The sequence below is a fragment of the Chloroflexus sp. genome, from assembly GCF_034434295.1.
In the GTDB taxonomy this organism is placed as follows: Bacteria; Chloroflexota; Chloroflexia; order Chloroflexales; family Chloroflexaceae; genus Chloroflexus.
This window is the reverse complement of record NZ_DAOTZQ010000129.1, coordinates 1-57671: the sequence shown is the minus strand read 5'-3', so window position 1 is coordinate 57671 and position 57671 is coordinate 1. Positions and strand designations below refer to the sequence as shown.

The window sequence follows — 57671 nt, the reverse complement described above, 5'->3', positions numbered from 1 at the left end:
TGACACGTTTTCGGCCAACAATGTCGCCGGTGCAACCACGCTGGTCATGCCGCCGCCAACCATCTTGCTGATTGAAGGTAACAGTAATGAAGGTGCTGTCCTCGCCGATGCGTTACGTCAGGCCGGCATGGTGATCGAACGCAGCAGCGCCGCTGAACTGCCGGCCAATCTCGATCTGCTTACTCGCTTTGATGGCTTCGTGCTGGTCAATGTCCCAACCTCCCGGCTCTCATTCGAGCAGATGGTTGCCCTGCGCGAGGTGGTACGCAGCGAGGGTAAAGGCTTGACCGTGATCGGTGGTAATCAGTCTTTTACCCTTGGCGGGTATGCCGAAACCCCTCTCGCCGATGCACTGCCACTGTTGATGACACCACCGCCACGACCACAGCGAGCACCGGTCTCGCTCCTGTTCATTATTGACCGTTCGGCCAGTATGAGTGCTACCTTCGGGATTAGCAAATTTGATATGGCCAAAGAGGCAGCCATTCTTGCGCTGACGACTATGCAACCAGGTGATCGGATTGGTGTCCTGGCCTTCGATACCGAAACCATCTGGACGGTACCGTTCCGCACGGTTGGCGAGGGTGTTTCGCTTGCTGAGTTGCAAGACCAGATCGCGACAATGTCGCTTGGTGGTGGAACGAATATCGAACGTGCCCTTTCGGTTGGCTTACCGGCACTGGCAAACGAACCGCACAGTACACGCCATGCAGTATTACTGACTGATGGTCGTAGTTACAGCAACAACTACGTGCGCTACCAGCAACTGGTAGAGACTGCGCGCGCTGCCCAGATAACGCTCTCGACGATTGCCATTGGCAGTGACTCTGACACTGAACTGCTCAATCAGTTGGCCAGTTGGGGGAACGGCCGTTATTACTATGTTGCCGACGCGACCGATCTCCCGCGGATCACGTTTCAAGAGAGCGAGATTGCAACCGCTGAACTCACCGTCGAGCAACCGGTACCGGTGATCTTGCATCAGCCTCACCCCCTGGTACGAAACCTCAATCCGCGTGACCTCCCGCCGCTTGACGGATACATTGCCCTCCAGCCACGTGCTGAAGCCTCACTGGTGCTGAAAAGTCCTGCGGAAGACCCGCTGCTGGCGGTCTGGCAGTATGGGCTGGGGCGTAGCGTCGCCTGGGCGGCGAGTGTAACTTCACCGTGGGCAGGTTCCTGGCCGGGTTGGTCAGGCTACGAGCAATTCTGGGCGCAGATCGTGCAGTATACGCTACCAACCCCCGATAGCGGCCCGCTGCAGGTGCGGGTTGAAACAATGAACGGTCGTACCCGCCTGGTCGTCGATGCTCGCTCAGCCGGAGGGAAACCGATAGACCTGGCCCAGGTCACCGCCCGCATGACCTTTCCTAACGGAAACGAGCAGAGCATCAATCTGATCCAGGTCGCGCCGGGGCAATACGCTCGCGATCTCTCGTTTACAAGCGCTGGCCCCTATGCGATCACGGTGGCCCTCTTCGCCAACGGGCAGACGTTACAACGCAGCATCGGGTACGTTCAACCACCCCCGGCAGAGTATACATTCCCGCCACCACAGGCATTACAGGGTGAGCGTTTGCTGGAACAGATCGCCACCCTGACCGGTGGAAGTATAGAAGTTGATCTGCCTGCGACCGCACCGGCGGCTCGCGCAACTGGCGACGTGGTAGCGCTCTGGCCATACCTCGCCGGACTGTCACTCCTGCTCTGGCTGGTCGAGATTGCTCTGCGCAGAAATCGCCTGCTGGTGTAGGGCGGCTGGTACACAGCACGGTAGCCCAACCTCAAGGCTACTGGTGTCGGCTTGAGCCACACCGATCCCTTACCCCTCACAACAGGCGTATACTGTCAGGAAAGCGTCAGCCGATGAGAGGGAACAACCTTTGTATCCTACAACGATACTATGATATCTGAGATTGATCACATCATCACCACAGCGATTCACGAGCGTATCTTTCCAGGCGCCATCGTCATGGTCGCGCAGGAGAGCCACATCCTGCATGCGGCTGCTTACGGCACAACGATGTACGATGATCCCGGCACGACGCCGGTGACACTCGATACCATTTACGACCTGGCGTCGTTAACCAAAGTCTTCACCGCCACCGCTGCACTCCGCCTGCACGACGCCGGCATGCTACCACTCGACCAACCAATCCAGCACTGGCTACCGGCACTGCGTGCACCCGACATCACCGTTCGCCATCTCTTGAGCCATTCCAGTGGCCTGGCCGTCCAACTGGCCCCCTTAGCCCGTGCTGGCGCAGCGACGATCAGAACGACGGTCTACACAGCCACTCCCCGCCATCCACCTGGTTGCGTCGTCGAGTATGCCAACCTCAACACCTTGTTGTTGGGTGATGTTGTGACCGCGATCTACGGCGGTTCACTGGCCGACGCACTGACCGAACTGGTCTGCGTACCGCTCGGCCTGCACAAAACGCGCTTCAACCCGCCGACGGCGTGGCGTGCAACCATTGCCCCCACCGAATGGGACTGGGAGTGGCGTGGTGGCCTCGTGCACGGCGTGGTGCACGACGAAAGCACGTATGCGTTAGGCGGAGTTGCCGGTCATGCCGGCCTCTTCGGCCTGGCGGTTGAAGCGTTGCGACTGGTACAGCTCTTTCTCCAGGAAGGTACCTGGCAAGACCGGCAGCTCCTGCGTGCCGGGACAGCACTGGCTGCACTAACGCCACAGCCGGTCGCCGACACCAGCCGATTGGTGAGTGGTCTGGGCTGGATGCTGCACCGACCATACATGGGGAGCGCCATCCACCACGGCTTCGGCCATAGTGGCTTTACCGGCCCTCTCCTGATCGGTATTCCCCAGCGGAGACTGGCAATCGTCCTGCTGTGCAACCGCACCTACCCGAAACGAACACCGCCGCCGTACCGTCACCATGCGGTTGCTGCTATGGTTGTAGACGCAACCCTCCAGGCGATAGATCACTAGCGCTCTAGCCGGATAATTGCCATAAGTACGGGTATAATAAATAGAGAGCGATAAAACCGTTTGATTCAACCTCTTCCAGGAGAGTGACATGAGTCGCAAACGCTATCAGCAATGGTTTCGCATCCTGAGTGCGGTTATCATCGGCATTCTGGTTCTGGCACTAGTTGTGACGGCAATTGTGCCGTACTGATCGATAGAAAACATCTATGCGCTACACAATGCTATACGATGGCAACTGCCGGATATGTCGCAGCCAGGCCGCATTGATTGCCGGCTACGATGATCACAACCAGATCGAGCTACTCGACGCTAACAGCATCAGTGCGCGGGAACGTTTTCCCCACATCAGCCACGAAGAAGCGATGGGGCAGTTACATGTCGTCGGTCCAGACGGTGCCATCTACCGCGGTGCTGAGGCAGTACGCGAAATTCTCTTACAGTTACCGACACTGCGCGGTTTAGGCGAACTCTTACGCCTGCCCGGTGCCCTGACACTGGCCCAACCGGTGTACGAATTGATTGCCCGCAACCGCTATCTCTTCGGCGGTAGCACGACGTGCGATGATGATGCCTGCCGGCGTCGTTGATGTCGTGTCCGGGTTGTCAGCAATCCAGGTTGCTGCCTTTGTCACCACAGAGACACAGAGGACACAGAGGATAGGTATAACCTGAGTTGCTACCGTGAGGCGTGACGTAGCGCATCGATGGGAACTGGTGCTGCCCACATCGTTCATGCAGGTACACCACACGGTGTTGCGCACAACGTCGTGCTGTTTATCCTGACGGTCAGACTCCATGGCATGCCCATAGCATAAGGCAGCCAGTTCGCGACACCACCTGAAATAGGGAAACTCCCGAACTGGCTGCGCGTGTGACAATCCTATTCGCCGAACACCATGCTGCACTTCCGATGGCACTATCCTTCGCCGCGTAATCGACGCAATTCTGCCTCAAGCTCGCGAAGACGGGCTTCGACTTCAGCCCGCGCCGCTGCTTCTGCCGCCCGTGCTTCAGCTTCACGGCGGGCCTGTGCTTCGGCAGCGGCACGCGCTTCGGCTTCACGGCGGGCCTGTGCTTCGGCGGCCGCTCGCGCTGCCGCTTCTGCAGCACGCGCTTCGGTTTCACGGCGGGCTTGTTCTTCAGCCAGGCGTGCCCGCTCTTCCGCTAACGCCCGGGCTGTCGCTTCCTGGCGGGCACGCCGTACCACCTCAGTGTAATCGCCAATCTCCGCCCCGTGCTCGTCGTAGCATACCACGTGATCGTCCACAATTCCCACCCAGAGCCGGGCTAGCGCCAGATACACCCGCCCATTCGCGTCGAGCCGCTGGCGCACGTAGCGATCCCCGACCAATCGATAGTCCAGTAAGCGCAGCCGGCGTGGCTCGGAGCGGGTGGTGTCGACGATCACCTACTGCGCCACCCCTGCCCATGCATAGTGCTCAACCTTGGCCTCCAGATCATTCTAGCGGGTCTCTGGCGAGGTAATCTCAATGATGAGCGCCGGACGCCGTCCTTCCTCCTGCACATCGAAGGTGATCCAGTTCCGCCGTGCAGGGAGATCGGGAATGACCGTCACGTTCGGGCTGTGCGGGCGGAGGCCGGGCACGTCCCAGGCGATACGCACATCGGTGAGCACGATGGCTATCCCTTGTGACTCCAGGCGCTCCCGCAACACACTGGTGAGATACATCCGGTCGGTTTCGTGACGGTCGCTCTGCACGATGACGTCTCCCACCTCCGGATGGAGGACATCCTCGAGGGTGAGCGGCACCTGTTCGAGATGATGCGGGTCGTCGGGAGTGGGTCGGGGCACAAACCGCCAGCCGTAGCGAAACGGGTCGTCGGCAGGGGTTGGGCGTGGTACGTGCGCACGGGTAAGGTTGGGCTTGAGGTGGGTCATCGTGATACCTCCCTGATGATGTGGGTGTTGGTGTGGGAGCAACGTTGGGACAATATTGTACCACACCGGATTGGCGGCGTGCCGGGTGATACGTATGGTCGCGATACTGTCTGCTGATGGTCGGTGCGCGCGGGCAGCAGTGGCGAGCGGATGGGAGAGCGTGCTGGATCATAATGCGCTCCTGATCACAAACGGCGTTCTCTATAGAAACCGGTTCAGGAGCGCAAACGTTGCGCGGCATTTTTGAGGAGGAGTGGGCGAAGTAACAGTGCAGGCATCGTCATAACGAGGTAATGCCGGGTGGGTGGTGCGACTGGCGGTTACCAAAAGGTAGTCTGCCAAAAAGGGGCAACCAGGGAAGAGCTAGCCCGTGTCGCTATCTCTGTGGACGGAAGCCCTGTCTCACAACGTGGAAGCTCCTCTGGGGTTAACCGTCAGCACGTCCGGCCAGTCCCCGCTGTTGTGCGGGCAGAAGCACGCCCTCATACCGTGGAAGGCCCGGTGAGGCTAAGGGCGATTCCTCCTCTCCGCCGACAGGTCAGCCCCGCGGGGCTTCAATGTCGTGAGGCAGGGTTTTAACCCGCCGACTCTTCACCCCGCCGGCTCAACACCGTGCTGGCCCTCCTCTCCGCCGACAGGTCAGCCTCGTAGGGACTGACACGACGCGAGAGCGGGGGTCTGCCCTATCGACTTTGGTTACAAACGCTTGCAGAAGTATTAAAGAAGCCGGGCCTGGTGTCGGTCAACTCACCCCTTCACGGCGATCCTCGCGCCAGCGGAAGACAAATTGCTTATCGCCGGATCGATCACGACGAAAGCGCCAGAGGCGGGTTGGACGCCCACGACCTTCACGCATGTAGGGTGTCTCTTCCAGAATACCGGCCTCTTTGATCTTGCGGTAGAAATTGCCCTTGTCGAGCTTTTCCCCCAAAATCTGCTCGTAAATGTGTTTTAACTCGAGGATTGAGAAGAGTTCGGGTAGCAACTGAAACGCCAGCGTCGTGTACTCTAGCTTCGAGCGCAGTCGTGAGATGGCATATGCCAGAATCTGATCGTGATCGAAGGCCAATGGCGTGGGCAGGTTGTCAACCGGAAACCAGCGCACATCACTGTTTTCAGCACTCACCCGGATTGTCTGAGCATCGGCGCGCACCAGCGCAATGTAGGCCACACTGATCACACGATGGCGCGGATCGCGCTGAACATCGCCGAAGGTATAGAGCTGCTCAAGGTACACATCTCGTACCCCGGTCTCCTCTTCGAGTTCACGACGTGCAGCCTCTTCAAGCGACTCGTCAAGCCGGATGAAGCCGCCCGGTATCGCCCAACGCCCTTCAAATGGCCAGCGCTTGCGCTGTACCAGTAAGACGTGCAGCGTGCGATTGATCAGGCTGAAGATGACCACATCGACAGTCACTGCCGGCAGTTGATATTTGCTAATATCGTAAGGTACCGGACGTTCATCCTGCATGATCGACTATCTCCCTCCGTTGTGATTTAGTGTTATTTATACACTAAAATGCTAACGGTGTCAACTCATTGCTGCTGCTGCTGCGCCGAGGAGACCGGCTTTCGGTTCGAGGATGACGTGAATCGGCACCTGGCTCAGCAATTCACTGAAACGTCCTTTATCACGGAAGACCTGCAAGAACCGTTCACGCTTGATCAATGGCAGCATCCGTGGTGGTAAACCACCGCCAATGTACACACCGCCGGTTGCCAGTACCTTTAACGCCAGATTGCCGGCTTCGGCGGCCAGAATATCAACGAACAGTTCAAGAGTGGTGCGACATACCAGACACATCTGTTCGGTTGCCATTCCCGCCTGGACGATTACCGGTGTGGGATCGCCGGCTGCGGCCAGTTGCTCGGCCACCGCTGGCGTTTCGCGTTGGAGCAGTCGATCACGCACAAAAGCGTACAAATTCGGTATACCAATCCCTGAGCAGACACGCTCGTAGCTGACGTGATTGTACCGTTGATGCAGGTAATCGAGCAGATCTTTTTCAACCTGATTGCGTGGCGCGAACGTCGTGTGACCGCCTTCAGAGGGATGCGGGCGATAGCGTACCCCGTCCCAGGTGAGAAAAGCTTCACCCAGACCGGTACCGGGGGCGATGACCCCAATTGCGCCACCAGTAATGGCTCGCCCCGCAGTAAGTGTCTCCAGATCAGCAGGTTCGAGAATCGGAACCGATTGGGCAATCGCCTCCAGATCGTTTAACAGGCGTACCGGTGCGCCGTTTAGCACCGTACTCAATCTGGCAGCGTCAATTGTCCAGCTCAAATTGGTGATACTGGCTCGTCCGCTAACCACCGGCCCGGCGACGCCAAACGCCGCACCCGCAATGGGGGCCGGGTGGTGTGCGCAGAACTCGGCGATCACCGTCTCTAAATCTGGATAACGCGCACTGGCAAACGTCTGTTCAAAAACTGGATGATGTGGCCCGGTCGCCAGATCGAAAAGGGCCAGAATTGTCTTTGTGCCGCCGATGTCACCGGCCAGATACATAGATCACCTGCATCATTTCAACACATGTCCTGTCCACAAGTGTAAGGTTCTGTTTTAGCTCGCTGGCATCGCTTAACCCATCACTTACCCGGAACGGCCTCACCCAACGCTACGCGCAGCTCGTTAATGGCATCCGGGATTGGTTGCGAGCCAAATACCGCCGATCCAACGACTGCCACTGTCGCACCGGCAGTTGCACAGGCGGCGATGGTGTTTGGGTTAACTCCACCATCAACCATAATTTCTACCGGACGATCACCCAGCAGGGTGCGCAGCCGCTGTACTTTTGCGAGTACCGACGGAATGAGTGTCTGGCCTCCAAAACCGGGATTGACCGTCATTAACAAGATGAGTTCTACCTGATCGATCAGCTCTTCAACCATGCTGAGTGGGGTTGCCGGGTTGATGGCAACCCCGGCTTTTTTGCCCAGATCGTGGATCATCTGCACAGCCCGATGCACATGAGGCGTCGCCTCAGCGTGCACGGTTATCAGATCGGCCCCAGCAGCGGCAAAGTCGGCCAGGTAGCGTTCTGGTTCTACAATCATCAGGTGAGCATCAAGTAATGCTCCGTACCGATCGGCTAATGGCCGCAATGCCCGAACAACCAGCGGCCCAAAGCTGATATTCGGTACAAACCGACCATCCATCACATCGAGATGAATCCAGTCAACACCGGCAGCACAGGTGATGGCAACCTGTTCGCCCAAACGCGCAAAATCAGCCGTGAGAATTGAAGGCGCAAGCCGCATAGCATCCCTGTTGTTGTGAATGAAAGACTACCAGGCTATTGTACCGCAATCGCTGGTGGTCATGTGCCGCACACCGTCCGGGCCGGCTACAAAGAGATCGGTTGCCAGACCAATGAACAGGCCGTGTTCCACAATGCCGGCGCGTGCTGATAGCTGATCTGCCAGTGCTGCCGGGTCATTGAGTGGGCCGCACGCCCAATCGAGAATGAGGTTTCCCTGATCGGTGCGGAAGGGTTGACCATCGGCCCGCAGGCGAAGCTGTACCGTTCCGCCCTGTGCCGCTATCCAGCGTGCGGTAGCGCGCCAGCCAAAATCGACGACTTCAAGAGGTAAGGCAAATCGTGTACCGAGGGCTGGTGACAGTTTGCTATCATCAACAATAATCGCAACCCGCCGACTGGCCTGCGCAACCATCTTTTCACGCAATAGCGCTCCGCCGCCACCTTTTATTAACGACAGTTGCGGATCAACCTCGTCGGCGCCGTCAATGGTCAAATCCACCGTAGTGACTTCATCAAGTGTTGTGAGCGGAATACCCAATTCGCGAGCCAGTCGAGCGGTGCCTTCAGCACATGGGACACCAACGATGTCGTTCAGATCACCCTGGTGCAGGCGTTCGGCAATCATGCGTGTTGCGTAAGCGGCAGTACTACCAAAGCCTAACCCGATCACCATCCCTGGTTGTACCAGTGCCACCGCTGCTGCTGCCGCCATTGCTTTGCGTGTTTCAGTTGACGTTGTATTCATCGTCGCTGTCATTCTTGTTCTGCGCAGTGTCTAAACAATTCTTTGCAGCCACGCTGAACGGGCGTGCAATTGGGCTGCCGTCGGCGCTGCTACATTGACCAGTGATAGCATATCATATGGCGCGACGGCCAGTGTTACCGGGACTTCAATCAACGCATCTCCCCTGAAGAGGGTCAAACGCACGACATCACCGGGGCGACGTTCAAGCAGTCGTTGCTGCAAACGCTCTTCATTGACGCGCCAGCCATCGAGGGCAACCAGCTCATCATCGGCATATACCCCCGCCTCGTAGGCCGGGCCATCACTGCACACGGTTGCCACGATGGTGCGCTCGCCCTGTTTCTTCCAATTCACACCCAGCCAGGCCGGTGGTTGACCGTCGGGTCGTGGTCGGCGGTATTGCCAGCGCGGTTCTAACCCGACAACGGCCAGCGCTGCCGCATAATCCAGTTCTTCGACACCGACAACATAGCGTTCGTAGAGCGAACGTAAACCATTGTCTGTACCGCCAATCGCTTCAATTGCCGCCAATACTGCACCATCCTCCGGGATTCCTGGCCCGGTAATTGGGTAACGCTGGTACAAATAGCGCATCACATCATCGAAGCTGCGTGCGTTATTGGTTTGTGCTCGGATCGCCATGTCAAACATCCAGCACACCAACGCACCTTTCAAATAGTACGAGATGCTTGAATTAATACTGTTTTCATCGGGACGGTAAAGCTTAATCCAGGCGTCAAAACTACTCTGTTCGAGGCTCTGGAGACGGCGACCGGGTTGACTCTGCAATTGGACGATCTTCTCTGCCAGTTTTTGCAAATAACGCTCTTCACTTATCAGACCGGCCCGTACCAGCAGCAAATCATCGTAGTAACTGGTGGCGCCCTCCATCAACCATAGGAGGCGGGTGTAGTTCTCATTTTGATAATCGAACGGCCCCAGGGGTGCCGGGCGTAATCGCTTGACATTCCAGGCGTGAAACAGTTCGTGCGAGGTCAGACCCAGATAGCGCTCGTAGTGCTCACCGAATGTCCAACGGTCAACCATGTTGGTAGCACTGTTGCGATGCTCAAGTCCACCGCCTTTACCATCGGTCAGATGCACGATGAAGGTATAGTCGCGGTAGGGTAGACTACCGAACATTGCTCGCTGTACCTCAACAATTCGTTTGGTATCGGCCAGCAATCGCTCTTCGTTTTCGTTGCCGTGGCCCCAAATGGCAATAGTATGTGGGACATCATCAACCGTAAAGGTGAGCAAGCGATGCGTTCCGCATTCAACCGGGCAATCGATCAGTTCATCGTAATCGGTGGCCTGGAATGAAGCGCGCTGCGGACGCGCCGGATCGGGCGGTAACGCGGTCAGGCCGGTCGTCACCTGCCAGCCGGTGGGAGGATCGACGTGCAGGGTCAATGGTTCCTGAGTGTGACCGTGAATATACATAAACACATTTGCCCCGTTGAAATAGCCATGCGATCCATCAAGATGACTGGTACGCACGGTAAGATCAAATGCGTATACTTTGTAGGTCACTATCACCCGCGACGCAGCACCGGCCTCAACCAGCCAGCAATCTTTGCGAATTTTTCGCCACAGCAACTGCACACCCTGTGCGTCAACTGCTTGAAATTCCTGCACATGACGCGCAAACTCACGGATCATATATGAACCAGGAGTCCATGCCGGTAGCGACAGGTGAATCTCACCGGTTTCGTTACGCTCGATCTCGATCTGCACGTGAAAGAGGTGGGAATGCGGCGTTGGCATCGCAATCGTGTAGGTGATCATGACGAAGCTCCTTGTCCAAAGCTATCGAAAAGCGTATGAATGTTGGTGCATTACAGGCAATTGTTCGTAAACATAACCTGCAAAACCGGTGAGCGTAACGTTTCTCATGTATTTGTGAGATGTGCAAACACACCCAAGTATAGCATGGCAGCGCACGAGGGCTGAAAGCGGAAGGGCTGGGCTAGAACTTATTTCATAAAAGCTGTGCTCTCATGACCCCAGACGGTCGCACAGGCGGATGAACGCCTGCCAATCACAAACGACAGTATACCCTGCTCCCAGTCTGCCGGTATGGCAGCGAGGAGTGCTGATGATTATCTTCAGTACCATCACTCGTTGGATGGGGTGTCATGTCGTTTGTCACGCACGTGTCGCAGCGTTTGGAGTGCGGCAGCCTGGCTGCCGCACCAGCCGGCCCTGATCAGAAGCGGATTGCAGCGGACTCCCGTGTCAGTACGTTCCCCTGATGATGGAGAAGGCTGAATGTAAGCCGGCAACCTGCCCCACAGCGTGCTGGTGCCGGTGGTGCGTAGGGCGGAGGTGGGTTTAGAACCCGCCCCTACGGACGGTGCATGTGCCGTTCACCTGACCATTCAAGGGAGGCGGTGGATGGGAATGTCTTGCATCGCGTGCCATGGATTGTTGTTCAGATGTGATCTCAGCCTCTACGGTCACCTCTCTCGTGCAGCGGCTATACATTACCCATAACCAGGCGGTCAACGTCTTCGCTCACCAGCAGCATCTATCTCATCGTGCACGATCCTGGGAACTATCGCGTTGCACCGCTGTTGCGTGGATCCCACGTCACGAACGGTAAGCAGATAGTAGCAGTGGTGGCAGAGGTAGACGGTGTATCAGACCGTGGCGCAGGCTTCTAGCCTGCGCACCAACTGCCACGGCCAGCACCTGTCGGCGGTGGCAATGATGCCTCCACACGGGCTGGAAGCCCGCGCCACGGGGAGCGCTTGCAGGCCGGCCTAACGCAGCGTGACATAATGACAAGCAAATTGCACAGGCACAAGCCTGTGCATTCGCGGCTGAAGAGCGCAGAAGACCGAATCTCGTGTAAAGCTAGGTGCTGATCAAGCGTTGACTGCATTCCAACCGCTCGATCCACGGCGCGAGAAATGGTTGCCAGGCTGCTTGCCCATCGATCAGCAGAGATAACTTGTGTGTTTCGGCTGATATTATTTCTTGCAAGGCAACGATTAAGCCGGCTGCCTGATCAAACTCGCCGGCAGTCTCGAAGAGGGTGCGCATCATTGTGAAGCGATCCCCAATTAGGATTGAAAATCCGAGCCGGCGGGCCAACTGTGAGCAATCGGCGCGACTGAAGAAGATGCCGGCGCGTACCGGTGTGATGAGATGACGTACCAGCGTGTTGAGGTCATCTGTTTCAGGCGAGGCATCGTCTGTTTGGAGAGGGATGTATGCGCGAGATGAGGGTGGTGATGGTTGAAGACGTTCCAGTTCGCTCTCGATAAATTCTACTGCGAGGGTGGCCAGCGTCTGATAGAGTGCATGACCGGGAATGCGCTGTACAGCCTGCGCCCAAACCGGCACCCAGATGACGAGATGGTTGCCGAGAAAGGACGCTGCGTGTTGATGTGCCCAGTGCTGCAATCCACTGTCGCCATCGGCTATAGCTGCTGCTTCCGTGGCGATCAGACGGGCGAGAAAGATGAATTCGACTCCCAAATGGTCGGGAGCACCAACAGTCTGCAGCGGCGTAAATCCACAGCTAGCGTAGAAAGCTGCTACCTGCTCGGCGGCTGCGGTGTTGAGCATGAGTTCTTCGTCGCGGTAAAGCGACTCGTAAGGGTAGACATTGCGCCCGAAAGTTTGCTCATACGCAACCGCCAGGCTCGCTGGTTGATCTGTCATCACCGTTGCCAGTTCGGGCAGTGCCACCGCCTCCGCCCAAAGCTGAGCGGAAGGCGGTGCGATAAGGAGACGGCCAATGACATCGGCCAGGGTCTGGCGGGCTACAAGGTCGGTGGTATCATTCACGACTTTTTCTCCGGCAGGACATACGCCTCACGGGCCGGGCGGAACGGTCGCAACAGCCAGTGTGGCCGACGCATGCCGTTTGGTGATACCTTGCTTGCCGGTCGCGTCATTGCCAGCCATTCACGGTAGACTTCGTGTGCCCGTTTGGTATCGACATAAATGTCGCCATAGCGGTCGTTCGGGCCGGCTGGTTCGAGGCGTACTTTCTGATGCCAGCAGTGCATACCGCTGATTGGATCAGGGTGTACGGCAAAAGTCAGGTTCTGATGCACACCGGCATCTTCCCACCAGATGCGCGAGGTGTCGGGATCATCGCTCTGGTAAGGGCGAATGCCGTGCAGTTGACGCATACGCCATTCACCCTGACCCTCTTGTTTGAGTTCGACCAGGGCAGTCGAGAGTCGACCACCGCCATCTTCCTGAAGCCGCCATCGCCCCAGATGGTGCGAACATGCGATGACACCAGGGCGAATGCCTTCAGTCACCCAAACCCGATCAACGAAGTAGCCGATCTCGGTCACGACTTTGATCAGGTCACCGGTACGTAAGCCGAGCCGTTCGGCATCGCTGGTGTGAATCCAGACCGGGTTTTTGTGGCTGATCTCGTATAGCCACTTGGCATTCCCGCTGCGGGTGTGAATCAGCGTAGGTAGTCGGAAGGTAGAGAGCAGTACCGCCTCATTCTTGCTCCGGTCAATCTTGCTGGGATGCACGTGGCTATGAATGTAGGTGGGAATGGCGTATTCCGGCCAACCCCAATCGCGTAAGGTGGTTGAATAGAACTCAAGCCGGCGCGATGGGGTGGGGAAGCCAGCCACAATCGAACCATCTTCCAGTTGGATGCCAATTGGTCGGCCACGTTCGGGATCAGGCTCGAAGTAGGGCAGTGGCGTAATGTTCGATGATGGCGGTGCCGGTGTCTTTGTGTAGACGATCCCGGTATTCGGATCAATCGTCGCGTCGGCCAGTTCGGAAGTACTGAGTGGCTTATCGAAGGTGGGTTGTACCCCCTTCCGCAGCTCAAACGCACCGTAGCGCCGCATGTATTCCAGCGGGGTTAATCCCTCTTTTGCAGCGGCTTCGGGTAGACCCGGCACATGGTTCTCGAACATCCAGCCGTAGAACTCATCAACAGTGATCTTCTGACCGGGTCGGTACGGGCTTTCAAAGGTCTTGCGAATGCCCAGCTTGCCATCAGGATCAATCCGCCACGACAACTCGATCCAGAACTCAACTTCCTCCCAGACTTCGCCGGGATTAGCTTCGCGGGTATCGTTCACCGGCTTGCCCAGTCGACGCATTGCTTCGCGCAGAACCGGCTGACGGAAGGCAATCCAGCAGCCGGCGTGTGTCTCCTGGCTCATCACATCGTGGCGCTCGGCGCCGACACCCATCGGTAAAATGTAGTCGGCGAACCAGCCGGTCTCACTCCACGTTGGCGAAAGATGGACATGGAGACCGATCTTGCTCTCATCGGTCAACACCTCCAGCCAGCTCATGCCATCGGGATTTGTCCAGAGTGGATTGTAGACACGGGTGAAATAGGTGTCAACCTTGCCCCGCCCTTCTTTCAGAAAGTGCGGGAGTAAGATACTCATTTCGTAGAAGTTGAGTGGATACTCCTGTGGCCAGGTCAGCTCATTCCAGACCTTCACGTGGGGTGCCATGTTGGGATGACGCGGAATCCACTTGTCCCACACATTGGCCGATGTCCCCCCTTCGACTCCAATCGATCCGGTCAGGACATTAAGGAACCAGAGACAACGCGCAATCATCCAACCGCCAAGGTTGGCACTGGTTGCGCTGCGCCAGCTATGAGTGGCGAGTTTGCCTTCGCAACGGGCGATGATTTTGGCTACACGCTCGATCTGCTCAGCGCTGATCCCACTCTCCTGGGCCGCAAACTCAAAGGTATACTGAGCGTACAGCTCTTGCAACTTCATCTCGAAATGCTCAAAGCTGACCGGTAGGTCGGGATGTTCGGCCCGCAGATAATCTGCCCAATTGACCCAGCGGCGCACAAAATCGCGATTGTACTGCCCGGTACGAATGAGATAGTTAGCAATCGCAAGCAGAATTGCCGTCTCGCTACCCGGCCACGGCGAGAGCCACTCATCGGCCAGCGAGGCGGTGTTCGAGAGGCGGGTATCGAGCACGATGAGCTTTGCGCCGGCCATCTTACCTTCCATAATCCGCTGGGCGTGCGGGTTGAAATAGTGGCCGGTCTCAAGGTGCGAGCTGATGAGGAGAATGACACGTGCATTCGCGTGATCGGGTGAAGGTCGGTCGAGTCCCATCCACATCGCCTGCCCACAGCGGGCACCTGACGAGCAGACGTTGGTGTGCGAGTTGTGACCATCGACGCCCCATGCCGGCAATACCCACTCCATAAAGCCATCGTGACCGGGACGACCAACGTGGTAGATGATCTCGGTCTGGCGCTTCTCGATAATTGCTTTGCGCACACGACCGGCAATATCGTCGAGCGCTTCGTCCCACGAGACGCGCACCCACTTGCCTTCACCACGCTTACCGGCACGTTTCAGAGGATAGAGAATCCGGTCGGGGTCGTAGACCTGATTGAGCGTTGCCGGCCCTTTTGCACAGTTTCGTCCACGACTGCCGGGATGGAGCGGGTTCCCCTCGAACTTTTTGATCTTGAGGGTTTCGCCATCAACGTAAGCCAGCAGTCCACAGGCACTCTCGCAATTGAAGCAGACCGTCGGTACCAGCGTATAGCGGCGGGCAACCTTTTGGGGCCAGGCTTTGGGACCATACTCTGTCCAGTCTTGCCAGCGTTCGACCGGTGGGTAATCGCGCAGTTCCTGGCTACCGGTCAGCGTTGCTGTGGGCGCAGTGCTCGTGACATACGCCTGTACCGGCGGTGTGAGCGGCTCCACCCGCGAAGGTGAGCGTTGACCAAGTGTTCCAAGCAGGCGATGAAGGAGTGATGTCGCCATGATGATACCTCTCTAACTGTTCGGCACGTGTTGCGGTGCCATGACGAAAGCATATTCAAAGGCGTACAACCCGGCAATTGCGGCCAGTCCGGCTACTGCCAGGAGTGGCATCGCCAGGGTTGGGGCAATAAACGCCAGGACAATGCACAGCACCGGGAGGACGTGACCGAGAGCAATCGCTCCTTGCCAGAAATGGTTGCGGTAACGGCCGTGGCTAATATTGTGCGCGGCGCGGGCAGCAACTTCACTGGCATGGGGGATACCGAATTCACCAAGCAGGAGCATAAAGAGATCGATCAACAAACTACCGGCAAAGAGCCAGCCGAGCACGGTGAGAAATGCTGCCGGCATAGCCACAAACGGTGCGAGCAGCAAGAGCGTACCGGCACCAACCATCACTGCCTGCACCAGGAGATGGGCCGGCAAGAGCGGGCTTTGCCACAGGTCACGCCCCTCGGCCTGCGCGAAGAGAAACGCGGTGTAGATGGCTGCCAGTACGGCCAGCGGCATCCCGATCCAGGCCAGAATTGGTCGCAAGCCTGAGACAGCGGCTTCTGGCCAGATATTCAAGGCAGCGCCGGCCTCAGCCAGGAACCACAACCCGCCAACCAGCGTAAAGGCAATCAGGATAAACGCCCCGCGCGTCAACCAGCTCCGCCATTGCGGACGGGTGAGAATGGTAAAGAACAGATGCGGCTTTTCCAGATCAAACACCAGCAGAGCGGTTGTAATACCAATGAAGAGCAGACTTACAAAGAGCGTAATTGCCAGCAGTGGCGCAGCCAGTGGCGCCAGTCCAAGACCAACAGCGGTGGCCACTGCGAGAAAGACACCACTCCCAATCCCTTTTGTCACCAGATATGCCGGTACCGGCCAGTGCCACGGAATCTTGTGTTGAGCGTTGTAGCCAGTTTGCACCATGTGACCGGCCACCCGGCCACCCAGCATCAGCGCACTCTGACCGCTGCCCAGCCCTTGTTCACGCGGCGGACGAATCTTTGCTCCCGAAGCCGCAGTAAGCGGAATAACCTCGCGGGCATGTTGTCTTCGTCCGTTCGTATGCTGATGACCAACCAGTTGCTCGCTCACCACATCAGCCCACATAAAGGTAGAACTGGTCGTCGAGGCGGTTGGCGTCAATGTAGTTTGGTCGGCGTCGATGTAAAACAGCTTGGGTGCAGTTCCCTGTTCAGGCTTACGCACCGAAACCGGCTCACGGGCAATCAATTGGCTGATCAGACTATTGGGATCATCGAGATCGCCGGAGATGATTGCCTGTTCGGGACAGACAATTTCACAAGCCGGTTTCAATCCCTGATCGATACGGTGCGCACAGAAGTGGCACTTTGCCGCATTGTGGCTCTCTGGATCAATGTAAATGGCGTCGTAAGGACAGGCCTGCAAACAGGCTTTGCAGCCGATGCACACCTTCGGATCAAACTCTACGATGCCGTCGGTGCGCTGATACATCGCTGTGACCGGACAAATGCGAACACACGGTGGATTGGCGCAGTGGTTACAACGTGTCACCTGAAAATGGCGCCGGGTAGAGGGGAAGGTGCCGGTTTCTACATACTTCACCCACGTGCGATAAACCCCAAGTGGAACTTCATTCTCCGACTTGCAGGCAGTACTGCATGCGTGGCAACCGATGCACTTCCGCTGATCGATGAGGAAGCCGTAATTTGTCATGGCCAGCTCTTCCTGGCTATAGTAAAACCTTGACTAAGCGAATGATAGCAGAAATGTATCTATCGAACAAGCAGATATTTTTAATAATTAATATCGAAAATATGCATACCTTGTCAAAGTATAGCTCTTGAATATGCCTGCCATCTCTCAAACGGATCGCGGTGTAGTGCCGATAGCAGTGCTAATAGCAACCTGGCTGGCGTCGTGACAGATTTGTGACGAATGCCTGCTGCCACCATGTCACGATCCCTGAAGTTATACTCGTGCACCCGCCGGCTGTGCAGGAATGTTGGGTTATCTGGTTGACAGATGGTGTGCGGAGAGGGGGTGCGGTCACAGGTACAACGCACAATCTGGTTATCGTCAGGCTTGTCCATGTCGAGATTGGGTTGGTGTCGGTGTCGTAAGGGCGACGCATGCGTCGCCCTACCTGGGCCGGATTGGATATTGTTCACGCCCGGTAATGCGCGTGTCGCGTGGTGTGCGGAGTCCTCTCTTCCGCATCCGCTGAGTTTGACGCCGGGCGGATGTCGCAGCGGTCACCGTTTAGATGTAATTCTCGAGTTCAAGCATTACCGGCTATGCCAGAAGCGAGTCGCCGGTGGGTTTGTGTCGGCGTCGTAGGGGCGACGCATGCGTCGCCCCTACTATCATTCCAGCGCCGGTATCCAGCCGTGTATCGTTCAGGGGCAGCATCAGGGTAATCGCTGGCTGGTGTGTCATTATTCTGCTGGACTTGACATAAACAAGTCATCGCCTGGATTCTCATCAGCTTCTATCATTCCAGGTCAACAACATCCGTGCTGATCGTAGCCAATTGACCTTCTTGTCTGCAAGATTGATACGTTTGGTGCATACGATCTAAGCTTATTTTGCATAAAATAGGGTATCCTTACATAGCGCATGCTCGCGAAGCGACATAACACGTGTTCAAAGGGTTAACCGAATTCTGTCCTTTTGCGTAACGCCTGTACCAACTGGCACGCTCTCGAACACCCAACGGTGCGTTACGCTGACCTATCGCTGATACCTGATTGAAGAAGGTAAAGGGTACAGTGGCGATGCTCAGAAGAGACACATCTGGCGCGAAGCTGTAGAAGTGCTTAACATAACAGTCAATATCTGTGAATCGGGAGCAGTCGCAATAATGATTACCGTTTCTTGCGAGTTGCCCCATTGCATAGAGTATGACGGCGCGTAGTGTTTTGTCTCCAGTGTGAAGTAACGTATTCGCAGAAAGGGTCAGCTATGGTATATATTGCATCAGAAATAAAATTGTTGGGTGGCAAAGTGACGCTTAACCTGCATCTATTACGTATTTACGTTGCCGTGCTTGAACAGGGCAGTTTCACGAGAGCAGCCGAAGTACTCACGATGAGTCAATCGGCGGTGTCACGGGCCGTGCAAGAGCTTGAACGTCAGCTTGGCACGACTCTGCTCGAACGGCGTGCACGTGGGGTTGCCCCGACGATTGCCGGAACAATTCTGGGTGATCACGCTCGCCGTATCTTTACCCACGAGCGGCTGGCTATTGAGGCGTTGAACGAACTACGCGGTCTACAACGAGGTCGGCTGGCAATTGGGGCGAGTAGTACGATTGGTATTTACCTGCTACCTTCACTCCTTGGCAACTATCACCGTCGGTATCCGGGCATCGAGCTGTTTCTGGATATTGGCAATACCCAGCAGATTATCGAACGCCTGTTATCCTATCAGATTGATGTCGCTTACGTGGAAGGACCGGTAGCGGCGAACGAAGACTTGCAGGTAGTGCCGTGGCGGAGTGATGAACTGGTGGTGATTGCATCTCCCGACCATCCGCTTACCCGTCGGGTTACTCTGGATCGTTCTGATCTCCAGGACACCCCTTTCATTATGCGTGAACCTGGCTCAGGCACGCGTAAAGTTGTAGAACAGGTGCTGGCGGAACACAATGTGATGGTACGTCCGGTGATGGAACTGGGGAGTACCGAAGCTGTGAAGCAGGCAGTAAGTGCCGGATTAGGGTTGAGCATGGTTTCGCGCTTTGCGATCCAATCTGAGCTGATTGCCGGTAAGCTGCGGGTGCTCAATATTCCCACTCTGAATGTACAACGCCAGTTGAGCCGCGTTCGCCTGCGCGACCGTCCCCAAAGTCTGGCCCTGGAGGCATGGTTTAAGAATCGTGGCTGAGGTATTGACATCCGCGCTGGATATCACACCTCGATTGTATGCCTGCTTCTGTAGCAGTGTATGGTTCTGGCATCAGAGTGCTGACTGGCGGGTACGGGATGCGATCATTCCCGGCAAATTGATCCGGTAAGTGGTAATTTTTGGTATACGAACACCAACGCATGCCAGTTCGGTGTCCTGAGCTTGCGTTCTCAGTGGTACACGCAATTTCCTGGCCTGGTCCCTTGTTTGTTACACCTCGATCCGCACTCCACGCCAGAAAGCAATGTAGCCGGCTATTTGTTGGGCTGCCTCTTTCGGCGTTGGGTAGTACCAGGCTGCATCACGGTTTACCTGACCGTCCACCACCACGTCATAGTAACTGGCCGTCCCCTTCCACGGACACACCGTATGAGTCTGGCTGTCACGCAAATATTCGCGACGCACTGACTCCGGTGGGAAATAGTGATTACCCTCAACGACGATAGTTGTCGGGCTTTCGGCGATCACGGCACCATTCCAGACTGCACGGGGCATACGTTTCCTCCATCAGGTATCGCTTTTTTTTCATGATGCCACAAGTTGCGCACCTTTTGCAGGTCAAAACCGGTTCTATTAATAGGAAATCTGTCGAGGGGATCGATGTATGGATGATATTGTACGCTACTACCTCGGTTTCAATCTGGTACCCGGTATTGGCCCGTTGCGATTAGCCCGCCTGATCGAACGTTGTGGCTCGATTGCCGAGGCGTGGTACGCCGATGAAGCGGCAATGGTTGCTGCCGGCCTTGATGCGCGTAGTATGGCCGGTTTGCGTGCAGTTCGCGAGCGCATCGATCTCGATGCTGAGCTGTCACGGATTCGGACTGCCGGCATTACGCCGGTGGCAGTCGTTGATCCACTCTATCCACCTTTGCTGCGCATGATTCCGGCACCTCCGCCTCTGCTCTATCTACGCGGTACGCTTACGCCTGCCGATCAGCGAGCGGTTGCGATTGTTGGTACGCGCCACCCCAGTCATTATGGACGTGAAGTCGCACGACGCCTGGCCCGCGATCTGGCGAATGCGGGAGTGACGATTGTTAGTGGTCTGGCTTTAGGCATTGACACAATTGCCCACACTGCTGCGCTTGAGGCTGGTGGCCGCACGATTGCTGTGCTGGCCAGCGGGGTTGATCGGATCTATCCCGAACGCAACAGTGCCCTGGCCAGGCAGATCATCGCATCAGGTGCATTGTTGAGCGATTATTCACCGGGCACTCCGCCGGCACCGCTCAATTTTCCACCGCGCAACCGTATTATCTCCGGTCTAAGCCTGGCAACGATAGTGGTTGAGGCGAGTGCGAACAGCGGTGCCCTTATCACCGTCCAGTTTGCTCTCGATCAAGGGCGTGAGGTGATGGCCGTCCCCGGATCAATCTTTAGTCCGTTGAGTGTTGGCCCGCATCGCCTGATCCGCGATGGGGCGTTCATTGTTACCAGCGCCGATGATGTGCTGGCAGCACTCAATCTTGATCAATGTGGTGAGGCGTTTGAACCGTCGTTAGAACTTGCGCTGACCGCAGAAGAAGAAGCTATCTATGCAGTGGTTGAGGCAGAACCGCAGCATATTGATGTTATCGGTCGTGCTGCCGGTCAATCCGCAGCATCGACCGCAGCAGCACTGGCCTTGTTAGAGTTGAAAGGGTTGGTGCGGCAGGTAGCCCCGCTCTACTACGCACGGGGAAGGTAACCTGTCTGACAATACGTTCTAAAAGTCAAACACCGCCTCTGGCCGATTTGCGAACGCATCGGCCAGCATTCGACGAGTGCGCGTGAGTAGTGGTGGTAGATGATCGGGATCAAAGAAACCTACATTCACATTTTCGTGACCGACCTGTTGCAGTTCACCGCCAACAATACGGGCGGCAAAAAAGATTGCCAGAATTTGCGACTGGTCACCGTTGGGGTAACTCCAGGCAAAATCGGGGCCACTGTAGATGCCAATCAGCTTTTCAGGCCGCAACAGCAGATCGGTCTCCTCGCGTACCTCACGTACCAGTCCCTGGGCCGGCGATTCATCGAGGTTAATTGTACCACCCGGCACATCCCAGAGCATCACGTCCGCCCGCCGACAGAGCAGAATCTGGCCGGCTTCATTGCGCACAAAACCACTTGCCCGTACCTGTAAAATTCGCTGATGACCGACGTAACTACGCAGCCAGCGCGTATATTTGACCGTCATTGCCCGCTCCTTTGCTCGCATTGCCGGCTATTATAGCAGAACTGCGTAGCAGCAGGTGCGAGGGAAGTGGTGAAAAGGGCATGGAATGCCACGGTTGCGCCGTATGTTATCTGACAGAAAAGCAGACGCCGAAAACGAGCCTGGACTTCAAGACATTGCTGTTGTACCCGTCGACTTCCAGGCTCAGCGCCAGGATGATGTTTAGCTTTGCCAGGTAACCGATCCAGGGTGTTAATGTTGAGGTCACTGAAGACCTACTGGTGGATGCCCCACGCTGTCCAGCCGCGGTAGTACCCTTCGGGAGGATCGCCCTGATACCACGCACGTCAGACAATGCCCTGTCGGGTCGGTGTATGTCAACGGATTGTTCAGCGCATCGGCGTAGCGGTTCAGGTCCTGCGGGGTAACCGGGCCGTTGCTGGCGCTATGTCACATCCCCTGCGCTGTCGCATCGCTCGGCCAGACGGTGAGCGGCGGGTTGGTGGCGATGGCTCGTGCAAGCTAGTGTACCATCCGTCAGGCAATAGCGACAATGCTTGATACCGGCGCCAAATAAGCGTCGATACTCGATAATCCTTACCGTGGTTGTTGTCGATGTCTTCGCGGACGAGACCTGTTGGTTGCCTGTGTGCAATCCCTTGTTCCCCTCAACCCGGCGGCAGTGCGGTCTGAACCTCGATGCGGATTGGTAGCAGTGGACAAGGTTGCGGTAACGTCTCCAGAATCGCTTCCGGTTTGGCTGGGACAAGATAGGGGTCGGGGTAATGCTGGCATGCTCTCGGCGCGTTAGCAGCGCTCATATCAGGTCAATGCAGCGCAACGGCTTGCTCAGACCAACACAAAGAGGCGTTTCAGCACGGCAGTCACACGTCGAGCCAGGTCCTCTCCCGCTTTATCCGTGAAGTTCCTGATCATGCAACCGGTCATCTTGTATCCCCGAAGAGATGCACATATAATCTGAAGGTACGGTTTGCGCTCCTACGTGAGGGAAGCAACGGCTGTCTCATCCAGCCAGAGTACGTGATTACCGTCACGGCGCTGTGCTGTGGCAATGCCAATAATGATGTGTCGGTGAACGCCTATGGTCGTTGCGTCCAATGATATACGATGAAACCAGTCAATGAGGAATTGCTTCGCGAAATCACGCAACGGTTGGTTGCGGTGTTTCAGCCAGAGCAGGTTATCCTCTTTGGGTCACACGCCTGGGGAACGCCAACGGCAGGGAGTGACGTCGATGTCATGGTCATCGTCACCGAGAGCACCCTGTCGGAATACCAGCGTGCCGTGCTTGGGCACCGCTGCTTGAGTGGCCTTAATATTGCCAGGGATGTTATTGTCAAAACACGTGCCGAGTTTGATTTCTTACGTGATGTGCGCACCTCGCTGGAGTACCAAATTGCGCGTCAAGGAAAGGTGCTATATGACCGACGCCAAAGCGCACCTTGTACGGAGCTGGATGATCAAAGTACAGCGTGATCTGGCATCGGCGCGTGTCCTGGCTGCCAGTGATCCGCCGTTGCTTGACACCGCAATTTATCACTGACAACAAGCAGCGGAGAAAGCCGTGAAGGGGTATTTGGTATTCTGCGATCATGCGTTCAAGCGTATCCATGACGTTGAGGTATTGATCCGCACTGCCGCAGGGTACCAACCAGAGTTTGTCCAATGGATTGACGCAGGCATCGAGTTGACACCGTATGCACGCCTCTACCGGTATCCGGGATATGCTACGGAGCCAAGTTGTGAGCAGGTTGGCCGGGCAATCGCAGCAGCTGAAGGTGTGTTCACCTTTGTCGTTTCGTTGTTGCCCGCGGCAATGCGGCCCGCGTGAGGGTTGCTTATGCCAGATGCCCCGTCGCTAGAGGCACTCCGTCATTGTCGCCAAAAACTATGCTTAGCCGTCTTAGTGTTCCATCCCCATCCGATGCGGGAAACCAGGCTTGCAGGAGGCAATGCCGTAGTAGCGTGAGCTGCCCACTCTGAGGGAGCGGTGTCAACGCTCAGCGCAGAGTTGTTCCCGGCAAGCTGCACACTACCAGATGCGTAAATGTGCAGCCTGCCACTTACTCTATCGCTCTTCGGTACTCAGTACTGCTTCAATGGCTGTTACCACCCGTTCCAGATCAGCCTGTTCGATAACCAGCGGTGGCAGTAGCCGTAAGACGTTGGGACCCGCCGGTAGGGCCAGAACTCCGTGGTCGATCAGTGCTGCGATGGCGGGCTGGGAGCGGCTTTTCAGTTCAAGACCGACTAATAGACCCAGCCCCCGGACTTCGCGCACCGACGGGAGGCGCAGATCGCGCAGTGTTTGCATCAGCCATGCCCCTTTGGTTGCTGCTTGCTCAGGTATCCGTTCGCTCTGATACACGTGCAGGGCGGCCCGGGCCGCCGCACAGGCCAGAGGGTTGCCCCCAAAGGTTGAGCCATGGGTTCCCGATGGTAACGTGCCGTGACGTTCGTGGATGACCACGGCACCCATCGGTACCCCGGCAGCAATGCTCTTGGCAAGGATGAGCATATCAGGCGTGACGCCGCTATGCTCAATCGCAAACAGCTTGCCGGTCCGCCCAAAGCCGGTTTGTACTTCATCAACCAACAACAACGTACCATTCGCAGCACAGATGGTGGCGACTTCTGCCAGATAGCCGGGTGGTGCCGGACGCACGCCACCCTCTCCCTGCACCGGTTCGATCAGCACCGCAGCCGTCTGTGGGCCGATAGCGGCTCGTAACGCTTCCACGTTTCCGTAAGGCACATGGCTGAATTCCGGCACCAGGGGCAAAAATGGTTCGCGGTACTTGCTCTCCCAGGTGGCACTGAGCGCCCCCATGGTACGGCCATGGAAGCCGCGCATAGTTGCAACGACGCCGGGCCGACCTGTCAAAAGCCGTGCAAATTTCAGAGCTGCTTCAACTGCTTCTGCCCCGCTGTTGCAGAGGAAGATGCGCGAGGGGAATGGTACAACCGCCGCTAATTCGGCCAGATATGCTGCGCGGACATCGTTGGGAAAAATTTCAGGACAACTGATGAGCCGCTCTGCTTGTTCACGGATTGCTGCAACGATAGCCGGATGGCAATGGCCGAGATTGGCCGCGCCCTGACCGCCGACACAATCGATGTAGACCCGGCCATCCGCATCGTACAGGCGCGCCCCTTCCCCGCGCACGATTGCCAGTGGCCGCTTTGGATACAAGCCACTGGTGTAGAGCGCTTCTTGCGCAATAATTTCGGCATTTGTACTCAGCGTATTGATCATCACGATATCCTTACCCTTTTGTGACTCATTGAAGCTGTGAGGCGTGCTATTCTGCGACCGTAATGCCGGCCTGGGCCAGCGCATTGCTTACCAGTGGCCAGATCGTGCGATGGTCAATGACATTTTGATCGCGCCGGCTGCGTACCTCGATCAGATGCAAGCCACCGGCAAAACTGGCCTGGAGTGCTGCATATACTGCTGACCAATCTGAGGCCAGGGTGTAGTGCGCGTTGTGCATTGCCGCCAGTGGTGCGAAATCAACACCGTGTGGCGTGCCGAATAATAGCTCGAACTGGTCAGTTTCGCTGGCCTGGGGTAGAAACGAGAAGATACCGCCGCCATCGTTGTTGATCAGCAGGATCGTTGCATCGAGCCGGTGAAGCCGAGCGGCAAGCAGACCATTAGAGTCGTGCAGGAGCGAAAGGTCACCCAACGCCATCACGAGCGGTCTCGCCTGACCGGCAGCCAGGCCGAGTGCGGTTGAGACCAGGCCGTCAATGCCATTAGCTCCCCGATTGCCAACCACGTACAGTGGGCCGGTGCGTGGGCCGAGAAACGTGTCGCAATCGCGTACCGGCATCGAATTGCCAACAAACAGCGTTGCACCGGCAGGCAACCACGAACCGAGACGGGCAAACAGTCCCGGTTCACTGATATGCTCTTGGGTCAGGAGATGTGACTGAATGATCGTCCGTGCCGTCTGTTCGGCGCTTACCCATGCGCGTAGCCAGAGGGTTGGCCCTTCACGTTGTGAGGATGCCAGCGCGTCGGCCAGCGCGATACAGAACCAGTGTTCATCGACGTGCAGGTGTTCACGGGCCAGGCTGGTTGGCTCACGCCAGCCGGCACCGCCATCAATCACAATCTGGCGAGTGTGAGGATGGTGTTGCAGGTAAAGCAAGAGCGGTTTGCTGGTTGGCATTGCCCCGAAGCGCAAAATGACTTCTGGCGCATATTTAGCCACGAAGCGCTCATCGCGCAAAAAGGCATCATACGTGCCCAGGGTATAGTCATCGACGTGCGGCCCGTAGCGCACTCCCGACAATGGATCGGCCAGAATGGGGTAGCGCAGACGATGGACCAGAGTGGTGAGCAGTGGGCCAAGATCGGGTGGGCAATCGGGACCGGCGATGATCAGTCCCCGGCGGTATTCGACCAGGCTGGTTGCCAGCATTGCCAGATCTGCTCCACCGATCATACGACGTGCCGGCGTTACCTGAACCGCTGGTGGCGTTTCGCTAAACAGGGCTGCCATCCGCGCCCGATCAGGAACGAGTGGCTCTCGAAAGGGCAGATTCAGGTGTACCGGGCCGGCAGGGGCACTGCGCGCCAGTCCGACAGCACGACCCAGCGTAGCCCGTAAAAAGGGCAAGAGTGCCATATCCGGTGTGGGCAGATCAACAAACCAGCGCACATTGCGCCCAAAAATACCGATCTGATCAATTGTTTGCGGCGCACCATTATCGCGCAACTCAGGTGGGCGGTCGGCAGTCAGGATCACGAGCGGCACCCGGGCAAGGTTCGCTTCGACGGCTGCCGGCAACAGATTAGCCACCGCCGTCCCGGAGGTACACAGCACAGCAGCCGGCATCCCACGCGCACGAGCCAGGCCCAGTGCAAAAAAACCGGCTGAACGCTCATCCAGATGCATCCAGACCCGCAGCGACGGGTGGCGAGCTACGGCCAGCGCCAGAGGTGTACTGCGCGAACCGGGGCAAACTATCACATCTTTGACCCCATTGACCGCCAGGCTCTGTGCAATCGTTACCACCCAATGAGTCAGCGCTTCGACATGCGCTGTAACGTTCATGCAACCCTCGCTTAGCCAATCATCTCTTCACTTGCCCCAAGTGCTTCTAGCATTGCCCGCAGCTTAATTCTGGTTTCGGTCAGCTCACGCTCTGGATCAGAGGCTGCAACAATCCCGCAACCGGCAAAAAGCGTTGCTTCGCGTCGCCCGATCAATGCCGAGCGGAGGGCAACAGCGAACTCGCCATCACCACGCGCATCAACCCATCCCACGGGAGCCGCGTACCATCCCCGATCAAGGCGTTCGTGATCACGAATCCAGGCCAGTGCCGCGGGGCCAGGTTTACCACCAACTGCCGGGGTTGGGTGAAGACGCCCAACCAGATCAAAGATATCGTATCCTGCTCGGATGCAGGCTGTGATCGGTGTCAATAGATGCTGGACATTACGCACTCGCATAATCTCAGGGGTAGACGGAGCCTGCACCGCATCGCAATACTCTGCCAGCGCAGCACGAATCATCTGCACTACAAAAGCGTGCTCGGCGCGATCTTTAGCGCTTTGCAACAACGCCTCAGCTAGCGCAGCATCCTCAGCGGGGGTCTTCCCACGTGGTGCCGTACCGGCGAGTGCCGAAGCGGCCACTACGCCATCCCGAAGCGCTACCAGGCGTTCGGGTGAAGCACCAAGAAATGTTCGTCCACCGCGTGCAACGGCAAAGACAAATGTATGCGGATAATCCCGGCGCAAGCCGTGTAGGGTAGCAGCCGTATCAAACGGTTCTGTGCTTCGCAAACGCACAGCCCGCGCCAGCACCACCTTCTCCAACGTACCGGCGCGGAGTTCGCTCACAGCATCAGCAACAATCGCTTTCCAGGTTTCGGGATCAAGCGAGACATCAACCTGCAAATCAAGCGGTGGACGTTGTGGTCGAAGTGGGAGACCGATCAGGGCTTGCAAGCGACGGGCAGCAGCCGCCCCTAACGCCAGCGTCGAACTGTGCGCATCCACCATCCCGTTCACCGTCAACGTTGTCACATCACCGTGGCGCACAATCAACAAGCGTGGCACCATCAGCAATGCCATCGGATAATCCCGCCACAAATCGCTTGGTGGTTGATCGGGATCAAAACGAAACCCGGCTACGGCAACAGGTCCCTGTACCGGCAGTTCGGGATCGGCATCAATCACTGCCTCACTCACCAACTGCTTCCATGCCGCAGCACTGACAGCAAAGCGATCAGCGCCAGATGTTGGCGTAAAACTCCATGCTGCACCGAGGCCGGTCAATTCAAAATCAGCGGCCGGCGTACTCCAGAAAAAGCGATTATGGGTAACACCAGCACCACGGGCAAACAGCGCCAGAGGATCACGCAGCCCGACACGAGTGGTGACACTAACCAACACCGGTCGCCCAAGCTCGCGGGCGCGTTGCCGGGCCACGTCGGCAGCAGCCTCCATGCGCGGCACTTCGCGCAGAGTGGCAGTAGTTACCCGTACTCCGATGAGAGGATTGGTCATACGATTGTGATGTGATACACGCTCCCTTGATAGCCTGGGATGGTTACTTCCTTATATTATGCATTGTATCACGTTACAATGGTTCTGATGCGAGATAACGACCTATGACGAACGTATCGTGCTCAGCGAGCTAAGTGATCCTGATTCATACCGGGAGAGTGGATTGTGAGGTGAGATTGTACCGATGCATGAAGTAAGTTCTGGTAGCAAAAAACAGGGCGAAGCCCCTTCGCCCTGTCCACTACACCCAGGTTAGCGGTGGTCTATCAATGCTCTTGCTCGCGAGCCAGGTAATAGGTCATACTTTGTAGGACCGCGACCGGATCGATGTAGCGCACCCAGACATCTTCGGGGACTTGCAAGATCATGGGCGCGTAGCTCAGAATCGCCCGGATACCGGCCTCGATCAAGACATCGGCAACGCGCTGTGCCTGTTGGGCAGGTACAGCGATGATCGCCATCTTGATCTGCTTCTCGGCGATGATGCGTCGCACGTGGGCGAAATCCTGAATTGTGAGATCGCCGATCTTCTGGCCGATTTTGGCCGGATCGGAGTCAAAGAGAGCAACGATCTCGATGCCTTCAGTGCGGAAGCCCTCGTAGCGGGCAATCGCCTGGCCCAGCAAGCCGATGCCGACGAGGGCTACCGGCCAGTGGTGATGCAAACCGAGAATGCGTTCGATGTGCTGAAGTAGCTTCTCGACATCGTAGCCGATACCCTGTTTGCCAAACTCCCCGAAATATGAGAGGTCTTTGCGGATTTGGGCCGCAGTGACGTTGATCCGTTCTCCTAATTCTTGTGACGATACGGAGTGGACACCCTCTTCAAGCAGGTAACGCAGACTCCGTGCATAGAGGGGAAGCCGCCGAATAACAACATCTGGTGGTAGATCAGAACGCTCCACGCAACTCCTCCATTGGATCGGGTGGATCGGGTGAAGTATGTGAAGTGTAGCACAAGCATGACAGTTCTGCAAGCATTTTTCTGATGTGTATTTTGCAGGTATCGCTCTGTGCACAGGTGTTGGTAGTCCACTCATATCAAAGCTGGTGGAATGACAGACGTAGGGACGACGCATGCGCCGCCCCTACGACACCGACGACAACTGCGCTGTGGCGTAAAAACGGCAATCCTTCCCGTCACGCCGCCCACAATCCATCCGTGACCCACAGTGACACACCTGGTAAGGCTTCAGCACGAGGATCACACCTGAACGGTGCACAGGGTCTCACTCCGTCATCCTGCTACATGTGCTACAATGCGCCCGCGGGAGTATCTGTTCGCTATGACAGGTCGGTTACCGGGTGATATATGGATACGCTAGCTGGTAAGCGAATTGTCCTCGGTGTGTGCGGAAGTATCGCTGCGTACAAGGTGGCCCAACTGGCTCGTGATCTGACGCTGGCCGGAGCGCTGGTTGATGTGATTCTGACCGAGGCTGCCGAGCGTTTTGTTGGGTCGGCAACCTTCCAGGCTCTGACCGGACGCCCGGTGCTGACCGATATGTGGAATCTGCCTGAAGATGGGGTTGTGGGCCATGTGAGTCTGGGGATGCACGCCGATATGGTGGTCATTGCTCCGGCAACCGCGAATACGATTGCCCGTCTGGCTGCCGGCTTAGCCGATGATTTGTTGACGACCACAGTACTGGCGACGCGAGCACCGCTGCTGATTGCTCCGGCGATGAATCCGGTGATGTATGAACATCCGGCGACGCAGGCGAATCTGGCAGTGTTGCGTGAGCGGGGAGCATATGTGCTTGAACCAGAGGTGGGACGGATGGCAGAGCCGGTTGTCGGGCGTGGTCGGCTACCTGAACCGGCTGATTTACTGGCCGAGGTGCACGCTCTGTGGGGACGTTGCTCCGGCCCACTCCGTGGTCGTCGGGTCGTTGTTACTGCCGGTGGTACCCGGGAACCAATTGATCCGGTACGCTATATCGGTAATCGTTCGTCGGGGCAGATGGGGTATGCGCTGGCTACCCGTGCCCGTGATCTGGGTGCCCAGGTCACCTTGATCAGTGGCCCGACTGCCTTGCCCCCACCACGGGCGGTATCCTTTGTTGCGGTCGAGACGGCATTAGAGATGCAGGCTGCGGTGCAATCGGCCTGTGCACAGGCCGACATCCTTATCATGAATGCAGCAGTGGCCGATTTTCGCCCTGCTTCTACGGCTACCGAGAAGATCAAGAAGCACAATGATGAGGGTATGGTGCTGCATCTGGTACAAAACCCCGATGTTGTGGGTGAGCTGGCCGGGCGGCATGATATATTTAAGGTTGGCTTCGCGGCCGAAACCAATGATCTGCTGGTCAACGCCCGGCACAAACTGCGACGTAAAGGCTTGAACCTGATTGTCGCTAATGATGCCGTAGCCAGCATTGGTCAACCTGAGATTACGCTTACCGTGCTGGACGGTGAGCATGCCGTCGAGTTGCCACGGCAGCCCAAGGCCGTCGCGGCGGCAGCTTTGTTGGATGTTATTGTAGAGCGTTTTGAACATTGGCTGAGCATTCGCCGGCCATCTGGTGAAGAGTTCGAGGATCGATGACGACAGAACCACAATCAAATCAGTCGCCGCCTGAACCACCATCAGCGCCTCGCCCAACCCGTCGTCTGACGGTGCCGACATTGCCACGGGCGGTGGCTGCCACAAGCGGTCAGGTATCACGGACTGAAGTAAACGAATTAATTACCGCTCTGGGTGATGCCAATCACCCTCGTCACGCCGAAGCGGTGGATGCCCTGGTTGCACTGGGCGCATCCGTCGTGCCGGCCCTATGTGCCGTTCTTGACCCTGATCGGCCATGGTTGACGGTCTATCGGGCAACGGAAGCGCTGGCACAGATCGGTGATGGACGGGCAACCGGCCCACTCATCAAGGTACTCAAGCATCCAAATGCGAATGTGCGTTGGGGTGCGGTACGGGCACTGACTCAGGTTGGTGATGTACGCGCCCTCTTCGCACTCCGCGACGTGGCGCGTTCGGATCAGGGACGAACGACCTGGGGCGAGTCGGTGGCCAGTGCTGCTCAGAGTGCGCTTGAACTGCTAAGCCGGCGCAGTATCTGGGCACAGAGCCTTGAACTGGTGAAACTGGCCGTGGTCAGTGTAATCTTCCTGCTGTCAATGGCGCTGGCGTTTGGCGTAATCGGGGCACTGCGGAATGAGCTTGATCAGTTTGGCCGTTATATTCCCGGTCAGACCGAATTGCCGACGCTGGTGTTACCCACGCCTCGCCCAACGGCTACCCCGCGACGGCCAACACCGGCAAGCCAACCGACCTCGCTACCGGTAACCCAGGTGATTACCGGCACGGCGCTACAGGTAGCGAATGTACGTCCCTTACCCGGTACGAATAATCAGCCGATTGGTCGGATTAATGCCGGCGATGAGATCATCTTTCTGGCTCGCACGGCCAACGATCAATGGTATCTGATTCGTCTTGGCGAGCAACGGAGTCCAGACTCGTTTATTGCCAACCCCGATGGCAGTGGTACCGGCTGGGTCAATCGTGCACTGGTTTCACCACCGCCGACTGAAGTGCCCATCCAGGAACCGTTACCGCTTCCTGTACCAACAGCGACGCCGTAAGGTGGTTCAGGCGATTGTGGCTGCACACGTGCAATCTGTGATCTCGAAATATCTGCCTGCGCTCGGCTGGGCTGTTTTCGCCGCGTGTGTGATCACACTCTTCACACAGGTTCCACTGCGGCGCGAGTTTGATATTGGCCGGAACGATGCCGGAATCATGCAGGGATTTTCCGATCCCGAACCGATTCCGGCTACGGTGCAAGCTGACGCTGGTGTTGGCCGACGGGTATTGCCGACAGCCGCTTTGCGCATTCCCCAGGCTGGCACACCGGTAGCGGTGACGATGCGCTGGCTAGCGCCAGCAGGAATGCCGGTTGTTATCGCGATCAATGATCAGCCACCCATCCAACTGATTGCCCAGGGTCAGTGGGAAGAGCACAATGTTACGGTGAGTAGTGGCTGGCGTAAAGCCATCGATCTGGTGATACAGATAACAGCTCCAGAATCACCGGAACAGATTCTTCTCGACCGGGTCGTTGTCACCGTGACCCCACCGGTATGGCCATATCCGGCCCAGGTGTGCTACGCACTGATGGTTGGCGCACTGTGTGGGCTGCTGTTGAATGGTCGTCCACGCTGGCAACCGGCACTTGCTGTTGGTGCGTATGGGCTGGTCTGGTGGTTGTTCTACCGGAGTAGCCCCTATCCGCTGCTCTACCTGCCGCCAATCGTGGTAGCGGGACTGCTGGCAATCTGGTTAATCTGGCGCTGGCCGAGTCTCGTTGTACGCTGGCCGCGATGGGCGACGTCGGGGCTGGTTGGTGTGATGATTATCCTCTGGATGGGTGCATTACTTCCGGCGATGACTGCCCATGTAACCCTGGCCCGTCCCGGCGTTGAGAACGATTTTCGCGTCTTTGCCACCCGTGACACACTGGAAACTATCTTTCAGGCCGATGGCTTCTACAACCTCGGCTATCCGTTGCTGCTCTGGCTGGTGCGACCGCTGACGCATGACAATCCCTTTCTGGCTGCGCGCCTGATTTCGCTGCTGGCAGGTGCTGTTCTGATTGTCGGGGGCTATCTGTTGGCGCGCAGCCTGCTCTCATCTGGATTAGCAATCCTGGCAGCCGGATGTCTGGCATTGAGTGGCATAGTCGTGCAGTATGGGTTGCTGATCGGGAGCGATATGCCGTTTGCGGCTCTCATGACACTGGCCGTAGCCGTGACATTACATGTTCGTAGACCTTCTCACACGCTGCTGGCGCTGATTGGTGGTGTCTTTGCCGGTACAGCGTTTCTGGTGCGTCATCCCGGCTTGCTGTTGCTGCCCTGGGGCGCTGTGACCCTCTGGTACGTTGCCGGTCGCCGTCCGGCAATGCTCTTTGGGTTGGGATTTGTGCTGGCCGCCGCCCCCCAATTGGTGGTAAATACCTTGCAAACCGGTCAGCCACTGTTCAATCAGCAGGCGAAAAATATCTGGCTGGCAGTGTACGCCAATACCGATTGGCGGCGTTGGGAGGAGGTTCCCAACAGCATCGGTCTGTTTGAGGTGATTGGCCGTGATCCGCTGCGTTTTTTGACCAACTGGAGCCGGAATGTGGTTGGTTTCATCGGGGCTGGTGCCGAGGATGTGAGTGAATTTGGGCGCGCCGATCAATTACGCTTACTCGGCTGGCCGGCGAACTGGCTGGCAATTGGGGGATTGGTTGCAGCAGGCTGGCTGGCCTGGCAGCATCGGGCCGACCGGCGCTGGCTGGCGTTGTTTGCGCTGATTGCCCTGTACGTAGCTGCTATTGCGACTGCGTTCATCTTGCCCCGCTTCTTTCTCCCGCTCACACCGCTGTACGCAGTGGCCGCAGCGTGGGCCATAGCACAACTGTGGACAGTTCAGCGTCACCTGGTGGCGGCTGCCTTGATCATGGTCGTTTTACTCAGTCCGGGGCCAATGACGGCAACGCAGGCGGTACTGACAGCGCAACCGGCAGACGAAGTGGCGGCAGTGGCTCTGGTTCAGCGCTCGTTACCGACGGACGGCTCGCGACTGGTAGCTGCTATTCCTGATCGCTTGCCATTGGCAAAATATTCCGCGATAGCGCACCTCGTTCACGTGCGCGTATCACCAACCGTTACCGCGACCGAATTACAGGCGCTGGACGCCGACTATCTCCTTTGGGATAATGCGCAAGGGCCACCTCCAATCCCCGAACCTGAGCGTAGGCGAATCGGCGATGGCCGTTTTACCCTCTACGGCATGACAGCACCGGGCACAAAGTGATAACTGTCTGTTTCCTATCTGCTCTTGCCTACCTTCTCGTCAGCAATGACCCCAGCCCACCCTTGCACCCGCCTATTTCCTATCTGCTCTCGCCTACCTGCTCATCAGCAATGACCACAGCCCCACTCCCACCTGCCTATTTCCCCCATCTTCTCTCGTTTACCTTACCAGAACCTATTTCAAAAAGCATCTACCAAAAGTTAGCTCATTCACTCCTGACAGACTCTGATCGTGACGATCACACACCGCCTCCTTGTGACCAGCATGGTCAACAGGGTGACACACGCCGGATCGTGAGTACGGCTGCTGAGGCAGCATGGCTGCTACGCTCCACACGCTGCGACACGCGCATGATGAGCGGGCAAGGTAACCAATCCAGCGCGTGATGGCACCGAAGATAGTCGTCAGCTCTCCTCACTGTCATGCCAGCAGCCTGGGAGTAGGATATGCTGGCGTTGGCTATAGGCAAGCGTGCATGCGCCTGTGCGACGGTCTGGGAGCACAACGGAACAGCGTTTATGAAATAAGTTCTGATTAGCGATAACAACCAGACCCACTATTCCACCTCCCCATTTCCTATCTGCGCTCGCCTACCTGCTCATCAGTGATGCCGACCCACCATACTGATCCACCCCCCTATTTCCTATCGTCTCTCTCCTACCTTCTCAAATCCCAATACGGCAGCGTCGACCACAACATGATGCTAACCAGTCTCACTCCTACTCGCCTATTTCCTGTCGTCTCTCTCCTACCTCCTAATCATGTACAATAGCGTCGTACATTAGAACATACCTTGCGTCTGCGTCAGACATCACAGCATGCATGAAAGGTAGCAAACGGATCACGATGGTATCTCCTGCTCCACGTTCTATCGCCACAGTACAACCACACCGATGGCGGATCGCCCTACTGACCAGACGTCCGGTCGTTTGGGTTGGTCTCCTGATGATAATCGGTCTGATCCTGCGTCTCTGGTTTCTATCCATCTATGTGATCGATCCCCGTTTCTCGGCAGCCGATGATGGCGACTATTATCTGCGGGCGCTTCAGTTGGCAGTGACCGGTGAATATCGCGATAACTCGTGGCTCATCCGACCGCCCGGTCATATCTTCTTCTTCGCCGCAATGATTCGTATCGGGCTATGGCTGGGCGATCCGGCGATTGGGATTGCGCTGATCCGGGCCGTGCAGATTTCCCTATCGCTGGCCCTGATTCCAATTGGGTATGATCTGGCGCGACGGCTCTTTGATCAGCGTACCGGCCTGATCTTCGCGGCAGTTCTGGCCCTCTGGATGCCGATGGTTGAATTGCCGGTGCTGATTCTCAGCGAACCTCTCTTCTTTTTCATGCTGGTGGTTCATGGGTGGCTGTTGGTGCGCTGGCGCGACTCGCGCCAACCCGGATGGTTAGCCGGTGCCGGGGTGGCGCTGGCCATCGCTGCGCTGGCTCGCTCACCGGGATTGTACGGGGTAATCTTTGCGATCCTCTTCATCGGTGTCAGTGCCTGGACAGTTCACCACTGTCGACGCTGGCAGCCCATTGTCGTGGCACTGCTGGCGTTTCTGCTGCCTTTCGTGCTCACCATTGCTCCCTGGACGCTGCGAAATTACCTGCTCTACCGCGATTTTATTGTGATTGATACTCTAGGGCCGGTTAACCTTTGGATCGCGATGAGTGATGCGGTACACGAAGGTCGTGGTGAGGGGGAGGCCAAGGGGATTCTACAAGCTATTCCACAAGAAGATCGGCAACGGTTTGTGAGTGCCGAATTGCGCCGCATTCTGCAAACAGAACCGTGGCGCTTCACCCGCAATCTCTGGCCGCATTTTCAGCATATCTGGAAAGCCCAGTTTATCGAGGATTTCTTCGTGAAAGCCAGTTTCTTTACCCGGCCATTGCGGGAAGTCTGGCTTCATGGCCTGATTAGCGATCTCGCCTGGTTGATCTTGATCCTGGCAGCACCATTTACGCTGCTTGGACGCGGCCAGGATTGGGCAGTACGGCTGTTAGCGCTCGGTTGGATTGGCTATACCTGCCTGATGGTGATCCTCATCCATGTTGAACCGCGCTATCTGTTGCCAATCTGGTTCTGGCTGGCGTTGTACGGTGCAGCGACGCTAGCCCGGTCGGGACAACACCACTGGCGTCTGGATCGCTGGCAATTGCCCGCGCTGATCGTCAGTCTAGGGATGCTCTTCCTGATCGTCAGCTACCGCAATTACCCGCAGATTATCCAGAATGGTATTGCCCGCGAGCAGGCATACGCTGCGGCGATGGCTGCGCTGCAACGTGGTGATGATGAAGCCGTAGAACAGGCATTTCGCCGCATGCTGGCCGCCGATCCTGATTTTGCCGATGGTCAGGCCGAATTTGCCCGCTGGCTACTGACTGAAGGTCGGTATGACGAAGCCTGGCAGGTGGTTGGTACCTATCCCACTCACCGTGGTGATCTCGTGCGTGGTGCATTGGCGAGGGCGCAGGGCGATCTTGCAGCAGCGAAGGTGTTATTGCGCGATGTGGAAGAACGCGCCGGCGAGGACGTGCAACGGCTGGCAATGCGCTGGTTGTCACCGGCGCCGACGACGGCGCTAACCATGGGCGATGAACTTGATCTGGGGTATCTGTATGGCTTCTCATTCGGTGAGCGCACGGGTAATACAACGTTCCGCTGGTTGCAGGGTGAAGGTGCCGTGCGTTTGCCTGTACCAACCCCACTGACCGGCAACGAGATTGTGACACTACGGCTGGCAGTGCCGCAACCGACGAACCTGACGGTGACGATTGGTGATCGGCGATATGAGGTAAACGTTGCGCCGGGCGGCTGGCGGGTGTATCATCTGCCTGTACCTGCACAGATGCAGGGGGTACGTGAAGTGACCATCATGCTAAAAGCGCCAACGTTCTTACCGTATGAGCGTTTTCCCGGTAGTACCGATGCCCGCCCGTTGAGTGTGATGGTGCAGCAAATAGCAGTTCGGTGAAGTATCATGCAACAGATAGGCACAACAGCCCAACCAGAACCGGTCGTGGTTCAGGCATATCCCTTCACGGTGAGTGTGATCATCCCGGCTTATAACGAGGCGCATGGGATCGCTCAGGTTATTGAGCGTGTGCGTGCGGTATTGCCCGATGCCGAAATTGTTGTCGTGGATGACTGCTCGCAAGACGATACGGCCAGTGTCGCGCATGCAGCGGGTGCGCGGGTTATCCGCCATCCTGTGAATCGCGGCAACGGTGCCGCCGTCAAAACCGGTATTCGCCGCGCTCGTGGTGATGTCGTTTTGTTGATGGATGCCGATGGACAGATGGATCCGCGCTACATCCCCGATCTGCTGGGAGGGATTGCTGCCGGTTATGATATGGTGGTGGGTGCCCGCACCCGTGAGACGCAGGGCGACTCGATCTTTCGACGCTGGGGCAACCGTGCCCTCGATGCGCTCGGCAGTTATCTGGTAGAGACCGAGGTGCGCGATTTGACCAGTGGTTATCGGGCGATGCGCCGCGACGTCATCATGGAGTTCATCAATCTCTTGCCCAATCGCTATTCCTACCCAACCACCAGTACGCTGGCGTTGCTCAAAGCGGGCTACCATGTCGGCTATGTCCCGGTCACTGGACAACGCCGGCAAGGTGGTCGAAGTGGGCAAAAGCTTCTGCGCAACGGCATTCGGTTCGGACTAATCATTTTGCGGATCGTCTCACTCTTCGCACCGTTACGTGTCTACTTTCCGGTAGCGATCTCGATGCAGGGGTTGGCTCTGCTCTCGTTTCTGATCAGCTTCTTTATCACAGATCCCTTCCGTTTTCATATTCCTAACTCGGCGATGGGGTTATTCGTAGGCAGCATTATTGTCTTTATGTTTGGATTGAACGCCGAACAGGTTGCCGCACTCCGCTTTCAGCGCCCCCTGCGCAGCAACGAAGAGGAGTAGTTCGTGATGCGTGTTCTGCTTTCGTGGCTGCTCCGTCTGATCGGGCCGGCGCTTTTGCTATGGTTTATCGTGACCAGCGATCTCAACCTGTTGTGGCAGACTATGCGCTCAGCTGATCTGGTGCCAGTTCTCTGGTCGCTGGCCCTGCTGCCACCGTTCATTATCATCAAGTCGTGGCGGTGGATTCAGATCATGCGGGCGATGAATCTCTCCCTCGATCTGCCAACGGCTTGTGCTCTCTACATGGTCGGTATCTTTTACGGAACGACAACGCCGGGTCAGGCTGGCGATCTGCTGAAGGCAATGTATCTGCGCGAACGGGGTCAACCGACAGCGCCGGCACTGCTCTCGGTTGTGCTGGATCGATTGTGTGATCTGATCATTATGGCCCTATTGGGAATGATAGGCGTCTTTGCGCTGGGTCGGCTCCTCCCCAGCCGCGAGCTACAACAGATGATCGTGATCGCGATGGGCATTGGTCTGCTCACGATCACGGTGATCTTGACCGCAAGACGGCCACGTTCGTGGGTGCTGACCGTGCTCTTGCCACGATTTGCGCCACGGCTGCGCTCCCGCCTGGATCGCTGGAATGAGCAGATGCACAGTTTGATGCTGACGCCGGCTCTGATCGCAACGCTCGGTGGGGCAACGCTGGTCTCGGCCTTTTTCACCTTCTTTCGACTCTGGTTACTCTTCCTGGCCCTTGATCTAAGTGCGGTACCGTTTCTGATCTTTGTCGGTGCGTCGGCATTGATTGCCGTGTTGCAGGCCTTACCCATCTCGATTGGCGGTCTCGGTGTGCGTGACGTGGTGCTGTTTGCAATCCTCGCCGCCTACGGCTATTCGCAAGAGCAGGCGTTGACCCTCTCGGCGCTCTTTTTGCTCATCAATGTTGAACATATCATTGTGGGCTTTATCGTTTCTTTATGGTTTCCCCTTGGGCGAAGTGGTACAATTACACCATGACATATCATCGTTACGCGACCGTATATGATGGTAGCGGTCAGATACGCTTTGCGCTGCTGACCGCCCTCTATCTGGAAGAGTTGTTGCAACGCCATCCAGTGTCCGGGCGACGGATGCTGGATGTTGCCTGTGGTACCGGCACGCTGCTGGCGATTTTGGCCGAGCGTGGCTGGCAGGTAACGGGGGTCGACGCTTCGCCAGCAATGCTGGCACAGGCGGCAGCGAAGCTGGCCGATGTACCAGTGCCGGTTGAGTTGCGACAGGGTGATATGCGCGAGCTGGCGAGCTTGCTGCCAGCGCATACGTTTGAGCTGGTGACGTGTACCTACGACAGTCTCAATTACCTGATCGGGAGTCACGACCTGGCTGCGTGTTTGCGCGGTGTGGCACGGGTGCTGGTGCCGGGTGGATTGTTTGTCGCCGATATGAATACTCGCCACTTTTTAGCTGTTGATTGGGGGGAGTACGCTTTTCATGAACAGCCGGGCTATGTCCAGGTCGAACGCACACATTTTGATCCGGCAGCTAACCTCTCTACCATGTGGCTGACCGGTTTTATTGGCAACGACCACGATGGCTACGAACGATTTGACGAGCTGCATATCGAACGGGCATATCCCAATGACCTGGTTGTTGCGCTGATCGAGGCAGCCGGCCTGAAGATCGAAGGATGCTACGACGGCTTTACCTTTCAACCGCCAACTAATACCACTCAGCGTATCTGCTGGGTTGTCCGTAAACCACTATGCCAAAACTACTGATTCTATCAACCGGTGGCGCGTTAGCAATTCGACGGGCGCTTGGTGCCCGTGATGATCAACTGACCGTGCGCCCTGATCTCACAGTCGTGATTGAAGAGTTTGCCAATCTACCCGGTAGCCATCTTACGCCACAGCAAATCTTTGCGCTGGCGCAGCGCATCCAACAAGTACGTGATGGGTATGATGGTATTCTGGTCACGACCGGCAGTGATACGCTGGAAGAGGCCGCCTTCCTTATCGATCTCTTACTCCCTGCCGGGTCGCCGGTTGTTGTTACCAGTTTGCCGCGCCTCAGCACCGGTGGGGTGAGTGAGACGAACGGTCTTCAGGCTGCGATGACCGTTGCGGTAACCTCTGCCGTCGCCGGGACGGGGGCGCTGGTCGTGGTTGATAACACTATCTATGCCGCTGCCACGATTCAGGCGCAGTTCAGTCAGGGGCCTGGTATGGTGACGGCGCCACTGGGTGCACTGGGACGGGTTGAAGGCGATCAGGTCAGCCTGCGCTTGCAGCCGGTAGGACGACAGCAGATCGCCGCGCCGCGCCTGGTCGAGCCGGTTGATCTGATACGGATTGGGGTTGGTGCTGATGATCGTCAGTTACGGCATAGCATTGCCGATAATGTTGCCGGAATTGTAATTGAAACACTGGGCAGCGGACGAGTTCCACCCTGGTGGTTGCCGGCGATTGGCGAAGCGGTACAGCGCCGGATTCCGGTCGTCGTGGTCAGCCGGGCCGGTGCCGGCGGGCTGGGTGATGAATTCGGGTACGTTGGTGCCTACCATGATCTGCGTAAGCTGGGAGTCATTTTTGCCCCCGATCTGAACGGGATCAAAGCTCGCCTAAAACTGATGGCTGCACTTGCGGTTGCTCGTTCTCCCGCTGAACTACGGGCGCTCTTCCGCTAGCGTGCCGATTTGGTTTGACGAGTAAAATGAGCGCATCAAATCGCGTGAATATATGTTGTTGCATGCGCGATGGTAGAGAGGTGAACTGCGATGAATGTACTACCACCGCCGGAAGCAAAAGCGGCGTATGTCGAGCAAATGTTTGCTCGCATTGCCCGCGGTTACGACCGGGTTAATCGGGTGATGACGTTTGGGCTTGATCAGGGCTGGCGGCGCAAAGTGGTGGAATATGTTGCGCCACCGGTACACGGTCGTGCGCTTGATGTTGGTACCGGTACTGGCGATTTTTTGATCGAACTGGCAGCCTGGGCACGTGAGGGGTTGGTGGTCGGGGTCGATTTTACCGTACCCATGATGCAGGCCGGCCAACCGAAAATTGCTGACCTGGCCCAGAGCGGACGCGCTGCCTTTGTGGCCGGTGATGCGTTGCAGTTACCGTTTCCCGACAACACCTTCGATACGATTACCACCGGTTTCGTCTTGCGAAATGTCACCGACATTCCGGCAGCACTACGGGAGATGTACCGGGTGGCCCGGCCCGGTGCTACCATGGCGTGTCTGGAAGTAGCTCGACCACGGCATCCATTGCTGCGCTGGGGGCACCGCATCTATTTTGAGCATGTTGTACCGTGGATTGGGGCATTGCTGGGTGGTGATCGCCGCGCCTACACCTATCTCCCGCAATCGGCGCGTGCCTTTCCGCCCCCCGATGAACTGGCGGCAATGATGTGTGAAGCAGGCTGGAGTCACGTCTTCTACCGCCTCTATGGTCTGGGTGCGGTTGCAATTCATGTCGGTGCCAAAAAGATGTAGCAGCAATGACCATCACTTCAAACACGTATGTGAGGTTGCGCGATGTACCACGACGATGATGATGACGATGAAATTCGCCAGCGAGCCAGACGGTTGATGCGTTTGCGCCGTGAACGCGAATGGTTCGATGACGACGATTATTTGGATGTGCAACCCAGAATCGGTTATCGGTCACAGCCAATCCGAAGTGGTATTTCGGGTTCGGTCATCGTTCTCCTCATAGTCGTCCTGTTGATCGGGATTGGCGGTTTCTGGATAACGCAGCGCATCAGTGCCCTTGGCAGTGCCATCCCGAATGTGCAGGTGATCGTCCAGACGCCAACACCTCAGATCATCAGTGGTGCGGCAGTCGTGCAGCGGATACAGCAACTAAGCCGGCTCGAAACCAGCAAATACACCATTGAGCGGGTTATTGATATCCGCCAGGGCAGCAATATTCCGATTATCGGTGATTGGTTGGCCAGCGATGCGATATTACTCATCGCTCATGGTACGGTGGTGGTCGGGGTCGATCTAAGTCAGCTTACCCCTGATGCGGTTACTGTCTCTCCCGATGGCAGACAGATTACCGTGCGTCTACCACCGGTGCAGGTCTTTAGTGCAACCCTTGACAACAGCAAAACTCGCGTCTATAGCCGTGAACGCGGCTTGCTGGCACCAGACAATCCGAATCTGGAGACGATAGCCCGTCAGGCGGCTGAGCAGCAAATTTTGCAGGCAGCCTGCGAGGATGGGATTATGGAGGAGGGTACGCGCAACGCAGAGCTGGCGCTACGCCAGTTTCTGGGCCTGATCGATGGTGCCGTTGTCGAGGTTGTGACCTCACCTCCAACATCATGTACGGTCTCACCATAATGGAAACGGTAAAGGCGCTTCACATGAGTGTTCCGTATGGAGTAGTGATAGGGGGATTGGGGGAATACGCTGATGAATACCTGCTGCCTATCCTCATTGCGTCTGGTTATCAGGTATGGATTACACGGGGGGCTGCCACTCTCTGCGATACATTAAGTCGCCAGATTGATCTGGCGCTGGTCAGTATTCCAGATCAGTCGTATCTCGGTCAGATTCCTGAACTACTCAAACAGTGGCAGGGCGTTTTGATGCTCATTGGCCCCCGTAATGATCAACTGGTGGTTGGTGCCTTCTCCCATGGTGTTGACGACTACATTGCCCGACCCTTCCGTACCGACGAACTCATGGCGCGGATACGTGCGCAATTGCGGCGGCGACAGCGTTATTTACCGCCGCCGTTCACTGCCGGTCCGTTCACGTTTGATCTGGCTGCGCATACCATTTCTTTTCGCAATCAACCACTTGATCTCGATCTGCCTGCATTCGCCCTCCTCACCGTATTGGCCGAAGCGCCGACCCGCTGGTTTACAGCAACTGAATTACTAACGCTCGTCTGGGGGCGTGGTCAGGTAAACAATCTTTCACTCCTTGAGGCAACCTGGCAGCGTGTGCGTCAGCAGATTGAAGGCGATGAGAATGTGCTGGTTGGTGATATTACGCAAGAGGTGGTGTTGTTACAGTGATGGCATTATACAGGCGTTGAGGCGGTAATATGCTCCACATTGCGCTTAATGTATCACTTACCATGCGCGAACTGGCGTGGTCTGAACGCTTCGACACGGCGGCACGGCTTGGTTTCGGTACAGTCGAGTTCTGGTGGCCGGATGGGGTTGATCTCAAGGCAATCAGCCGCCAGTTGCGTGATCTCGATCTGCAAGTAGCGCTGGTCAATTTTGCCGCTGGTGTGCTGGCCCAGGGTGAACGAGGGTTGTTGAACCATCCGGAACGGCAACATGAGTTTCGCGCCAATGTTCCGGTGGCGCTGGAGTTTGCCCAACAGATTGGGTGTCGGCGACTGAATGCCCTGGTTGGTAAGCTCCTCCCCGGAGAAGATCGCGCTTCACAGATGTCACGGGTACGCGAGAATCTGGCCTGGGCTTGCGAGCAGGCAGCCGCAGCCGGGATTGAGGTGGTCGTCGAGTCGCTCAATGCCTGGGAAAACAGTGGCTATCTACTGACCAACACCGCCGAGACGCTGGCATTTCTGGCGAGTGTTGGTGCACCGAATCTGCGCTATCAGTACGACTGTTACCACATGCAGTTGATGGAAGGAAATATCACTCGCACGATTCGCGAACACGTTGCTCGGATTAGTCATATTCAGGTCGCCGATGCTCCCCATCGCCGCCAGCCCGGTACCGGAGAGTTGCATTTTCCGTACATCTTCCGGGCAATTGTCGAGAGTGGCTACACCGGTTTTGTCGGTCTGGAGTTTATCCCTGACCGCGAACTGGCCGCTTGCCTGGAATGGCTACCCCCAGACCGCCGGCAACCGATAGCGCTTGAAGCTATGCGCTGGTCGGCAGTGGGGAGTGGATGATAACCCCTGAACAGACAATGGGTGAGATAAGGGTGTCAACAGGGCGTATGTATACAATCAGTTGGCATACCACTTGATTTATTGAGAAGAGAGTCGCTGCATAAACCATCTCATATCAAGCCGGTACTGCCTAAAAGTTCCTTATCAGCAGACTGGCACACAAATGAAGTTCCGCATCATACAGCAATTGCCCCTACGTAAACTGAAGAATCTGCATTTGATCAAGCAATGATATGGACGTGACATGAGCAACGCAGAAGAATATAAGGCGTGTACACCTATACCTGTAAACCCAGACTTCTTCAACCCAACATGTAATCTTCCTTATGGTTTAACAGTCGAACATATACGTCGAGCAATGAAAGATTTCATAGATTTTCTGGGCTTCATCAATCAACAACTTTACGCAAAAGGTATGCCAAGAATTGAGAGTTTTCTGATGCCTGCCAACTTTAGTAGCATCGTTGGGGAGTTTATTAACAACCGAATTCCTGAATATTGCCCCTACCTGGTAAAAAACCGATACCACAACGGCCATCCAGACCTGATTCCCAAGGGTATGTTTCCAGGCGATGCAGTACAGTATGCACACGATGGCATTGAGGTGAAAGCTTCAAGGTATGCACAGGGCTGGCAGGGTCATAACCCAGAGTCTGTCTGGTTGATGGTGTTCCATTTTGATAGTAATACCGCTGGTGACAGCATGAGAGGATCAACACCTAAACCATTCTGTTTCAAGGGTGTCTACGCTGCTCGATTAGAGCAAGATGATTGGGCCTTTTCTGGACGTTCAGATGCGAGTCGTCGAACGATTACAGCCAGCGTCACCCAAAGCGGTACAAAGAAAATGAAAGCTAACTGGATATACAAGGACTCAACTGAACTGAAAAGATAATTGATTGCCTGTGGTATACAGTGAAGACAAGGCTGGAATCGATTGTAAGCTCATAAGGTAATATTCTCGATATTTTTCAATACCAATCGCAGCATAGCCGATTGCTTCTGCCGCAGCAATGGTCGATCCAGAACCCATAAAAGGATCAAGGACTATTCCTTCGCCAAGAGGCAAAGAGGCGTACACAATTTGGCGCAGAAACGATTGTGGTTTCAGGCTTGGGTGATTCGCTATCGCCCGCTCCTTTTGCGGTGTGCGTTCGCTTTCGATAACATCTTCAAAAGGATTACCGTCTTGTTTGCGGCGCAATCCCCCTGTTTGGAAAAGCCGTAAACATTCACTTACGGTCAGGCCGTCTGGAATAGGTTTTCGGAAAATACCCCAGGGTTCGTAGCAACCGCGTGGCATTGAGCAAACATCGGGGAATTCATCCTCAGCATTCTTTGGTCTATCACCACCGCGAAGCGTTCGGACTAACCGAACAATCTGTCCACGAAACTCGAAACCAGCCTCAACAATGGCAGTAAAGACTATTTGGGAAAGAAAAACATTTGATGCAAGAAATACGTGGCCACCAGGACGTAACACTCGTAAAGCCAGCCTGGCCCACTCGTAAAAGTAATGTTGTATTCGTTCTCTTTCCTTTGAATTTAGTGCAGTAAATCTTGGTAAGGGTGATCTGGTATGACCATCAAAAGATGGCGGAATGCGCCAGATTCCTCCATTGCCATTTGAGCGCTTTTCCAATTGCTCAGGATCGTATTCCTTCACGCCGTAGGGGGGATCGGTAACAATGGCATGAATGCTATCGCCTGGGACTTCGCTTAGCCATTCAAAACAATCAGCATGTATGACTAAAGATTTGGTAAAAGAGTGAAATTCATGGTTAAGGGTGTAAGTCTGTTCGAGATAGTTGATTGACATTATGATCACCTGAACATTTTCGACAACCTGGTATACCGAGACGATTTCACGGAAGATTAATCAAACATCTACGTTTTCTAAAGTATTGGGTGCCGATAATCTTTTAAATATCGTACAATAGAACAAATGTTTTGTCAAGAAAATCTGTCTGGCAAGGTTTGACTTTTTCCAGCCTTAAAGGCGGTTGTACCTGTTCACCGTTTAGATGTGATCTTGCACGGAAGGATATCCGCTCAGGCCACTATCCGGCAAAAAAGGTACCAGTCTAACGCATCATCGTAGTGACCAATTGCCATAACATCATTATATCCATCTTTGCAAAATGCTGCGATGGTGCCTGAATCGCCTGGAACGAAAGCTGTTGTGTAGAGGACTCCATTGCACCGGGAATAATGCCACTCGTTCTGTCTTCCCCCATTCCTGCGAGCGCGGACTTCCGATCTACCGGTACTGGACTGGGTGGGATCACGCGCATCCATCCTAATCGCCAGTCTTGAATTCGCCACTCCCCCCTCCGCAGCAAAACATCACCTACCCGTGCAATACACGCAAAAGCGAGGTGGATACCCACCCCGCTCTTATGAAGTATCACCACCCTACCGCGCCACGCCGTCACCGTGTCGCCTGGCTAATTCCTGCCAGCGGTTGCGCCACATCGCTACCCAACTCGTACCGCGCAACCGCCAGGTACCGACGATGCCGTATGGCAGGAAGAGCACGATGAGAATGTACACAATCCCAAACAGCAGCGGCCACGCCGGCCCGAAGAAGAAGTTCAGCCAGTACCCCAGCAGTTGGATTACGGCGGCGCCGAGCATTGGTCCGATCAACGAGCCGACGCCGCCAATAATGGTCATCAGGAGCGCATTGATCGTTGTGCCTACGCCAAGCACCGCTGGGTTTGCGTTGAGATTCCACAGCGCGTTGAATGCGCCGGCCAGCGCTGCCATGACCCCACTGACCGTGATCGCGATCAGCTTGTAGGTGAGTGTATGGTAGCCCAGGACTCTGGCCCGGACCTCGTTGTCACGGATCGCCATCATCACCCGCCCGGTTGGCGAATTGACGACCTGGCGGGCCAGGAGGTACATCACTACCGCAAATCCTAACGCGAGGTAGTAGAAGCGCAGGCGTTCGTTGGTCGGGCTGATCCACGCCGGTACCGGAATACTTTGCAACCCATCCTCTGCCCCTGTCCACTGGCGAAAGTCGGTTGCTTCGGCCAGGAGGAAGAACATCTGGGCAAAGGCCAGTGTCACCATCGCGAAGTAGACACCGCTGACCCGCAACGAGAGCAGGCCAACGATCAGGCTTTGCAGTACCGCAATGATGATGACGGCCACGAATGCTGAACCGAGGTCCCAACCGGCATGTTTGAGCAAAATCCCAATCGTGTAGGCACCCGTGCCGAAGAAGAGGGCGTGACCGAAGGAGAGAATGCCGGTATAGCCCATCAGAATGTCGTAGCTCATCGCAAAAACGGCCAGAATGAAGACCTGGATGAGCATACCCTGCCAGAATTTCGGTACCCCACTGTCAATTGGCTGGCCGGTGAGCAGTGCTATCAGATAGGGGAAGGCGATCAGACCGCCGATCAAGGCCAGACCGGCCCACTGTGGTGCTTTCAAACGTGTCAGCATCGCCTACTCCTTCTTCCCGAAGAGACCTGCCGGGCGCAGCAAGAGCACCAGCGCCATGATCAAGACCGTTGAAGTGCGCGCAATTGAAGGCGAAAAGGTGATCGCTTCGCTCATCCACGGTAGTTGGATACCGGTCAGGACAATCTGGTCGCCAAAGGCGCGCGCCAGCCCCACCAGCAGCGCACCCAGTGCTGCGCCGGTGAAGCTGCCCATCCCTCCGATCACCACGGCGATAAAGGCCTGTAACTGAAACTCCTGCCCCAAACCAGGGCTAATGCCGAGGAATGGTGCCGCTGCCACCCCGCCCAACGCGGCAAGACCGGCTCCAAGCGCAAAGACCAGGGTGAAGACGCGGCGGACGTTGATCCCTAATGCCTGTACCATTTCGCCGTCCTGGACACCGGCCCGAATGATCATCCCCAGGCGGGTGCGGCGCAAGAGGAGGGCAATGCCGATAAACATGGCAATGCCCAGAGCAATAATAAAGATGCGATAACTGGGGAATGGTCGCCCCAATACGTCAATACTGGCACAGTTGTCGCGGAGCCAGGCAATCAGGTTGGGTGATGGACAATCAGCTCCACGCCGGCTAAACCATTCGGGTAATTCCATAAAGTAGCCACCCGGCCCCCAGATGCCTTTCACCAGCTCGGTGCCGACAAAGACCAGTCCCAGTGTGACCAGTACCTGATAAATAGGCCGGCTGTACAGCGGACGAATCAGGCTCCATTCCATCAGGCCACCCAGCGCAGCGCCGCTGGCGGCACCGATCACCAGGGCCAGGAGAAAGCGGATGTTTGCGTTGATGCTCAACAGCCAGCCTTCGGCAGCGAGGCGGAATGGTGCGATGACCAATGCCAGGGCGAGCATGCTTAACCCCAGGACGAGATCGCCCCTCGTTGGTGGACGAGTGTGTTCCTTACCGATCAGAAAGGCGATTCCCGCAATGAGTCCTGCTACGGTCAGCCCTAACGTTCGTCCAATAAAGATCGCAGTTGGTGCCTGCGCTTCCTCAGTAGGCACTCGCCCACCCGAACTGAGCGCAATGGTTGCCAGTGGTGTCAACTCGAAGCCCCAAACTGCCAGTCCGCCCACGATCAACGCTCCAAGCCAGAACCACCAGCGTGGTGCCTTCATACGATTGATGGGGAACCAGCGCACCAGGAGCCACCCTGCTACGAACGCCAGTACAAATGGCATAGTGTTCAGCAATAGGCGTGGGTTGGCATAAAGGGTAAAGCCCACGTAGGCGCCGATCATAAAGAGTGTCCCATGGGCGAAATTGAGTACATCCATCAGGCCGAAGATCAGTGAGAGGCCGGATGTAACTAAAAAGTAGAGTGCTCCCAACGTCAGGCCAGAGAGGAGAATACTGGCGAGGACGCGCGGTTCGTAATGGGTGATTGCCCAGTATGCAAAGATCAATGTCGCACCGATCCCGGCCAGCAAGCCTCGTCGCTGTCGAATAAATTCATTCATGGATCTCCTCACTGTGGCACGATAGTAGCAAGGTATCGTGCCGGTCGCTTGCAACGATCTGACGGGCGTCATTTCTGTATCAGATGACGCGATAAGCTCCCGCCGTCATCTCCCTTACCCGGCTCCCAGGTACCTGTTAATCGTTGCCTGATCGTGAATAAGGTCGGCCATCTTCCCGTGCTGAACATTGCGGCCATCGTCAAGAATGTAGTATTCGTCAGCCAGTTGGGCTGCCATAGCAAAATTCTGCTCAACGAGCAAAATCGTTGTTTCCGTCGCCATCTGGCGCAACGCGGCCATAATTTGTTCAACGATGATCGGTGCCAGCCCTTCACTCGGTTCGTCAATCAAGAGCAAACGATTCTCGGCTACCAGTGCCCGGGCAATCGCTAACATTTGCTGTTGGCCGCCGGAGAGCTTGCCGCCGGGATGACGGTAAAAGCGCTTTAAGTCGGGGAAGAGTCCCATAATCAGGTCACTTCGGCGGGCCAGATCACCGCGTTTACGTTCGGCGAGCCGCAAGTTCTCCTCGACGGTGAGATCGCGAAAAATGGCCCGGTGTTCAGGGACGTAGCCGACTCCCAGGCGGGCAATGTCATACGCCGGACGCCCGTTGATCACTTCTCCGGCCAGGCGTATACTACCGTGGCGCGGCGGATTCAGGCCCATGATCGAACGCAACGTTGTGGTCTTGCCGGCACCATTACGCCCTAGCAGCGCGGTGATGCTTCCGCTTCGCACGCGCAGCGATACTCCTTCAAGAATGTGAAATTGACCGATGTAGGTATGTATGCTATCAACATCCAGCAATATTTCGCTCATTGCCGACCTCCAATGAAGGTCGTTCCCAGGTAGGCATCGCGTACCGCCTGATTGGCACTGATCTCAGCCGGGCTGCCCTCTGCCAGCACACGTCCCTGGTGCATCACCGTAATGGTTTCAGCCAGACTCATCACTACCGACATATTGTGTTCGACGATCAAAATCGTTTTGTTCGTTCCTTGCCGAATGTTACGCAGCAAGTCCAGCAACATCGGCACCTGTTCGGTTGCCATCCCTGCTGTTGGCTCGTCGAGCAGGAGAATATCGGCGTCACCGGCAAGTAGTATCGCCAGCTCAAGCCGACGTTTGTCGCCGTGGGGAAGTGTGGCTGCAATCTGGAGTGCTCGTTCGTGTAAGCCAACCTGTTGTAACGCTGCGTAGGCCCGTTCGCTGTACGTGTGGAGCTGGTTTGCACGCTTCCAGATGTGCAGATTGTCCCGTCCACGAGCCTGTGCAGCCAGGCGGACGTTTTCCAGTACAGTTAGGGTTGGAAAGATGTTGGTAATTTGAAACGACCGCCCAATACCGAGATGGGCCATTCGATGCAGGGGGAGGTGCGTGATTTCACGATCACGCAAGAAGACCCGTCCCGCTGTTGGTTTAAGATAACCACTAATCAGGTTAAAGAGGGTGGTCTTTCCAGCACCATTCGGCCCAATAATCGCATGCACGCTGCCGGCGCACACCCGCAGATCGACGTGATCAACGGCGCGCAGGGAGCCGAAATCACGGGTCAGGGCCTGGGTTTGAATGATCCATTCGCTCACAAACGCACCTTCGCTTCCAGCATGTGCCGCGCATGCCCACACCGGCATGCGCGGCGAGTGTAACGGTTACTTGCAGCGTCCTAATGCTGCTGGTACAGCACATGGTGGTGCCGTCTGTTCGGGGGTGAAGAGGGTAACCAGCTCGAAGAACTTGAAGTCAGGATCGTTGGTGTTGAGCAGGCGCACCAAGGTCATCGGCTGGAGGAGTACGTGATCTTCGGCCCGCACCGTGTAGGTTCCCTTCGGCCCGTCGAAGGTCATCCCTTCGAGAGCGGCAATCAAGCCATCAGCAGTCGGATCGCCACCCGTCTCTTCCAACGCCTTGACCAGCATGATAGCGGCGTTGAAGCCACTCTCTGTGAAGAGATCAGGTGGAACGCCATACACTGCTTTGTGGCGCTCGACCAGCCAGTTATTCACCGGATTATCGAACAGGCTGTAGTGATAAACACTCACACCGACCGAACCGATGGCATCGGCATAGCCGTTGACCATCGTCTGATTGTCACCAAACCCGGTCGCTACCGTCATGACATCGAACACACCTAGTTGCTGCATCTGCTGGAACATGGGCACGAAACCGGTTCCCGACCAGGTTACGATCAAGACTTCTGCCCCAGAGTCGAGGAGCTGGTTGATGTACGGGGTGAAGTCGGTCGTATCCGGCGGTGCAAAGACGGTGCCGGCGTCCTCTGCGGTGTCATTGAGCACGAATTCGCCACCGAGGGCTTTGACCGTGAGGTAGAATGCGCCCGCTGAACCACGACCGAACGCATTGTCTTGCGCAATCTGCACGAATTTCTTGCCGGTCTGCAACAGAGCGGCACTCATAGTGAGGGCGTCTTGCACGCTGGTACGACCGGCACGGAAGGTGTAGATGTTAAAATTCTCGCCGGTGAGGGCCGGTGTGGCTGCCGGTGCCGCGATGTAGACGATCTTATTCTCGGCGGCAACTGCCGAGATCGCCAGTGCTACCGGCGAGCTGGGCGAACCAACGAGTACGTCGGCACCATCGCTCTCGATTGCCTCGCGGGCCAGCGAGACCCCGGTCTCTGGATTACTGGCGGTATCTTTCACCACTACGTTGATTGGCCGGCCTGCCACCTGATTGGTCCCGTTCGTCGCATATTCCAGTCCAAGCGTGAAGCCGCGTTCAAGCATTGGGCCGTAGATGGCCAGCAAACCAGAGTTGTCGGTCATTAGCCCAACCACAATCGGTTCGCCGGTCGTGGTCGTGGTGGTCGGTGCCGCGGTTGGTTCTGGGGCAGTGGTCGGTACGGCGGTTGGTTCTGGGGCGCTGGTCGGTGCCGCAGTCGGTTCTGGGGCAGTGGTCGGCTGTGCGGTCGACCCGCCGCCACATGCACTCAGCGCGAGGGCAAAGACTATCAGCAACGTGATAGCCAGTTGGCGGACAAAACGGACAGTGTGCATCGGTCGCTCTCCTTTGTCACAGGCATCTGCATTATTCCGGCGGGCGGTTGCCCGAACAACATAGCGCTTTACGTTTGTGGCACCATCACAAGTGCCTCGCCATCAACAATCAGGCGTTGGTCGCTACCAGTACACTGCGTGCGGAGCGTAATCAGTGGTTTATCGGTCCGCGTATGGGTGATGGTCACCGTGGCAGTAAGCATCTCACCAACACGAGCCATGTTGTGGAAGGTGAATTCCTGGCGGAGATATACTGCACCCGCTCCCGGTAATTTGACACCCAGCAGGTAGGAAAACAGCGCGCCGATCAGCGGTTCTGGCACAGTCTTTTGCGGTTGGTCATTGCAGAGCCGTGCATATTCGTCGATCAGGGTTTGATCGATCACGCGCTGGACGGTCGCCTGCATCCCAACAGTCAGTGCTGTCATACCGTTTCCTCCGCGGTCATTGTTGTGCGTTGCCGGTCGAGAAAGGCTTTCAAACCAAGATCAGCCTCAATCGACTGAATACGCTCGCAATACACTTCTCGTTCATGATTGAGGGCGGCAGCGATCTGTTCTCGTTCCGCCCAGAGCAACCGGCGGGTGCAGGCGATACTGCCCGGCATCTGTGTTGCAATCTGGTAGGCCAGGGCCTGGGCCTCGTCAAAAAGATGGCCGGGTGCGACCAGGCGGTTGGCTAAACCCCAGGCTACTGCCTCCTCAGCCGTGATCGGCCGTTCGAGAAGTAACACTTCGCCGGCGCGTCGTTGGCCGATCAGTCGCGGCAGGAGTGTCGTCCAACCTCCCTCCGGCGACAGGCCGAGCGTTGTCGCGTAGGCCGTGAAATGGGCGTTGGGTGTTACCAGGACGATGTCAGCCACCACAACCAGCCCCAGTGCGCTTCCGTTCACCGGTCCCTGTACGGCGACGATGAGCGGCACCGGCAGATCGATCAGCGTCAACATCACCTCATGCAACAGGCGTAACCCATGATCGGCGTAAGCGAGCCGGTCGGTTTGCCTGGTCAGGGCCATCAAGTCAGTCCCGCACGAAAAATACGCCCCATTGGCCTGCAAGACGATAGCTCGCAGTCCATGATGCTGACGTGCTGCAATGATGTGCGTTTCCAGCTCGGTTAACAGCTCTGGCGTCAGGCCGTTGTGCTGCATCGGCCGGTTAAGGGTGAGAGTTACAACCGGGCCGTTTGTCAGAATGGTTACCAGATTACCCATGCCCAACAATCAATCTCGTCTCACCACTACAGGCCACCTTACCGTCGGCACGGGTGACGCTGACCGTGCAATGGATCGTGTCCTCGTCCCTATCGGTCACTTCCACGGCGACATGGACCGTATCACCGGCAAAGACCGGATTGGTAAAGCTAAGGGTCTGTTGCTGCTGTACCGCTGATGGCGCCAGGATGCGCAGGGCGGCACGGATGTAACCGTAGAGCAGCATACCGTGAGCGATGGTGCGCCCGAAGCGTGTTGTCGCTGCGACTGCCGGATCGGTGTGAATCGGGTTCGTATCGCCGCTCATCACTGCAAAGCGGTTGATGTCTTCCTGGCTGATCGTATGTTGTCGTTGATAACGGGTACCTGCCGTAAGTGCATGCATGTTCACACCCTCTTCAGGAAGCGCGTGCTTTTGCCAAATGGGGCAACAACAGCGCCAGGAAACGATCCGGTGCTTCCAGATTGGCCGAGTGGCCGACACCGGCAATGATCTGCGGCTCGACCCCCAGTGCTTCGGCTGCCCGTTTCACCGTCTCCGGGGTCACCAATGGATCGAGTTCACCACCCATTACCAGTGCTGGGGCACCAATCGTGCGCAGGCGATCACCGGGTTTCCACTCACGCAGCGCATTGATTGCGCCGTTGGCAGCACTCAGCCGCTGCGCGTGACCGATTGCCACCAGTTCGCGCCACAGTTCGTCGTCTGGGGCGGTTGGTGCCATCGCCTTGATGGCCTGGGCAAAGAAGTCAGGGTTGTCCTTCAGGAGTTGTTGCCGATCTGGTTGATAGACCTCGTCGGGCATGCCATCAACCCATGGCGGTGCCAGCACAGCAATCGTCGCTACCCGATCTGGTTGATCGAGTGCGGCCTGCAAGACCACCGCCGCCCCTAACGAATGTCCAACCAGATGACAGCGTTGGATGCCGAGGGCATCGGCGAAATGCCACAGATCGGCGGCCAGTGCGGGCATCCGGTAGTCGTGGTCTGGTCCCTGCGTAGCGCCACGACCGCGTAGATCGGGAGCCAGTCCACGATACCCGGCAGGGAGACGTTCGAGCACTCGTAACCACCAGCCGCTACTGGCCCAATTGCCGTGCACGAAGATAATCGGCTCGCCTTTACCAACGTCAAGGTAGTGAACCTCAAGATCTCCGGCCTGGATAACTGGCATAGCTTTCTCACTTTCCCGCTCAAGCCTGTTACCTGGTACGCAGGTGATCGTGGAATGCAGCGTTGAACTGGTCAGGATGCTCAATGTACGGCGTATGGCCACATTCGGCGAAGACCAGCTCGTGGAAGCGGCCACCGGCGGCGGCGTAGCGCTCCAGCACAGTGCGCGTTTGCCCGATCATCGGTTGTGGAGGATGGGCATCAGTGCCGGGCCAATCGGGTAAAATGCCAAGTTGACCGAGCGTACCAACATCGAAGAGCGACATATCGCTCACGATCTGGTCATCAGCACCACGCACCCACAAGATGGGAGGCTTCGGCTCAGCAGCTACAAAACGCTCGACCGCATCGCCAACGTAAAGGGGCGAAATGGCATTGATCGGTCCCCAGACCCCAGGTGCGACACCCGGCCAGTGCGGCGATGGCTTGAAATCGCCGGGGTAACGCTGCGGTCCCACCTTCTCACTTAGCATCGAGGCCAGCAATGCCTCTTCGCGGGCCGGGCGGAACGGTGGTTTCCAGTAGAACGTGTTCATGACAACTCTGGGGGCTGCGTTGCCAGCCTCTTCGGTGGTATCGCCGGCAGCCATACGCTCTACGAAGGCTTGATTGACCGTACCGCCACCCGATCCAGCACCATCTGGCCAGCACAGCTCGCCGTTTAGCCCTTTGCAACCACCAAAACCGTAAGGCGAACCGGGTGCTACCAGGGTAGCCGTGATGATACGTTGCGGCACAGCCGCGATGAGATTGAACAGCACCACACCACCCAGTGAATGCCCCACCGCATGACAACGATCAATGCCGAGGGTGTCGAGCAAGGCGATCAGATCATCAACCCAGTCACCGCAGCCACGGGTAGCATCGATCAGCAAATCTTCGGTCTCACCGTAACCGCGCAGATCGGGCGCAATCGCACGAAATTGTGCCGGCAGCGCCAGCATCGTCTCTTCCCAGAACGTGGCCGACGAGGCATTACCGTGAATGAACAGCACCGCTTCACCGTCAGCCGGGCCACTGCTCAAAACATGCATGTGCAAACGACTGGTTGCCACCATCGTCGAAGTGATACCGGGTAAGGTTGGAATCTTGCTCATAGCGTTCTCCGCTTCATACCTGCAACTGCTGAAACATGTGTTTAATAGCCTGCTTATCAATCTTGCCGGCACCGGTCTTCGGTAATTCAGCGAGGGTGACAATCCGTTTAGGCAGTTTGTAGCGCACCAGGCGCAGCCCGGCAAAAGCGATCAAGTCTTGTTCCGAGAAGGTACTGCCGGGACGCACCACCACCGCCGCCCAACCAACTTCGCCCCAGTGTGGGTCAGGCATACCGACCAGAGCGACTTCCGCGACGTCCGGATGGCCGGCCAGCACACTCTCAACCTCGGCGGGATAGATGTTTTCGCCACCCGAAATGATGACATCCTTCAGCCGTCCAACGATCCGAAAACAACCATCGGCATCGAAACTGGCCAGATCACCCGTGCATAGCCAGCCGTCACGAAAAGCCGCAGCCGTCTCGGCGGGACGGCGCCAGTAACCGGCGCAGACATGAGGGCCACGGATCTGCAATTCGCCAATCTCATCAACACCACATTCCCGACCATCAGCCGCAACCACCCGCACATCGATAAACATCAGCGGGTAGCCAACTGCCCCCGGCTTCTCCCGCACCAGTTCAGGTGGTAGCCAGAAGGTATTCGGGCCGGCTTCGGTCAGACCATACCCGGTCTTGAAATCGATCCCGTGCGCCCAAAAGGCATGAAACACCGGTTCCGGGCAGGGGGCACCACCACTGATAACAATCCGCATCCGGCTAAAATCAACCGTCGGCCAGCGTGGATGTTGTTGCATAGCGATGAACATTGTGGGCACGCCGAAAAAGAGCGTTGCCGGGCCGTGGTCGATGAGATCGAAGACCTGATCAACGTTGAACGTGCGGCAAACAATCGAGGCACCACCGATCTGCACCAGTGGTGCGGTAAAGACATTCAGGCCGCCGGTATGAAAGAGCGGCGCATTGAGAATGGCGACATCGTCGGGACGCAGGCCCCAACTCATCACTGTATTCACGGCATTCGCGGCGATGCTGCGATGAGTGAGAATGGCCCCTTTCGGCAATCCGGTACTGCCACCGGTGTAACAGATCACCCACGGATCATCCCAGCTCAGCGGTACTGCCTCGAAGCGGGTAGGAAAGGCATTCCGCCGGCCTATGGTGAGGTCAGATGGATCGGCTGCCGGCGCATCGTCTATAGCCAGCCAGTGGGAGACAAACGGCACCTGTGGACGCAGCGCCAGGGATAACGCGGCGTATTCAGGGCCATACGCCAATATGTGCGGCTCACCATCAACGATCAAGTCACGCAGCTCGGCTGCGGTGAGTCGCCAGTTCAGGGGCTGAAAAATCGCCCCTAGCTTTGCACAGGCGAACCACAGATCGAGCAGATCGACGCAATTTTGGGCCAGGGCCGCAACCCGATCACCACGTGCCACGCCCATATCGCGCAACAGATGCGCCGTCTGATTGACCCGCTCATTCCACTCGCAGTAGGTGAGCGGTTGCATGCCGTGTTGAGCATCAAACAGGGCAATCCTGGTCGGAGACAACCGGGCACGACGGCCAAGCCAATCACCGAGATACATCACATCCATGTGTCGTGTGCGGCGTCACCGCCGCGATAGCGCAAACGCGCAGCTTACAACCGGGGATTTGATGACAAAGGTAGCAGGAAGAGGTTGCTGAGCGGTTACAAATTGGTAACAGGAGTGTGGTAATTATATGATTACGTTCGTAGTGCCAGTGTTCGTACCTGACAGATATTCTTCCGGCTTGTGACCATTGTTTGCCTGACAAGCGTCGCGATTCTTTGTTTGTTGTTCGGTAAATTGAGGGGTAATGTGAAAACGCTGATGGAATAGGGCTTCTCCTTTGCACACGTTTGTATTGTTGACAGGAAGAATAAGGGATGAACATACCAGCAAAACAATACACTCTAACGGTGCTTATTGGTGTGATCTTGTTTCTTTCTGCTAGAATTGCTCCTCCTGCTTGACAGGCAATAGAAGAAGCTAATACATTGGTAAATAATCCATCATCGCTACACAATGAATGTCCTTCAGTCGGCGGATGGATGTGGACACATGGCCCGGTGATGCCAGAAATAGCCCATGAAGTTCAACATATCCTGCATTCGGAAGGAATTGACGCTCAGGTGATGGCTCGGAGCTTTGGCGAAATTGACCCTTGTGGTCATTTTCGGTCCTATGAGATAGACTTTTCAATTACAATTAACCGTCCTTTTACTTCGCTAACATCTGAACAGCAAACGCTCAGCGAAAAGATACAGACTGCACTGGCAAATGTTGAACATCACGCTGTGGGTAATGTTCAGATCACGTTTGCCTCTCACAAGAACACTGTCACTGTACGATACAATGATTTATTGGCATCTACAGCCATTCAAACCTCTTTGCCTATCAGCACCTCGAATATACTTCCTCACAATCATTCTTCCTCCAG

46 protein-coding genes and 3 pseudogenes (1 of these 49 running past the window's edge) are annotated in these 57671 nt (G+C 56.5%); 22 read left to right on the top strand and 27 right to left on the bottom strand.

Annotated features, from left to right (window positions below):
- From VAE57_RS17325 to VAE57_RS17315, 3 genes are all read left to right on the top strand, one after another.
- Nucleotides 1-1753, top strand: the 3' portion of a protein-coding gene (locus VAE57_RS17325) for a VWA domain-containing protein (RefSeq protein ID WP_322823086.1). 785 nt of this gene lie to the left of the window's left edge; 1753 of the gene's 2538 nt are visible here — the last part of the coding sequence; its start codon lies beyond the left edge, outside the window; it ends in the stop codon at nucleotides 1751-1753.
- 150 nt (nucleotides 1754-1903) lie between these two features.
- Nucleotides 1904-2953, top strand: a complete 1050-nt coding sequence (locus VAE57_RS17320) for a serine hydrolase domain-containing protein (RefSeq protein ID WP_322823085.1) — start codon at nucleotides 1904-1906, stop codon at nucleotides 2951-2953.
- A gap of 206 nt (nucleotides 2954-3159) precedes the next feature.
- Nucleotides 3160-3540 (top strand): DUF393 domain-containing protein, encoded by a 381-nt coding sequence (locus tag VAE57_RS17315; protein ID WP_322823084.1) that lies wholly within the window; start codon nucleotides 3160-3162, stop codon nucleotides 3538-3540.
- Between the two features lie 329 nt (nucleotides 3541-3869).
- Here the strand turns inward: VAE57_RS17315 and VAE57_RS17310 are convergent.
- The 9 genes and pseudogenes from VAE57_RS17310 to nrfD all read right to left on the bottom strand — a co-directional run bounded on the left by VAE57_RS17310 (nucleotide 3870) and on the right by nrfD (nucleotide 17314).
- A pseudogene (locus VAE57_RS17310) lies at nucleotides 3870-4853 on the bottom strand (Uma2 family endonuclease).
- 742 nt (nucleotides 4854-5595) lie between these two features.
- Nucleotides 5596-6324: an NUDIX hydrolase gene (locus tag VAE57_RS17305; protein ID WP_322823083.1), complete on the bottom strand. Its 729-nt coding sequence runs from the start codon at nucleotides 6322-6324 to the stop codon at nucleotides 5596-5598.
- 60 nt (nucleotides 6325-6384) lie between these two features.
- Entirely contained in the window at nucleotides 6385-7365 is a 981-nt protein-coding gene (gene glk, locus VAE57_RS17300) for a glucokinase (RefSeq protein WP_322823082.1), read from the bottom strand.
- A gap of 80 nt (nucleotides 7366-7445) precedes the next feature.
- Entirely contained in the window at nucleotides 7446-8117 is a 672-nt protein-coding gene (gene rpe, locus VAE57_RS17295) for a ribulose-phosphate 3-epimerase (RefSeq protein WP_322823081.1), read from the bottom strand.
- A gap of 27 nt (nucleotides 8118-8144) precedes the next feature.
- Nucleotides 8145-8864: a ribose-5-phosphate isomerase RpiA gene (rpiA, locus tag VAE57_RS17290; protein ID WP_322823080.1), complete on the bottom strand. Its 720-nt coding sequence runs from the start codon at nucleotides 8862-8864 to the stop codon at nucleotides 8145-8147.
- A gap of 30 nt (nucleotides 8865-8894) precedes the next feature.
- Entirely contained in the window at nucleotides 8895-10652 is a 1758-nt protein-coding gene (locus VAE57_RS17285) for a M61 family metallopeptidase (protein ID WP_322823079.1), read from the bottom strand.
- Between the two features lie 1071 nt (nucleotides 10653-11723).
- A complete protein-coding gene (locus tag VAE57_RS17280; protein WP_322823078.1) occupies nucleotides 11724-12662 on the bottom strand; it encodes a molecular chaperone TorD family protein in 939 nt (312 codons plus the stop codon).
- Nucleotides 12659-15622: a molybdopterin-dependent oxidoreductase gene (locus tag VAE57_RS17275; RefSeq protein WP_322823077.1), complete on the bottom strand. Its 2964-nt coding sequence runs from the start codon at nucleotides 15620-15622 to the stop codon at nucleotides 12659-12661. Before VAE57_RS17275 ends, VAE57_RS17280 begins: the two co-directional genes overlap by 4 nt.
- Before the next feature lie 12 nt (nucleotides 15623-15634).
- Nucleotides 15635-17314 (bottom strand): NrfD/PsrC family molybdoenzyme membrane anchor subunit, encoded by a 1680-nt coding sequence (gene nrfD / locus VAE57_RS17270; protein ID WP_322823076.1) that lies wholly within the window; start codon nucleotides 17312-17314, stop codon nucleotides 15635-15637.
- Between the two features lie 1248 nt (nucleotides 17315-18562).
- Between nrfD and VAE57_RS17265 the strand changes: the two genes are divergently transcribed.
- On the top strand, nucleotides 18563-19486 hold the full coding sequence (locus tag VAE57_RS17265) for a LysR family transcriptional regulator (RefSeq protein WP_322823075.1): 924 nt from the start codon (nucleotides 18563-18565) through the stop codon (nucleotides 19484-19486).
- 231 nt (nucleotides 19487-19717) lie between these two features.
- Here VAE57_RS17265 and VAE57_RS17260 read toward each other — a convergent pair whose 3' ends face one another.
- Nucleotides 19718-20002, bottom strand: a complete 285-nt coding sequence (locus VAE57_RS17260) for a DUF427 domain-containing protein (RefSeq protein ID WP_322823074.1) — start codon at nucleotides 20000-20002, stop codon at nucleotides 19718-19720.
- Between the two features lie 109 nt (nucleotides 20003-20111).
- Here VAE57_RS17260 and dprA point away from each other — a divergent pair, with 109 nt between their 5' ends.
- Nucleotides 20112-21197 carry a DNA-processing protein DprA gene (dprA, locus tag VAE57_RS17255; RefSeq protein WP_322823073.1) on the top strand — a complete coding sequence of 362 codons (1086 nt, stop codon included), beginning with the start codon at nucleotides 20112-20114 and terminating at the stop codon, nucleotides 21195-21197.
- 18 nt (nucleotides 21198-21215) lie between these two features.
- Here the strand turns inward: dprA and VAE57_RS17250 are convergent, their stop codons facing one another.
- Entirely contained in the window at nucleotides 21216-21689 is a 474-nt protein-coding gene (locus VAE57_RS17250; protein WP_322823072.1) for an NUDIX domain-containing protein, read from the bottom strand.
- 1107 nt (nucleotides 21690-22796) lie between these two features.
- Here VAE57_RS17250 and VAE57_RS17245 point away from each other — a divergent pair.
- From VAE57_RS17245 to VAE57_RS18830, 3 genes and pseudogenes are all read left to right on the top strand, one after another.
- The gene (locus VAE57_RS17245) at nucleotides 22797-23165 is read left to right on the top strand and encodes a nucleotidyltransferase domain-containing protein (protein ID WP_322823071.1); all 369 of its coding nucleotides are present in this window, start codon (nucleotides 22797-22799) and stop codon (nucleotides 23163-23165) included.
- Complete coding sequence (locus VAE57_RS17240; protein ID WP_322823092.1) at nucleotides 23110-23232, top strand: hypothetical protein; 123 nt, start codon at nucleotides 23110-23112, stop codon at nucleotides 23230-23232. The genes VAE57_RS17245 and VAE57_RS17240 overlap by 56 nt, the downstream gene beginning before the upstream one ends.
- 12 nt (nucleotides 23233-23244) lie before the next feature.
- A pseudogene (locus tag VAE57_RS18830) lies at nucleotides 23245-23520 on the top strand (HEPN domain-containing protein); the annotation flags it as partial.
- A 237-nt stretch (nucleotides 23521-23757) separates the two neighbouring features.
- Here VAE57_RS18830 and VAE57_RS17235 read toward each other — a convergent pair.
- From VAE57_RS17235 to VAE57_RS17220, 4 genes are all read right to left on the bottom strand, one after another.
- Nucleotides 23758-24945: an aspartate aminotransferase family protein gene (locus VAE57_RS17235; RefSeq protein ID WP_322823070.1), complete on the bottom strand. Its 1188-nt coding sequence runs from the start codon at nucleotides 24943-24945 to the stop codon at nucleotides 23758-23760.
- A 46-nt stretch (nucleotides 24946-24991) separates the two neighbouring features.
- Nucleotides 24992-26755: a 2-succinyl-5-enolpyruvyl-6-hydroxy-3-cyclohexene-1-carboxylic-acid synthase gene (menD, locus tag VAE57_RS17230; protein ID WP_322823069.1), complete on the bottom strand. Its 1764-nt coding sequence runs from the start codon at nucleotides 26753-26755 to the stop codon at nucleotides 24992-24994.
- A gap of 11 nt (nucleotides 26756-26766) precedes the next feature.
- On the bottom strand, nucleotides 26767-28215 hold the full coding sequence (locus VAE57_RS17225; RefSeq protein WP_322823068.1) for an isochorismate synthase: 1449 nt from the start codon (nucleotides 28213-28215) through the stop codon (nucleotides 26767-26769).
- Nucleotides 28216-28481: 266 nt separating this feature from the next.
- Nucleotides 28482-29120, bottom strand: coding sequence for a redox-sensing transcriptional repressor Rex (locus VAE57_RS17220; RefSeq protein WP_322823067.1), 639 nt, complete (start codon nucleotides 29118-29120; stop codon nucleotides 28482-28484).
- A gap of 407 nt (nucleotides 29121-29527) precedes the next feature.
- Between VAE57_RS17220 and coaBC the strand changes: the two genes are divergently transcribed.
- The 13 genes from coaBC (at nucleotide 29528) to VAE57_RS17155 (ending at nucleotide 44698) form a co-directional block, all read left to right on the top strand.
- Entirely contained in the window at nucleotides 29528-30766 is a 1239-nt protein-coding gene (gene coaBC, locus VAE57_RS17215) for a bifunctional phosphopantothenoylcysteine decarboxylase/phosphopantothenate--cysteine ligase CoaBC (protein ID WP_322823066.1), read from the top strand.
- Nucleotides 30763-31809, top strand: coding sequence for an SH3 domain-containing protein (locus VAE57_RS17210; protein ID WP_322823065.1), 1047 nt, complete (start codon nucleotides 30763-30765; stop codon nucleotides 31807-31809). The genes coaBC and VAE57_RS17210 overlap by 4 nt, the downstream gene beginning before the upstream one ends.
- Nucleotides 31810-31846: 37 nt before the next feature.
- A complete protein-coding gene (locus VAE57_RS17205) occupies nucleotides 31847-34027 on the top strand; it encodes a glycosyltransferase family 39 protein (protein ID WP_322823064.1) in 2181 nt (726 codons plus the stop codon).
- A gap of 846 nt (nucleotides 34028-34873) precedes the next feature.
- Nucleotides 34874-37009: a glycosyltransferase family 39 protein gene (locus tag VAE57_RS17200; RefSeq protein ID WP_322823063.1), complete on the top strand. Its 2136-nt coding sequence runs from the start codon at nucleotides 34874-34876 to the stop codon at nucleotides 37007-37009.
- A gap of 6 nt (nucleotides 37010-37015) precedes the next feature.
- Nucleotides 37016-37960, top strand: a complete 945-nt coding sequence (locus VAE57_RS17195) for a glycosyltransferase family 2 protein (protein WP_322823062.1) — start codon at nucleotides 37016-37018, stop codon at nucleotides 37958-37960.
- A 6-nt stretch (nucleotides 37961-37966) separates the two neighbouring features.
- The gene (locus VAE57_RS17190; RefSeq protein ID WP_322823061.1) at nucleotides 37967-38926 is read left to right on the top strand and encodes a lysylphosphatidylglycerol synthase transmembrane domain-containing protein; all 960 of its coding nucleotides are present in this window, start codon (nucleotides 37967-37969) and stop codon (nucleotides 38924-38926) included.
- The gene (locus tag VAE57_RS17185) at nucleotides 38923-39687 is read left to right on the top strand and encodes a class I SAM-dependent methyltransferase (protein WP_322823060.1); all 765 of its coding nucleotides are present in this window, start codon (nucleotides 38923-38925) and stop codon (nucleotides 39685-39687) included. Before VAE57_RS17190 ends, VAE57_RS17185 begins: the two co-directional genes overlap by 4 nt.
- Nucleotides 39672-40595, top strand: coding sequence for an asparaginase domain-containing protein (locus tag VAE57_RS17180; protein ID WP_322823059.1), 924 nt, complete (start codon nucleotides 39672-39674; stop codon nucleotides 40593-40595). The genes VAE57_RS17185 and VAE57_RS17180 overlap by 16 nt, the downstream gene beginning before the upstream one ends.
- Nucleotides 40596-40685: 90 nt before the next feature.
- Entirely contained in the window at nucleotides 40686-41408 is a 723-nt protein-coding gene (gene ubiE, locus VAE57_RS17175) for a bifunctional demethylmenaquinone methyltransferase/2-methoxy-6-polyprenyl-1,4-benzoquinol methylase UbiE (RefSeq protein WP_322823058.1), read from the top strand.
- A 42-nt stretch (nucleotides 41409-41450) separates the two neighbouring features.
- Nucleotides 41451-42263: a DUF4230 domain-containing protein gene (locus VAE57_RS17170; RefSeq protein ID WP_322823057.1), complete on the top strand. Its 813-nt coding sequence runs from the start codon at nucleotides 41451-41453 to the stop codon at nucleotides 42261-42263.
- A 23-nt stretch (nucleotides 42264-42286) separates the two neighbouring features.
- Nucleotides 42287-42946: a response regulator transcription factor gene (locus VAE57_RS17165; protein ID WP_322823056.1), complete on the top strand. Its 660-nt coding sequence runs from the start codon at nucleotides 42287-42289 to the stop codon at nucleotides 42944-42946.
- 29 nt (nucleotides 42947-42975) lie between these two features.
- On the top strand, nucleotides 42976-43803 hold the full coding sequence (locus VAE57_RS17160) for a hydroxypyruvate isomerase family protein (protein WP_322823055.1): 828 nt from the start codon (nucleotides 42976-42978) through the stop codon (nucleotides 43801-43803).
- A gap of 244 nt (nucleotides 43804-44047) precedes the next feature.
- A complete protein-coding gene (locus tag VAE57_RS17155) occupies nucleotides 44048-44698 on the top strand; it encodes a hypothetical protein (RefSeq protein WP_322823054.1) in 651 nt (216 codons plus the stop codon).
- Here the strand turns inward: VAE57_RS17155 and VAE57_RS17150 are convergent.
- The 12 genes from VAE57_RS17150 to VAE57_RS17095 form a co-directional block, all read right to left on the bottom strand.
- Nucleotides 44678-45622, bottom strand: a complete 945-nt coding sequence (locus VAE57_RS17150) for a DNA-methyltransferase (RefSeq protein ID WP_322823053.1) — start codon at nucleotides 45620-45622, stop codon at nucleotides 44678-44680. The two genes, VAE57_RS17155 and VAE57_RS17150, sit on opposite strands and share 21 nt — an antisense overlap.
- Before the next feature lie 596 nt (nucleotides 45623-46218).
- A complete protein-coding gene (locus tag VAE57_RS17145) occupies nucleotides 46219-47262 on the bottom strand; it encodes a branched-chain amino acid ABC transporter permease (RefSeq protein WP_322823052.1) in 1044 nt (347 codons plus the stop codon).
- 3 nt (nucleotides 47263-47265) lie between these two features.
- Nucleotides 47266-48741, bottom strand: coding sequence for a branched-chain amino acid ABC transporter permease (locus VAE57_RS17140; RefSeq protein WP_322823051.1), 1476 nt, complete (start codon nucleotides 48739-48741; stop codon nucleotides 47266-47268).
- 114 nt (nucleotides 48742-48855) lie between these two features.
- Nucleotides 48856-49563 (bottom strand): ABC transporter ATP-binding protein, encoded by a 708-nt coding sequence (locus VAE57_RS17135; protein ID WP_322823050.1) that lies wholly within the window; start codon nucleotides 49561-49563, stop codon nucleotides 48856-48858.
- Entirely contained in the window at nucleotides 49560-50330 is a 771-nt protein-coding gene (locus VAE57_RS17130) for an ABC transporter ATP-binding protein (RefSeq protein ID WP_322823049.1), read from the bottom strand. Before VAE57_RS17130 ends, VAE57_RS17135 begins: the two co-directional genes overlap by 4 nt.
- Before the next feature lie 66 nt (nucleotides 50331-50396).
- On the bottom strand, nucleotides 50397-51761 hold the full coding sequence (locus VAE57_RS17125) for a substrate-binding domain-containing protein (RefSeq protein ID WP_322823048.1): 1365 nt from the start codon (nucleotides 51759-51761) through the stop codon (nucleotides 50397-50399).
- Nucleotides 51762-51829: 68 nt separating this feature from the next.
- A complete protein-coding gene (locus tag VAE57_RS17120) occupies nucleotides 51830-52189 on the bottom strand; it encodes a hypothetical protein (RefSeq protein ID WP_322823047.1) in 360 nt (119 codons plus the stop codon).
- On the bottom strand, nucleotides 52186-52974 hold the full coding sequence (locus tag VAE57_RS17115) for an enoyl-CoA hydratase/isomerase family protein (RefSeq protein WP_322823046.1): 789 nt from the start codon (nucleotides 52972-52974) through the stop codon (nucleotides 52186-52188). The genes VAE57_RS17120 and VAE57_RS17115 overlap by 4 nt, the downstream gene beginning before the upstream one ends.
- Complete coding sequence (locus VAE57_RS17110) at nucleotides 52967-53359, bottom strand: MaoC family dehydratase (protein WP_322823045.1); 393 nt, start codon at nucleotides 53357-53359, stop codon at nucleotides 52967-52969. Before VAE57_RS17110 ends, VAE57_RS17115 begins: the two co-directional genes overlap by 8 nt.
- A 13-nt stretch (nucleotides 53360-53372) precedes the next feature.
- Nucleotides 53373-54149, bottom strand: a complete 777-nt coding sequence (locus tag VAE57_RS17105; protein ID WP_322823044.1) for an alpha/beta fold hydrolase — start codon at nucleotides 54147-54149, stop codon at nucleotides 53373-53375.
- Nucleotides 54150-54177: 28 nt separating this feature from the next.
- Complete coding sequence (locus tag VAE57_RS17100; RefSeq protein ID WP_322823043.1) at nucleotides 54178-55245, bottom strand: alpha/beta fold hydrolase; 1068 nt, start codon at nucleotides 55243-55245, stop codon at nucleotides 54178-54180.
- Between the two features lie 13 nt (nucleotides 55246-55258).
- Nucleotides 55259-56803 carry an acyl-CoA synthetase gene (locus VAE57_RS17095; RefSeq protein ID WP_416208473.1) on the bottom strand — a complete coding sequence of 515 codons (1545 nt, stop codon included), beginning with the start codon at nucleotides 56801-56803 and terminating at the stop codon, nucleotides 55259-55261.
- Between the two features lie 425 nt (nucleotides 56804-57228).
- Here VAE57_RS17095 and VAE57_RS17090 point away from each other — a divergent pair.
- A pseudogene (locus tag VAE57_RS17090) lies at nucleotides 57229-57671 on the top strand (hypothetical protein); the annotation flags it as partial.

Coding starts and splice junctions, on each gene's coding strand:
- VAE57_RS17110 (WP_322823045.1), bottom strand. CDS start 53,359: ATGCATGCACTTACGGCAGGTACCCGTTATCAACGACAACATACGATC.
- nrfD (WP_322823076.1), bottom strand. CDS start 17,314: ATGACAAATTACGGCTTCCTCATCGATCAGCGGAAGTGCATCGGTTGC.
- rpe (WP_322823081.1), bottom strand. CDS start 8,117: ATGCGGCTTGCGCCTTCAATTCTCACGGCTGATTTTGCGCGTTTGGGC.
- VAE57_RS17115 (WP_322823046.1), bottom strand. CDS start 52,974: ATGGGTAATCTGGTAACCATTCTGACAAACGGCCCGGTTGTAACTCTC.
- VAE57_RS17120 (WP_322823047.1), bottom strand. CDS start 52,189: ATGACAGCACTGACTGTTGGGATGCAGGCGACCGTCCAGCGCGTGATC.
- menD (WP_322823069.1), bottom strand. CDS start 26,755: ATGAACGTTACAGCGCATGTCGAAGCGCTGACTCATTGGGTGGTAACG.
- rpiA (WP_322823080.1), bottom strand. CDS start 8,864: ATGAATACAACGTCAACTGAAACACGCAAAGCAATGGCGGCAGCAGCA.
- VAE57_RS17170 (WP_322823057.1), top strand. CDS start 41,451: ATGTACCACGACGATGATGATGACGATGAAATTCGCCAGCGAGCCAGA.
- ubiE (WP_322823058.1), top strand. CDS start 40,686: ATGAATGTACTACCACCGCCGGAAGCAAAAGCGGCGTATGTCGAGCAA.
- VAE57_RS17245 (WP_322823071.1), top strand. CDS start 22,797: ATGAAACCAGTCAATGAGGAATTGCTTCGCGAAATCACGCAACGGTTG.
- VAE57_RS17235 (WP_322823070.1), bottom strand. CDS start 24,945: ATGATCAATACGCTGAGTACAAATGCCGAAATTATTGCGCAAGAAGCG.
- VAE57_RS17150 (WP_322823053.1), bottom strand. CDS start 45,622: ATGTCAATCAACTATCTCGAACAGACTTACACCCTTAACCATGAATTT.
- VAE57_RS17210 (WP_322823065.1), top strand. CDS start 30,763: ATGACGACAGAACCACAATCAAATCAGTCGCCGCCTGAACCACCATCA.
- VAE57_RS17320 (WP_322823085.1), top strand. CDS start 1,904: ATGATATCTGAGATTGATCACATCATCACCACAGCGATTCACGAGCGT.
- glk (WP_322823082.1), bottom strand. CDS start 7,365: ATGTATCTGGCCGGTGACATCGGCGGCACAAAGACAATTCTGGCCCTT.
- VAE57_RS17095 (WP_416208473.1), bottom strand. CDS start 56,803: ATGGATGTGATGTATCTCGGTGATTGGCTTGGCCGTCGTGCCCGGTTG.
- VAE57_RS17260 (WP_322823074.1), bottom strand. CDS start 20,002: ATGCCCCGTGCAGTCTGGAATGGTGCCGTGATCGCCGAAAGCCCGACA.
- VAE57_RS17250 (WP_322823072.1), bottom strand. CDS start 21,689: ATGACGGTCAAATATACGCGCTGGCTGCGTAGTTACGTCGGTCATCAG.
- VAE57_RS17180 (WP_322823059.1), top strand. CDS start 39,672: ATGCCAAAACTACTGATTCTATCAACCGGTGGCGCGTTAGCAATTCGA.
- VAE57_RS17315 (WP_322823084.1), top strand. CDS start 3,160: ATGCGCTACACAATGCTATACGATGGCAACTGCCGGATATGTCGCAGC.
- VAE57_RS17140 (WP_322823051.1), bottom strand. CDS start 48,741: ATGAATGAATTTATTCGACAGCGACGAGGCTTGCTGGCCGGGATCGGT.
- VAE57_RS17240 (WP_322823092.1), top strand. CDS start 23,110: ATGACCGACGCCAAAGCGCACCTTGTACGGAGCTGGATGATCAAAGTA.
- VAE57_RS17275 (WP_322823077.1), bottom strand. CDS start 15,622: ATGGCGACATCACTCCTTCATCGCCTGCTTGGAACACTTGGTCAACGC.
- VAE57_RS17160 (WP_322823055.1), top strand. CDS start 42,976: ATGCTCCACATTGCGCTTAATGTATCACTTACCATGCGCGAACTGGCG.
- VAE57_RS17195 (WP_322823062.1), top strand. CDS start 37,016: ATGCAACAGATAGGCACAACAGCCCAACCAGAACCGGTCGTGGTTCAG.
- VAE57_RS17135 (WP_322823050.1), bottom strand. CDS start 49,563: ATGAGCGAAATATTGCTGGATGTTGATAGCATACATACCTACATCGGT.
- VAE57_RS17305 (WP_322823083.1), bottom strand. CDS start 6,324: ATGCAGGATGAACGTCCGGTACCTTACGATATTAGCAAATATCAACTG.
- VAE57_RS17185 (WP_322823060.1), top strand. CDS start 38,923: ATGACATATCATCGTTACGCGACCGTATATGATGGTAGCGGTCAGATA.
- VAE57_RS17165 (WP_322823056.1), top strand. CDS start 42,287: ATGAGTGTTCCGTATGGAGTAGTGATAGGGGGATTGGGGGAATACGCT.
- VAE57_RS17265 (WP_322823075.1), top strand. CDS start 18,563: ATGGTATATATTGCATCAGAAATAAAATTGTTGGGTGGCAAAGTGACG.
- VAE57_RS17225 (WP_322823068.1), bottom strand. CDS start 28,215: ATGACCAATCCTCTCATCGGAGTACGGGTAACTACTGCCACTCTGCGC.
- VAE57_RS17125 (WP_322823048.1), bottom strand. CDS start 51,761: ATGCACACTGTCCGTTTTGTCCGCCAACTGGCTATCACGTTGCTGATA.
- VAE57_RS17155 (WP_322823054.1), top strand. CDS start 44,048: ATGAGCAACGCAGAAGAATATAAGGCGTGTACACCTATACCTGTAAAC.
- dprA (WP_322823073.1), top strand. CDS start 20,112: ATGGATGATATTGTACGCTACTACCTCGGTTTCAATCTGGTACCCGGT.
- VAE57_RS17190 (WP_322823061.1), top strand. CDS start 37,967: ATGCGTGTTCTGCTTTCGTGGCTGCTCCGTCTGATCGGGCCGGCGCTT.
- VAE57_RS17145 (WP_322823052.1), bottom strand. CDS start 47,262: ATGCTGACACGTTTGAAAGCACCACAGTGGGCCGGTCTGGCCTTGATC.
- coaBC (WP_322823066.1), top strand. CDS start 29,528: ATGGATACGCTAGCTGGTAAGCGAATTGTCCTCGGTGTGTGCGGAAGT.
- VAE57_RS17105 (WP_322823044.1), bottom strand. CDS start 54,149: ATGCCAGTTATCCAGGCCGGAGATCTTGAGGTTCACTACCTTGACGTT.
- VAE57_RS17100 (WP_322823043.1), bottom strand. CDS start 55,245: ATGAGCAAGATTCCAACCTTACCCGGTATCACTTCGACGATGGTGGCA.
- VAE57_RS17285 (WP_322823079.1), bottom strand. CDS start 10,652: ATGATCACCTACACGATTGCGATGCCAACGCCGCATTCCCACCTCTTT.
- VAE57_RS17200 (WP_322823063.1), top strand. CDS start 34,874: ATGGTATCTCCTGCTCCACGTTCTATCGCCACAGTACAACCACACCGA.